At 43.0% G+C, this 57,671-nt stretch carries 54 protein-coding genes, 1 pseudogene and 1 riboswitch (1 of these 56 only partly in view); of the genes and pseudogenes, 39 read left to right on the top strand and 16 right to left on the bottom strand.

Annotated elements, in window-relative coordinates; all coding sequences use genetic code 11:
- Positions 1-246: 246 nt before the first annotated feature.
- The gene (locus FKN05_RS15470; RefSeq protein ID WP_161428180.1) at positions 247-1,587 is read right to left on the bottom strand and encodes a sigma-54-dependent transcriptional regulator; all 1,341 of its coding nucleotides are present in this window, start codon (positions 1,585-1,587) and stop codon (positions 247-249) included.
- Positions 1,584-3,035, bottom strand: coding sequence for a sensor histidine kinase (locus FKN05_RS15465; protein WP_170887903.1), 1,452 nt, complete (start codon positions 3,033-3,035; stop codon positions 1,584-1,586). Before FKN05_RS15465 ends, FKN05_RS15470 begins: the two co-directional genes overlap by 4 nt.
- Before the next feature lie 210 nt (positions 3,036-3,245).
- Between FKN05_RS15465 and FKN05_RS15460 the strand changes: the two genes are divergently transcribed.
- The gene (locus FKN05_RS15460) at positions 3,246-3,620 is read left to right on the top strand and encodes a DUF4168 domain-containing protein (protein ID WP_161433662.1); all 375 of its coding nucleotides are present in this window, start codon (positions 3,246-3,248) and stop codon (positions 3,618-3,620) included.
- Between the two features lie 234 nt (positions 3,621-3,854).
- Here the strand turns inward: FKN05_RS15460 and mnmE are convergent, their stop codons facing one another.
- The 5 genes from mnmE to rpmH form a co-directional block, all read right to left on the bottom strand.
- Positions 3,855-5,216 (bottom strand): tRNA uridine-5-carboxymethylaminomethyl(34) synthesis GTPase MnmE, encoded by a 1,362-nt coding sequence (gene mnmE, locus FKN05_RS15455; protein ID WP_170887901.1) that lies wholly within the window; start codon positions 5,214-5,216, stop codon positions 3,855-3,857.
- 94 nt (positions 5,217-5,310) lie between these two features.
- Positions 5,311-6,933, bottom strand: a complete 1,623-nt coding sequence (gene yidC / locus FKN05_RS15450; RefSeq protein ID WP_099610304.1) for a membrane protein insertase YidC — start codon at positions 6,931-6,933, stop codon at positions 5,311-5,313.
- 2 nt (positions 6,934-6,935) lie between these two features.
- Entirely contained in the window at positions 6,936-7,193 is a 258-nt protein-coding gene (gene yidD / locus FKN05_RS15445) for a membrane protein insertion efficiency factor YidD (RefSeq protein WP_099610305.1), read from the bottom strand.
- Positions 7,160-7,483: a ribonuclease P protein component gene (rnpA, locus tag FKN05_RS15440; protein ID WP_161455716.1), complete on the bottom strand. Its 324-nt coding sequence runs from the start codon at positions 7,481-7,483 to the stop codon at positions 7,160-7,162. Before rnpA ends, yidD begins: the two co-directional genes overlap by 34 nt.
- A 46-nt stretch (positions 7,484-7,529) precedes the next feature.
- The gene (gene rpmH, locus FKN05_RS15435) at positions 7,530-7,667 is read right to left on the bottom strand and encodes a 50S ribosomal protein L34 (RefSeq protein WP_072670256.1); all 138 of its coding nucleotides are present in this window, start codon (positions 7,665-7,667) and stop codon (positions 7,530-7,532) included.
- Positions 7,668-8,247: 580 nt separating this feature from the next.
- On the opposite strand from rpmH, the gene dnaA reads away from it, so the two are divergent.
- The 11 genes and pseudogenes from dnaA (at position 8,248) to FKN05_RS15380 (ending at position 21,675) form a co-directional block, all read left to right on the top strand.
- Entirely contained in the window at positions 8,248-9,651 is a 1,404-nt protein-coding gene (gene dnaA / locus FKN05_RS15430; RefSeq protein ID WP_099610307.1) for a chromosomal replication initiator protein DnaA, read from the top strand.
- A 76-nt stretch (positions 9,652-9,727) separates the two neighbouring features.
- Positions 9,728-10,828 carry a DNA polymerase III subunit beta gene (gene dnaN / locus FKN05_RS15425; RefSeq protein ID WP_099610308.1) on the top strand — a complete coding sequence of 367 codons (1,101 nt, stop codon included), beginning with the start codon at positions 9,728-9,730 and terminating at the stop codon, positions 10,826-10,828.
- Positions 10,829-10,847: 19 nt separating this feature from the next.
- Complete coding sequence (gene recF, locus FKN05_RS15420; protein WP_099610309.1) at positions 10,848-11,927, top strand: DNA replication/repair protein RecF; 1,080 nt, start codon at positions 10,848-10,850, stop codon at positions 11,925-11,927.
- Between the two features lie 18 nt (positions 11,928-11,945).
- Positions 11,946-14,363, top strand: coding sequence for a DNA topoisomerase (ATP-hydrolyzing) subunit B (gyrB, locus tag FKN05_RS15415; RefSeq protein WP_099610310.1), 2,418 nt, complete (start codon positions 11,946-11,948; stop codon positions 14,361-14,363).
- 715 nt (positions 14,364-15,078) lie between these two features.
- A complete protein-coding gene (locus FKN05_RS15410; protein WP_170887899.1) occupies positions 15,079-15,525 on the top strand; it encodes a helix-turn-helix domain-containing protein in 447 nt (148 codons plus the stop codon).
- A 468-nt stretch (positions 15,526-15,993) separates the two neighbouring features.
- Complete coding sequence (gene speF / locus FKN05_RS15405) at positions 15,994-18,174, top strand: ornithine decarboxylase SpeF (protein WP_099610311.1); 2,181 nt, start codon at positions 15,994-15,996, stop codon at positions 18,172-18,174.
- A 61-nt stretch (positions 18,175-18,235) separates the two neighbouring features.
- Entirely contained in the window at positions 18,236-19,546 is a 1,311-nt protein-coding gene (potE, locus tag FKN05_RS15400) for a putrescine-ornithine antiporter (RefSeq protein WP_099610312.1), read from the top strand.
- Positions 19,547-19,665: 119 nt separating this feature from the next.
- Positions 19,666-19,854, top strand: coding sequence for an AbrB/MazE/SpoVT family DNA-binding domain-containing protein (locus tag FKN05_RS15395; RefSeq protein ID WP_099610313.1), 189 nt, complete (start codon positions 19,666-19,668; stop codon positions 19,852-19,854).
- Positions 19,855-19,887: 33 nt separating this feature from the next.
- Positions 19,888-20,022: pseudogene (locus FKN05_RS15390) on the top strand (pyridoxal kinase); the annotation flags it as partial.
- 339 nt (positions 20,023-20,361) lie between these two features.
- Positions 20,362-20,781: a GreA/GreB family elongation factor gene (locus tag FKN05_RS15385; RefSeq protein WP_099610314.1), complete on the top strand. Its 420-nt coding sequence runs from the start codon at positions 20,362-20,364 to the stop codon at positions 20,779-20,781.
- Between the two features lie 456 nt (positions 20,782-21,237).
- Positions 21,238-21,675 carry an Hsp20 family protein gene (locus tag FKN05_RS15380; RefSeq protein WP_099610316.1) on the top strand — a complete coding sequence of 146 codons (438 nt, stop codon included), beginning with the start codon at positions 21,238-21,240 and terminating at the stop codon, positions 21,673-21,675.
- Between the two features lie 60 nt (positions 21,676-21,735).
- Here FKN05_RS15380 and FKN05_RS15375 read toward each other — a convergent pair whose 3' ends face one another.
- Positions 21,736-22,986: a valine--pyruvate transaminase gene (locus FKN05_RS15375; RefSeq protein ID WP_099610317.1), complete on the bottom strand. Its 1,251-nt coding sequence runs from the start codon at positions 22,984-22,986 to the stop codon at positions 21,736-21,738.
- Between the two features lie 223 nt (positions 22,987-23,209).
- Positions 23,210-25,300, bottom strand: a complete 2,091-nt coding sequence (locus FKN05_RS15370; RefSeq protein WP_170887897.1) for an alpha-amylase — start codon at positions 25,298-25,300, stop codon at positions 23,210-23,212.
- Positions 25,301-25,644: 344 nt separating this feature from the next.
- Between FKN05_RS15370 and crcB the strand changes: the two genes are divergently transcribed.
- The 7 genes from crcB (at position 25,645) to thiH (ending at position 32,412) form a co-directional block, all read left to right on the top strand.
- Positions 25,645-26,028 (top strand): fluoride efflux transporter CrcB, encoded by a 384-nt coding sequence (gene crcB, locus FKN05_RS15365; protein ID WP_099610319.1) that lies wholly within the window; start codon positions 25,645-25,647, stop codon positions 26,026-26,028.
- Positions 26,029-26,080: 52 nt separating this feature from the next.
- Positions 26,081-26,179, top strand: a riboswitch (TPP riboswitch).
- A gap of 105 nt (positions 26,180-26,284) precedes the next feature.
- The gene (gene thiC / locus FKN05_RS15360) at positions 26,285-28,219 is read left to right on the top strand and encodes a phosphomethylpyrimidine synthase ThiC (RefSeq protein WP_170887895.1); all 1,935 of its coding nucleotides are present in this window, start codon (positions 26,285-26,287) and stop codon (positions 28,217-28,219) included.
- 4 nt (positions 28,220-28,223) lie between these two features.
- Entirely contained in the window at positions 28,224-29,474 is a 1,251-nt protein-coding gene (locus tag FKN05_RS15355; protein WP_170887894.1) for a thiamine phosphate synthase, read from the top strand.
- Complete coding sequence (locus FKN05_RS15350; RefSeq protein WP_170887892.1) at positions 29,461-30,255, top strand: HesA/MoeB/ThiF family protein; 795 nt, start codon at positions 29,461-29,463, stop codon at positions 30,253-30,255. Before FKN05_RS15355 ends, FKN05_RS15350 begins: the two co-directional genes overlap by 14 nt.
- Positions 30,252-30,458, top strand: coding sequence for a sulfur carrier protein ThiS (gene thiS / locus FKN05_RS15345; RefSeq protein ID WP_099610322.1), 207 nt, complete (start codon positions 30,252-30,254; stop codon positions 30,456-30,458). Before FKN05_RS15350 ends, thiS begins: the two co-directional genes overlap by 4 nt.
- A 2-nt stretch (positions 30,459-30,460) precedes the next feature.
- Entirely contained in the window at positions 30,461-31,228 is a 768-nt protein-coding gene (locus tag FKN05_RS15340) for a thiazole synthase (protein ID WP_170887890.1), read from the top strand.
- Complete coding sequence (gene thiH, locus FKN05_RS15335; RefSeq protein ID WP_170887914.1) at positions 31,228-32,412, top strand: 2-iminoacetate synthase ThiH; 1,185 nt, start codon at positions 31,228-31,230, stop codon at positions 32,410-32,412. Before FKN05_RS15340 ends, thiH begins: the two co-directional genes overlap by 1 nt.
- Before the next feature lie 215 nt (positions 32,413-32,627).
- Here thiH and FKN05_RS15330 read toward each other — a convergent pair whose 3' ends face one another.
- Both FKN05_RS15330 and FKN05_RS15325 read right to left on the bottom strand, forming a co-directional pair.
- A complete protein-coding gene (locus FKN05_RS15330; protein WP_170887889.1) occupies positions 32,628-34,418 on the bottom strand; it encodes an aminopeptidase P family protein in 1,791 nt (596 codons plus the stop codon).
- 356 nt (positions 34,419-34,774) lie between these two features.
- Positions 34,775-35,719, bottom strand: a complete 945-nt coding sequence (locus tag FKN05_RS15325; RefSeq protein WP_245868453.1) for a LysR family transcriptional regulator — start codon at positions 35,717-35,719, stop codon at positions 34,775-34,777.
- A 121-nt stretch (positions 35,720-35,840) separates the two neighbouring features.
- On the opposite strand from FKN05_RS15325, the gene FKN05_RS15320 reads away from it, so the two are divergent.
- Together FKN05_RS15320 and tsrA are read left to right on the top strand one after the other, a co-directional pair.
- A complete protein-coding gene (locus FKN05_RS15320) occupies positions 35,841-37,034 on the top strand; it encodes a multidrug effflux MFS transporter (RefSeq protein ID WP_443083773.1) in 1,194 nt (397 codons plus the stop codon).
- A gap of 91 nt (positions 37,035-37,125) precedes the next feature.
- Positions 37,126-37,407, top strand: coding sequence for an H-NS-like global regulator TsrA (gene tsrA / locus FKN05_RS15315; protein ID WP_099610324.1), 282 nt, complete (start codon positions 37,126-37,128; stop codon positions 37,405-37,407).
- A gap of 56 nt (positions 37,408-37,463) precedes the next feature.
- Here tsrA and asnC read toward each other — a convergent pair whose 3' ends face one another.
- The gene (gene asnC, locus FKN05_RS15310; RefSeq protein ID WP_099610325.1) at positions 37,464-37,928 is read right to left on the bottom strand and encodes a transcriptional regulator AsnC; all 465 of its coding nucleotides are present in this window, start codon (positions 37,926-37,928) and stop codon (positions 37,464-37,466) included.
- 212 nt (positions 37,929-38,140) lie between these two features.
- On the opposite strand from asnC, the gene FKN05_RS15305 reads away from it, so the two are divergent.
- Positions 38,141-38,944, top strand: a complete 804-nt coding sequence (locus tag FKN05_RS15305) for a class I SAM-dependent methyltransferase (RefSeq protein ID WP_161427238.1) — start codon at positions 38,141-38,143, stop codon at positions 38,942-38,944.
- A gap of 87 nt (positions 38,945-39,031) precedes the next feature.
- Positions 39,032-39,424: a hypothetical protein gene (locus tag FKN05_RS15300; RefSeq protein ID WP_099610390.1), complete on the top strand. Its 393-nt coding sequence runs from the start codon at positions 39,032-39,034 to the stop codon at positions 39,422-39,424.
- An 11-nt stretch (positions 39,425-39,435) separates the two neighbouring features.
- Here FKN05_RS15300 and FKN05_RS15295 read toward each other — a convergent pair whose 3' ends face one another.
- Both FKN05_RS15295 and uspA read right to left on the bottom strand, forming a co-directional pair.
- Positions 39,436-40,329: a carboxylate/amino acid/amine transporter gene (locus FKN05_RS15295; RefSeq protein ID WP_099610327.1), complete on the bottom strand. Its 894-nt coding sequence runs from the start codon at positions 40,327-40,329 to the stop codon at positions 39,436-39,438.
- A gap of 55 nt (positions 40,330-40,384) precedes the next feature.
- Complete coding sequence (uspA, locus tag FKN05_RS15290; protein WP_099610391.1) at positions 40,385-40,810, bottom strand: universal stress protein UspA; 426 nt, start codon at positions 40,808-40,810, stop codon at positions 40,385-40,387.
- Between the two features lie 90 nt (positions 40,811-40,900).
- Here uspA and FKN05_RS15285 point away from each other — a divergent pair, with 90 nt between their 5' ends.
- From FKN05_RS15285 to tatC, 11 genes are all read left to right on the top strand, one after another.
- On the top strand, positions 40,901-41,044 hold the full coding sequence (locus FKN05_RS15285; protein ID WP_157928675.1) for a hypothetical protein: 144 nt from the start codon (positions 40,901-40,903) through the stop codon (positions 41,042-41,044).
- Between the two features lie 58 nt (positions 41,045-41,102).
- Positions 41,103-41,630, top strand: coding sequence for a non-heme ferritin (gene ftnA / locus FKN05_RS15280; protein ID WP_099610328.1), 528 nt, complete (start codon positions 41,103-41,105; stop codon positions 41,628-41,630).
- Positions 41,631-41,704: 74 nt separating this feature from the next.
- A complete protein-coding gene (gene uspB / locus FKN05_RS15275; protein WP_161427239.1) occupies positions 41,705-42,028 on the top strand; it encodes a universal stress protein UspB in 324 nt (107 codons plus the stop codon).
- A 101-nt stretch (positions 42,029-42,129) separates the two neighbouring features.
- Positions 42,130-43,317, top strand: coding sequence for a BaiN/RdsA family NAD(P)/FAD-dependent oxidoreductase (locus FKN05_RS15270; protein WP_161427240.1), 1,188 nt, complete (start codon positions 42,130-42,132; stop codon positions 43,315-43,317).
- 153 nt (positions 43,318-43,470) lie between these two features.
- On the top strand, positions 43,471-45,003 hold the full coding sequence (locus tag FKN05_RS15265; RefSeq protein ID WP_099610331.1) for a DNA recombination protein RmuC: 1,533 nt from the start codon (positions 43,471-43,473) through the stop codon (positions 45,001-45,003).
- A gap of 49 nt (positions 45,004-45,052) precedes the next feature.
- On the top strand, positions 45,053-45,835 hold the full coding sequence (gene ubiE / locus FKN05_RS15260; protein ID WP_099610332.1) for a bifunctional demethylmenaquinone methyltransferase/2-methoxy-6-polyprenyl-1,4-benzoquinol methylase UbiE: 783 nt from the start codon (positions 45,053-45,055) through the stop codon (positions 45,833-45,835).
- Between the two features lie 9 nt (positions 45,836-45,844).
- On the top strand, positions 45,845-46,450 hold the full coding sequence (locus FKN05_RS15255) for a ubiquinone biosynthesis accessory factor UbiJ (RefSeq protein ID WP_170887887.1): 606 nt from the start codon (positions 45,845-45,847) through the stop codon (positions 46,448-46,450).
- The gene (ubiB, locus tag FKN05_RS15250; RefSeq protein WP_170887885.1) at positions 46,447-48,078 is read left to right on the top strand and encodes a ubiquinone biosynthesis regulatory protein kinase UbiB; all 1,632 of its coding nucleotides are present in this window, start codon (positions 46,447-46,449) and stop codon (positions 48,076-48,078) included. Before FKN05_RS15255 ends, ubiB begins: the two co-directional genes overlap by 4 nt.
- Before the next feature lie 55 nt (positions 48,079-48,133).
- Complete coding sequence (tatA, locus tag FKN05_RS15245; RefSeq protein ID WP_099610334.1) at positions 48,134-48,376, top strand: Sec-independent protein translocase subunit TatA; 243 nt, start codon at positions 48,134-48,136, stop codon at positions 48,374-48,376.
- Positions 48,377-48,379: 3 nt separating this feature from the next.
- Positions 48,380-48,802: a Sec-independent protein translocase protein TatB gene (gene tatB, locus FKN05_RS15240; RefSeq protein WP_099610335.1), complete on the top strand. Its 423-nt coding sequence runs from the start codon at positions 48,380-48,382 to the stop codon at positions 48,800-48,802.
- A 74-nt stretch (positions 48,803-48,876) separates the two neighbouring features.
- Positions 48,877-49,626, top strand: coding sequence for a twin-arginine translocase subunit TatC (tatC, locus tag FKN05_RS15235; RefSeq protein ID WP_099610336.1), 750 nt, complete (start codon positions 48,877-48,879; stop codon positions 49,624-49,626).
- A 92-nt stretch (positions 49,627-49,718) separates the two neighbouring features.
- Here the strand turns inward: tatC and FKN05_RS15230 are convergent, their stop codons facing one another.
- Positions 49,719-50,480: a TatD family hydrolase gene (locus FKN05_RS15230; RefSeq protein WP_170887883.1), complete on the bottom strand. Its 762-nt coding sequence runs from the start codon at positions 50,478-50,480 to the stop codon at positions 49,719-49,721.
- 196 nt (positions 50,481-50,676) lie between these two features.
- Between FKN05_RS15230 and hemB the strand changes: the two genes are divergently transcribed.
- The 3 genes from hemB to spfP all read left to right on the top strand — a co-directional run bounded on the left by hemB (position 50,677) and on the right by spfP (position 55,560).
- Positions 50,677-51,720: a porphobilinogen synthase gene (gene hemB, locus FKN05_RS15225; RefSeq protein WP_161427257.1), complete on the top strand. Its 1,044-nt coding sequence runs from the start codon at positions 50,677-50,679 to the stop codon at positions 51,718-51,720.
- Between the two features lie 807 nt (positions 51,721-52,527).
- Positions 52,528-55,317 (top strand): DNA polymerase I, encoded by a 2,790-nt coding sequence (gene polA, locus FKN05_RS15220; protein WP_170887881.1) that lies wholly within the window; start codon positions 52,528-52,530, stop codon positions 55,315-55,317.
- Positions 55,318-55,512: 195 nt separating this feature from the next.
- Positions 55,513-55,560, top strand: a complete 48-nt coding sequence (gene spfP / locus FKN05_RS16945) for a small protein SpfP (RefSeq protein WP_438356636.1) — start codon at positions 55,513-55,515, stop codon at positions 55,558-55,560.
- A 417-nt stretch (positions 55,561-55,977) separates the two neighbouring features.
- On the opposite strand, the gene yihA is transcribed toward spfP, so the two are convergent.
- Positions 55,978-56,637, bottom strand: coding sequence for a ribosome biogenesis GTP-binding protein YihA/YsxC (gene yihA / locus FKN05_RS15215; RefSeq protein WP_099610340.1), 660 nt, complete (start codon positions 56,635-56,637; stop codon positions 55,978-55,980).
- Positions 56,638-56,779: 142 nt separating this feature from the next.
- Here yihA and FKN05_RS15210 point away from each other — a divergent pair, with 142 nt between their 5' ends.
- Both FKN05_RS15210 and FKN05_RS15205 read left to right on the top strand, forming a co-directional pair.
- Complete coding sequence (locus FKN05_RS15210; RefSeq protein ID WP_099610341.1) at positions 56,780-57,397, top strand: c-type cytochrome; 618 nt, start codon at positions 56,780-56,782, stop codon at positions 57,395-57,397.
- Positions 57,398-57,603: 206 nt separating this feature from the next.
- Positions 57,604-57,671, top strand: the start of a protein-coding gene (locus FKN05_RS15205; RefSeq protein ID WP_161427562.1) for a class I SAM-dependent methyltransferase. The gene runs 571 nt beyond the window's last position; the window shows 68 of its 639 coding nt (coding positions 1-68); its start codon is at positions 57,604-57,606; the stop codon falls past the right edge of the window.

Below are 57,671 nucleotides of genomic sequence, written 5' to 3'. Positions count from 1 at the left end.
GTTTCGGAAGATAAGGTTTCTGCAAAGTTATCGACAATGTAAATGGTGTGACTCAGTCATCCGGAAAATCTTGACAGGAATAGTATTAATATGGGTTCGCTAACTTGAATCTATACCCAATCAACTTGTAGTTGTAGGTAGGCCGCAAATGAGTTCATCCTCATGAGTATAGACAGACTATGTAATTGGGGTGAACGAATGTAGTCAACACTCCTGCTACTTCAAGTAGGAAGGATTTAGGAAAAGCTATCGAACGGTTGAGTTATGGCTTTCATCTATCCATCGATATAAGGTTCGTCGGGTTATTCCTAATATATCAGCGGCCTTGGCTTTATTTCCCCCGACTCTCTCAAGAATAAATTTAATATAGTTACGTTGAAGCTCATTTAACGATGGCATATCTTCAGATAAAGAGTCAAAAATATTATCTTTGATAGTACTCGACGATTTCCTAATACGTTCAGGTAGGTGTGATGGTAAAATTTCATCACCGTCACAGAATACGGATGCTCTTTCAATCGCATTTTTAAGTTCGCGTATATTTCCCGGGAAATCATAATTCAGTAGTTCTTTCCAGGCTAAGTTACTCAATTGAATCGCTTTAGTTTTTCCAGCTTGTGTCTGAGTAGAAAGAAAGTGCCGGGCAAGAATCGTAAGATCATCACCACGCTCGCGAAGTGGTGGTACAGATAATGTGAACATTTCTAGCCGAAAGAATAGATCTTGTCGAAACAGCCCCTCTGCGATACGAGACTCTAAATCCCGGTGAGTTGCCGTGACTATACGTACATCTACGCTAATTTCCTTATCAGAACCCACTGGTCGAATGGTCCCTTCTTGTAATACACGTAATAATTTAGCTTGTAACTCAAGAGGCATTTCACCGATTTCATCAAGAAGCAAGGTACCTCCGTCGACCTCCCTTAACAAACCTAATCGTGATTGATTTGCCCCGGTATAAGCGCCAACTGAATGTCCAAAAAATTCACTTTCCAGTAACTCCTTAGGGATACCTGCGCAATTAACTGCCAGAAAAGGGCCATTTTTCCTAAGACTTTCATTATGAATCGCTTTAGCGACTAGCTCCTTACCAGTACCACTTTCTCCCAGTATTAAGACAGGCCCATCCGTTTTCGATATTTTTTGGATCATACGAAAAAGGCTCTGCATCACTGCACTTTCACCTAGCATGCCATGAAAGAAACGGTTTTCAGCTTGGTTTTTCAAGCTTCGGTGCTCAATTAGGCGTTTCACAGTTAATAGACAGTGATCCATATCAAAAGGTTTGGTTAAAAAATCATCCGCCCCCGCTTTAAGTGCATCAACCGCTTGGTTAACCGAGCCAAACGCTGTAATTAATAACATAGCTGGAGTTGGCATCAGAGCCTTAACTTCCGGTATTAATGTCATACCGTTGCGATCAGGTAATCTTAGGTCGGAAATCACCACATCGGGTATTATTTCATTCAACTTACATGAAGCTGCTTCAGCTGAGTTGACTATTGTGACCTGATACCCCTCGCCCTCAAGCTCTTCACACAATAAATCTGCTAAATCACTATCATCTTCTACTAATAAAATATTCATACCCATTGTTCCTTTGAAAATTGTAGTGTAACGATGAGCCCACCTTGCTCTGAACGTCGAAGCATTAATTCGCCATGATGATCATTCACGATGTTGTTAACAATAGCTAAACCAAGCCCAGTTCCCTGACCTTTTGGCTTTGTCGTAAAAAAGGGTTCTAATAGCTGAGATAAGTCCATATCTATGGGAATACGTTGCCCATCATCGCTGATGGTTATCGACCAGGAATCATGCGACTCACCATATTCAACGAATACGTTTTCTTGAGCGGCTTGGCTTGCATTTCGTAGTAAGTTAATTAACGCTAATTCGAACAGATCAGGATCAACAAAGACCGACAGATAATTAGGAACATTAATGGTAATTAAGGGTGATGGCTCCATTTGTTCATGATTGAGTGATTCTCTAGCATGTACTACTAAATCCAAAAGAAGTACTTTTTCTTTTTGGTTACTATTACGAGAAAAATCCAATAATTGCCGAACGATTCGAGTTAACCGCTTAACTTGTCCTCTAATCGAAGTCAGTTCATGTAGCGCTGAATTCTTATCAATAAATCGGGATAAACGCCTTGCTCTACCATCAATCACATTCAATGGTGCTCCTAACTCATGAGCCACGCCACTAACGAATCGTCCTAATGTTGCCATCCGCTCATTTCGTTCTAACCTCAGATTTAGCTTTGTTTCATATTCTTGATGAGCCAGTATTTTTTCCTGTGAAAGCGCAATATCATCAAGCATTCGGTTTAAAGCAAGAGCAATAGAAGATAATTCATACGTATTTGAATCAGAAGCACGTAAGCCTAACTGGCCTTGACCAATCTTGGCCATGGTACTCGTTAACTGGGCTACATCGCGACCCGCTGCTCGGTAGTGGCCTAAATAGACAATGATTAAGGTGAGTAAGCCAATTACGCCCCATACAGTCCAAGCCGAGTGTGACAAGGTACTCATAGAAGACGAAAAATCACTAGCACGACGAGTAATTTCGACAAGGCTCGATATCTGCCCTCGTTTATCGGTGATAGGAAGAAAATGAGAATATACTTGTTTGCCGGCTTGACGTTGATAGACATTGGCATCACGTCCAACTTCAAGCAGCTCAAGTGCAATAGGGCTATATTTATTGCTTCGTTTAGCAATACCAGCCGCAGCAATACGCTGACCATCCTGATTGTAGACAGACGCACCATATACCTGACCTAAATCAAAAATTGCATCAAGCGTTCTCTGAACTGTTTCTATATCTCCTTTGCGGATTGCCTCTCCAATAGGGACATCAATTGCTCTGGCGATTAGTTTAAGATCGCCTTTTAGCTTACTCGTTTGTAAATCCGCAAGATAATAAGTTCCAATACTAATAGACGCAGCCGATAGTCCCCATAATGGTAGGAAAACAAACAATAAGATACGTGCCGATAAAGAGACTTTAGTCAATCTGACCATCTTTTCCTTTGAACTCAATGTGTATCTATTTTTCAATAAATCATGACAGATAGCGTAACAAAAATAAACACTAATAGTTTTCTATTATTCTAAAACTCGAACAAAAAATAAAAAAATGCATAAAATCAAAAAGTTAAATAAATACCCACATATTGGCACACCACTTGCTCTAAATATATTGAATTCATTCTTTTAGGAGTTTTTATTACTATGAAAAAGTTATCACTCGCACTCTTGATGGCATCATTCGGCATGACCAGCTTTCTGTCACCTGCTTTAGCAGAAAATCAAACACCACCAAATGAATCAGCGCAGCAATCACAATCTAGTTTTAAGGTAACAGATAATGAGCTACGTGATTTTGTTGTAGCCAGTAAAGTCGTTGATAGTATTCGTAAAGAAGCAGTAGAAAGATTAAATGGTGATGTGGATGAAGAAACTGCACGCATTATTCAGCAGCAGGCCACTGAAAATATGATTAAAGCGGTTGAAAAAACAGGATTATCTGTCGATATGTATAATCGAATCGCACAAGCTATACACAGTGATGAAAATTTACGTCAAAGAGCTAACGGACTTAATTAAATATTTTTATTCTGAGTCGTTACACAAAGAGATCGTTTTTATATATTCATTACTTAAAAGCCAGTTAGTTGTAATAACTGGCTTTCTTTTTTAGGGTATTTTCCTAGACGTTTCCTTTTCCACTAATACTGCGTTTAGGTTATAAGGGGATAGAAACAAACGGCAAATGACGATCTAATAAAATCAGTGTGTTATATACCGTTGCTTGCTGTTGTTTTCCGTTATTTGCCCACTTTACTTCCCGATACAAAACGAAGAGAAAATTCGCCCGAGGAGATCATCAGAACTAAATTCACCCGTGATCTCATTTAAGTGTTGCTGAGCAATACGTAACTCTTCGGCGAGGATTTCTCCAGCCATATAACCTTCCAACTGTTGTTGGCCGATGGTGAGATGTTCTGCCGCACGTTCTAAGGCATCGAGATGACGCCGACGCGCCATAAAGCCGCCTTCTTGGTTACCGGTAAAGCCCATGCACTCTTTCAAATGGGTACGTAGCGCTTCGACGCCTTGACCAGTTTTAGCAGAAAGACGAATCAAGGTTGGTTGGTTAACATGGCAAATCCCTAATGGTTCTCCTGTTTGATCGACTTTATTACGGATCACTGTCATCCCCATATGATCCGGCAAACGGTCGACAAAATCAGGCCAAATGTCTTTGGGATCGATTGCTTCGGTCGTGGTGCCATCGACCATAAATAAAACGCGATCAGCTTGTTTTATTTCTTCCCACGCACGCTCGATACCAATTCTTTCGACTTCATCAGAGGCCTCACGCAGTCCTGCTGTGTCTATGATATGTAGTGGCATGCCATCAATATGAATATGTTCACGTAACACATCACGTGTTGTACCTGCAATATCGGTGACAATCGCCGACTCTTTACCCGATAAAGCATTTAACAGGCTCGATTTACCAGCATTTGGACGTCCGGCAATAACAACCTTCATCCCTTCACGCATGATCGCACCTTGATTGGCTTCTTGACGCACAGCAGCAAGGTTATCGATAATTGCTTGTAAATCATTAGATACTTTTCCATCAGCTAAAAAGTCAATTTCTTCTTCTGGAAAATCAATCGCAGCTTCAACGTAAATACGTAGATGGATCAATGACTCTACAAGGGTATGAATGCGTTGAGAAAATCGTCCTTGAAGCGATTTTAGTGCCGATTTTGCCGCTTGTTCAGAACTGGCATCGATCAGATCTGCAATGGCTTCTGCTTGGGTTAAGTCTAACTTATCGTTTAAGAATGCACGTTCAGAAAACTCACCAGGGCGAGCTGGGCGAATCCCCGGGATGGTAAGAATGCGTTTGATAAGCATATCCATGACAACTGGGCCGCCATGGCCTTGTAGCTCTAGGACATCTTCTCCGGTAAAGGAATTCGGATTGGGAAAATAAAGTGCAATGCCTTGGTCAAGTACCACACCATCATTATCTTTGAAAGGCAAATATTCCGCGTAGCGAGGTTTAAGCTGCTTCCCGGTGACCTCAAGGGCGGCTTGGGCGGCCAGAGGGCCTGAAACGCGTATAATGCCTACGCCGCCACGTCCTAGAGCGGTGGCTTGCGCGACAATGGTATCGGTGGTCATAACATTACCTATTGAATTATTTACTGGTGATTATTGTAATCAGCCAATAATAAAAAGGCGACCAAAAGGTCGCCTTGATCGATGAGATTTATGCTTACTTAGAGTGTAAACCTCTTTTCTCGAGTGACTTGTAAATGAGCGTTTGCTGAATCAGAGTCACAATGTTTGATACCAACCAGTAAAGTACGAGACCGGATGGAAAGAACAAGAAGAAGAAGGTAAACATTACCGGCATGAAGGTCATGATCTTCTGTTGCATTGGATCAGTAACAGTATTTGGACTCATTTTCTGAATCATGAACATACTTGCCCCCATTAATAGCGGCAGTATGTAGTATGGATCCTGAGCCGAAAGATCATGTATCCACCCAAAGAATGGTGAATGACGCAGTTCAACCGATTCCATCAATGCCCAGTATAAAGCAATAAAAATCGGCATTTGTAGAACGATAGGTAGACAGCCACCGAGTGGGTTTACTTTCTCTTTCTTATACAATTCCATCATTTCTTGGCTCATGCGTTGGCGATCATCACCAATGCGTTCACGCATCGCTTGCAGCTTGGGTTGCAGCATACGCATTTTGGCCATCGATGTGTATTGAGCCTTAGTCAAAGGATACATAGCGCCACGGACGATAAAGGTCAAACAGATGATTGCTATACCCCAGTTACTAACAAAGCTCTGAATAAATGAGAGCAAGGTATGTAAAGGTTTCGCGATAAACCATAACCAACCGTAGTCAACAACTAGGTCTAGGTTAGGTGCTGTCGCTGCCATTTCATTTTGCAGTTTTGGCCCAACCCATAGGCTGACTTTAAATTGCGTGCTGTCGCCATCGGCGATGGTTTTATTTGGGATACGAACACCAATATCACCAAGGTTACCAATGACACGAGAATAAAGATTGGTGTCGGGTTCATTACGCGGAATCCATGCTGTTGCAAAGTAATGCTGAATCATCGCTGCCCATCCTTCACCATTAGGAAGAGGGAGGGATAGGTTACGTTCCTGCATATCTTTGAAGCTGTATTTTTTATAACGAGTATTTTCTGTAGAGTAGGCTCCGCCACGATAAGTTGGCATAGCAAGGTTACCCCCAGAATCAAGAAGGCTTTGACGAAGATGAGCATAAACACCCAGCGTGGCGTTATTACCCGAGCGGTTCACAACGTCAAAAATAACGTCAATGGCATAGTCATTACGTTTAACCACAAACGTTTTACTATATTCGATACCATTGACTTGATAAGTCATCGGAATACGCAATTCATCTTGCCCATCCGCTAGCTCAAAATGATCAGCGCTAACATGATAAGTCGGGCGACTATTACTGCTTAGATCAATTCCTTGAGGGCCGATTAACCCACTTTGTGCAATAAATTGATGATCGGGCTCATTTTTTAAGAGAACGAAAGGTTGGTCAGAATCCAACTCATCAGAATATTGATTGAGTTTGGCACTGACGATGTCGCCACCGATCGTATCGATGGACAGAGTCAATACATCCGAGATCACTGTAATGGTTTTTGCTGAAGCCTGAGACTGCGAAGGAGCAGGGTCGAATTCATCAGCAAAAGAAGGTGCAGGGGTGTTACTGTTAGCTTGAGCCTGTTCAATCGCAGGTTGGGCCGGATTCTTTGTTGTTTGCCATTGCTGGAAAAGTAAGAAAGAAACGAGCGCTAAAGCGATTAACAGGATATTACGTTGAGAATCCATCGTTATTTATCTCTGTCTAGTTTTTTGACTGGTGGAACGGGGTCATATCCCCCTTCGTTCAAAGGGTGGCATTTTAATAGACGTTTGCCGGATAACCAACACCCTTTTATAAAACCGTGAGCTCGCAATGCTTCTATCGCATAAGTTGAGCAAGTCGGCGTAAATCGACAGCGAGGGCCGATAAGCGGACTTATTATCCATTGGTAGAGTTTAACTAAGCCAATGGTTAACCACGTGAAGGGCGAGATAGGCGATGCCATAATTTATCGAACAAAGTAAATAATTCCTCATTGCTTAAATCTTGCGCGCTCTTTTTCGCGATCACAACAAAATCTTTATTAGCGAGTCGATGTTGTGTGAGACGAAAACTTTCACGAGCGAGACGTTTGAAGCGATTACGACCCACCGCCGTTTTAATTTGCTTCTTTGGAACAGCCAATCCTAAACGAGGATGAGAGAGATTATTATCGCGGGCAATGATAGTAAAATGAGGGGAGCCAGCACGGTGCGCTTGCTGGAAGACGTTTTTATAATGCTCGGGAGTTAGCAGACGTAACTCCCGATTGAACGCGTACGTATTCAAAATAATTCAGTGATTATTTTGACAGGCGCTTACGGCCTTTTGCACGACGTGCATTGATTACTTTACGACCGTTCGCAGTCGCCATGCGTGCACGGAAACCGTGAGTACGCTTGCGCTTTAGAACTGAAGGTTGAAAAGTGCGTTTAGACATTATTATTACCTTTACTGATCAGTAGTGTTAGGTTCTTAAGTTAACCCGGCGTGGGTGTTTGTCTTCGAAAAGACGCCGACGCCTCTCAACAAAGAGGCGGAATTGTAATCACACTCACAAAAAGTGTCAATGACTAGGGTAGGGTAACTGAGAGTTAATCTTGTCGTTAACGGCTCAGCGCTACCTATTCTTTTTCGGTCGGGCGATTATACGGAGTCTTTACTAAATCTCAAGGATCGTTCGTTGATCGCGCTATTAAACTTTACTGGAGCAAGCCGCAATAAGAGTGATCGACAGATAAGATCACAACTTATACCTAGATACTCATAGCTTATAAAGCAGAACCAAGGATAAAAAACAGAATGGTCATTTTGGGGATAACTCGGAAAGATCTTTGAATATGTGGATCACTGTGTGGGTAAATAGGCTAATTAGAGCGAGATCTCGGTTTATTTATTTATATTGTTGTGAATAACTTCGATCTTATTCAATAGTTTGTGGATCAATTACTGGCGATCTTACTTATCAACAGGTAGAATTGCCGATCTTTACTAGCCATTAATTTAAGAGTGAGGGAACCGTGTCATCTTCGCTTTGGTTGCAATGTTTGCAACAGCTTCAAGAAGAGCTACCAGCCGCAGAATTTAGTATGTGGGTTCGTCCGTTACAAGCGGAGCTCAATGACAATACTCTCACTTTGTTTGCCCCAAACCGGTTTGTGCTCGATTGGGTTCGTGATAAATACATCAACAATATTAATCGTTCATTGACAGAGTATTGTGGGCATAATGCGCCGAGCTTACGCTTTGAAATAGGTAACCGTCGAGCCGCTGCAGCGAAACCAGCACCAGTGAGAACTGCGGCTGATGTTGCGGCAGAGTCTTCTGCGCCTGCTCAACTTGCACGGCGTAAGCCCGTGCATAAAACTTGGGATGATGACAATGCCGTGGCCGATATTAATCACCGTTCTAACGTGAATCCCAAACACAAGTTTAATAATTTTGTGGAAGGTAAATCGAACCAGTTGGGATTAGCGGCTGCACGTCAAGTGGCGGACAATCCAGGGGCGGCCTATAACCCACTCTTTTTATACGGTGGCACTGGGTTAGGTAAAACCCACTTATTGCATGCTGTTGGAAACGCCATTGTCGATAATAAACCCAATGCTAAAGTGGTTTATATGCATTCAGAGCGTTTTGTTCAGGATATGGTGAAAGCGCTGCAAAATAATGCGATTGAAGAATTTAAACGTTACTATCGTAGCGTCGATGCGCTATTAATTGATGATATCCAATTTTTTGCTAACAAAGAACGTTCCCAAGAAGAGTTTTTCCACACTTTTAATGCGTTATTGGAAGGTAACCAGCAGATCATTCTCACCTCTGATCGCTACCCAAAGGAGATCAATGGGGTTGAAGATCGCCTTAAATCCCGCTTTGGTTGGGGCCTAACGGTTGCCATTGAGCCGCCTGAGTTAGAAACCCGTGTGGCAATCTTGATGAAAAAAGCGGAAGATCATCAAATTCATCTCCCCGATGAAGTGGCTTTTTTTATCGCTAAACGATTACGTTCTAATGTTCGTGAATTGGAAGGCGCGTTAAACCGAGTGATCGCCAATGCCAACTTTACTGGTCGCCCGATTACCATTGATTTTGTCCGTGAAGCGCTACGTGATCTGCTTGCTTTGCAAGAAAAATTAGTCACTATCGATAATATTCAGAAAACGGTTGCCGAGTACTACAAAATAAAGGTAGCGGATCTCCTTTCTAAACGTCGTTCTCGCTCGGTGGCGCGCCCCAGACAATTAGCGATGGCGTTATCGAAAGAGCTAACTAACCATAGTTTACCGGAAATTGGCGATGCATTTGGAGGGCGAGACCATACTACCGTACTGCATGCGTGTCGGAAAATTGAACAGTTACGCGAAGAGAGTCATGACATAAAAGAAGATTACTCGAATTTGATACGAACGCTTTCTTCTTAATCTCTTCATCTATTCGTATGATGTGATGTATGATTTTTATCCTGTTTATTCCCTATCGTTAGGTTAAGAGCACACTATGAAATTTACCATTGAACGCAGCCACTTTATTAAATCGCTACAACAGGTGTCTGGGACGCTGGGTGGGCGAGCGACCTTGCCGATTTTGGGGAATTTGTTACTCAGTGTCGATAATGATCAATTGTCGATGACCGCGACGGATCTTGAGGTGGAGTTGATCAGCCGAGTCTCTCTTGAAGGGGATTTCGAAGCGGGCAGCATCACGGTTCCTGCCCGTAAATTTTTAGATATTTGCCGAGGACTACCTGATGACGCCATCATTACCGTGTTATTAGAAGGGGATCGAGTTCTCGTTCGTTCAGGAAGAAGTCGCTTTTCTTTGGCTACCTTACCAGCCAGTGATTTTCCTAATATTGAAGACTGGCAGAGCGAAGTGGAAATTTCACTCACTCAAGCAGAATTGCGTGGCTTGGTGGATAAAACCCAGTTTTCGATGGCCAACCAAGATGTTCGCTACTACCTCAATGGTATGTTGTTAGAAATTGATGGTCAGACTTTCCGTTCTGTCGCCACTGATGGTCATCGGATGGCTGTCTCACAGACCACACTTGCGCAAGAGTTTGCCAACAAGCAGATTATTGTACCGCGCAAAGGCATTTTAGAATTAGTTAAGTTATTGGATGCACCAGATCAGCCGGTGGTGTTGCAAATTGGCGCTTCCAACTTACGAGCTGAAGTGAATAACTTTGTCTTTACCTCTAAGTTAGTCGATGGCCGCTTCCCTGATTATCGTCGTGTCTTACCACAAAACACCAATAAAACATTATTAGCTGGTTGCGACGAGCTGCGTCAGGCTTTTTCTCGTGCAGCGATATTATCGAATGAAAAATTCCGAGGTGTTCGGGTGAATTTAGCGGATCAGCAAATGCGTATTACCGCCAATAACCCGGAGCAAGAAGAAGCAGAAGAAATGCTGGATGTCGATTTTACCGGTGACGCGATTGAAATTGGCTTTAACGTCAGCTATGTATTGGATGTCCTCAATACCTTGCGTTGTCAGCAGGTTCGAATTTCAATGTCTGATGCTAATGCCAGTGCTTTAATCGAAAATGTCGATGATGACAGCGCCATGTATGTGGTGATGCCGATTCGTCTATAGAGAGCTTTTTGCCTTTATTATGCCTCTGACTCGTTTGGTTATTCAGCAATTTCGTAATATTAAAGCCTGTGATATCACCTTATCATCAGGCTTTAACTTTCTTATTGGCCCGAATGGCAGTGGCAAGACCAGTGTTCTTGAAGCGATTTATTTATTGGGGCATGGGCGCTCATTTAAGAGTGCATTAACTGGACGAGTGATTCAACACGACAGCCCAGAACTGTTTGTGCATGGCCGTTTTTTGAACTCGGATCAATTTGAGCTACCGATTGGCATTAATAAGCAGCGTGATGGCTCAACAGAGGTTAAAATAGGCGGTCAATCTGGACAAAAATTAGCGCAATTGGCTCAGGTGTTACCTTTGCAGTTGATTCATCCAGAAGGGTTTGAATTATTAACCGATGGCCCGAAACAGCGGCGGGCTTTTATTGATTGGGGCGTGTTTCATTCCCAACCAGCTTTTTTTGAGGCATGGGGGCGTTTTAAACGTCTGAATAAACAGCGTAATGCTTTATTGAAAACCGCTCGTAGTTATAAAGAAATCAGTTATTGGGATCAAGAGCTGGCTCAATTGGCTGAACATATTGACGTTTGGCGACACACTTATGTTGAACAATTGAAAGTTGTCGCTGAAACGCTTTGTCGCCACTTCTTGCCTGAATTTGAGATTAGCTTAACTTACTATCGTGGCTGGGAAAAACAGACCGCTTATAAAGAAATTTTGCAAAATCACTTTGAACGCGATCAACTGCTTGGTTATACCTTCAGTGGCCCGAATAAAGCGGATTTAAAAATGAAAGTGAATGGAACCCCCGTCGAGGATGTTCTTTCACGTGGTCAGCTTAAGTTAATGGTGTGCGCACTGAGAGTGGCGCAAGGTCAACATTTAACCGAGCTGACCGGGAAGCAATGCATCTATTTGATTGATGATTTTGCTTCCGAACTCGATAGCCAACGCCGTAAGCGTCTAGCAGATTGCTTAAAAGCGACGGGGGCTCAAGTGTTTGTAAGTTCTATTACTGAAAGCCAAGTTGCCGACATGATCATGCCGAATAGCAAGATGTTTCATGTAGAACATGGCACAATAGGACAAGGATAATTACTGAGAGAGTAACTCATGTCGAATAATTACGATTCATCGAGTATTAAAGTACTGAAGGGTCTAGACGCCGTGCGTAAGCGTCCAGGTATGTACATCGGCGACACAGATGATGGCACCGGTCTGCATCACATGGTTTTTGAGGTGGTAGATAACTCAATAGATGAAGCGTTAGCGGGTTACTGTAAAGATATCGTCGTTACCATACATGAAGATAACTCAGTATCGGTTAGTGATGATGGTCGCGGTATTCCTACCGAAATTCATACCGAAGAAAATGTTTCGGCCGCAGAAGTTATTATGACGGTTCTGCATGCTGGCGGTAAATTTGATGACAACTCTTATAAAGTCTCTGGTGGCCTACACGGAGTGGGGGTTTCAGTCGTTAACGCCCTTTCTGAAAAAGTGCTTTTAACCATTCATCGTGGCGGCAAAACGCATACTCAGACTTATCGTCACGGCGTACCACAAGCACCGTTGGCAGTGGTTGGAGAGACCGAGCGTACCGGAACAACCTTACGTTTTTGGCCGAGTGCGGAAACCTTCACTAATATTGAATTTCATTATGATATTTTAGCTAAACGCTTACGTGAGCTTTCTTTCTTAAACTCAGGAGTTTCAATTCGTCTGCAAGATGAGCGGGAAGCGGACAAACAAGATCACTTCATGTATGAAGGTGGTATCCAAGCGTTTGTGACTCACCTTAACCGTAATAAAACTCCGATTCATGACAAAGTATTCCACTTTAATCATGAGCGTGATGATGGCATTAGTGTTGAAGTGGCCATGCAGTGGAACGATGGTTTCCAAGAAAATATTTATTGCTTCACCAACAACATTCCTCAGCGTGATGGCGGAACCCATTTAGCGGGTTTCCGTGCTGCGTTAACTCGTACCCTCAATAGCTATATGGAAAAAGAAGGGTATAGCAAAAAAGCCAAAACCGCGACGTCTGGCGATGATGCTCGTGAGGGATTAACGGCGGTTGTCTCAGTCAAAGTGCCTGACCCTAAATTCTCTAGCCAAACCAAAGATAAATTGGTCTCTTCTGAAGTGAAAGCCGCTGTAGAATCGGCGATGGGTGAAAAGCTCAATGAGTTTTTAGCCGAGCATCCCTCTGAAGCGAAAATGGTGTGCAGTAAAATTATTGATGCCGCTCGCGCTCGCGAAGCTGCGCGTAAAGCGCGTGAAATGACTCGCCGTAAAGGGGCGTTAGATCTGGCTGGTTTACCGGGTAAGCTGGCGGATTGCCAAGAAAAAGACCCTGCGCTCTCTGAACTGTATATTGTGGAAGGGGACTCTGCGGGCGGTTCAGCTAAACAAGGCCGTAACCGTAAGAATCAGGCGATTCTACCGCTGAAAGGTAAAATTCTGAACGTTGAGAAAGCTCGTTTCGATAAAATGCTCTCTTCTCAAGAGGTTGCTACCCTAATTACCGCGTTGGGCTGTGGGATTGGCCGTGATGAATATAATCCAGACAAACTGCGTTACCACAATATCATCATCATGACCGATGCGGATGTCGATGGTTCTCACATCCGTACCTTGCTGCTAACCTTCTTCTATCGTCAAATGCCAGAGTTGATTGAACGGGGTTATATCTATATTGCTCAGCCACCTCTATATAAAGTGAAAAAAGGCAAACAAGAGCAGTATATTAAAGATGAAGAAGCGATGACCCAATATCAAATTGCATTGGCGTTAGATAATGCTTCGCTGCATGTTAATGATCACGCTCCAGCCTTGGCGGGTGAGCCATTAGAAAAACTGGTTCAGCAATACAATGCTGTAACTAAACTTGTTGAGCGTATGAGCCGCCGTTATCCTCATGCCATGATCAATGAGTTCACCTATATGCCTCGCTTAACTGAACAAATGTGCCAAGATAAAGCGGTTGTTGAGCTTTGGACCGAGCGTTTAGTGAATCAGCTCAATGCCAAAGAAGTCGGTGCAAGCCAATATCAATTTGAAATTGAGCATCACCCTGAGCTTGGTGTTTATTCACCAAAAGTGATCGTTCGGACTCATGGTGTGACGTATGATTACTTGATTAGCATCGATCTACTGAATTCGAAAGAATATAGCCGTCTTGCTGATCTCTTTGAAGCCTTAGATGGCCTATTAGAAGAAGGGGCTTATATTCAACGAGGTGAGCGGACTCAACTAGTATCGAGCTTCTCTGCCGCTCTAGAATGGTTGATTAAAGAATCTCGTCGTGGTCTTGCCGTACAGCGTTATAAAGGGTTGGGTGAAATGAACCCAGATCAACTGTGGGAAACCACCATGGATCCAGACTCTCGTCGTATGATGCAAGTGACGATTGATGATGCGGTCGGAGCTGATGAACTGTTTACCACCTTGATGGGCGATCAAGTTGAACCTCGTCGCGCTTTCATTGAGAGTAATGCACTTCGAGTCGCAAACCTCGATATTTAGTTTTTATTCTTAAATGATCTGTTAAGCAGCGCTTTGGCGCTGCTTTTTTATTGGATAGAGAAAGCCCGAGCGAGGAATAGAGCGAATTTACGGTTATGTCGGCAGAGCAATGGAAAGGTGTTGTTGGCTAGGTTCTTTCACTCTAATCACATCGCCTGTCTATACTCATGCGGATTATGAGAACCATCCGTAGCTCTTACCAAAGGCCAGCCTACGGCTGTTTAAATTTGTTCCAGATAAATTTACTTGTCGCATCTGCAACTCTAAGTTGTTTAGGTATAGTTAAAATATAACCAACTTTATTTATTTAAAAAATAAAGTCGGTTGAAGAAAATAATCCGTGAGCGATATGGGATATGTTGATAAATTCTAATTTAATCACTGCTAATTTAATGGAATCTAATTTTTTGAAATTTTGTATTAACTACAGGCTGAGATATTGACCAAAACAATGCTTTTACTGGTTTTGGTATTGATAGTATTAATTTTTAACGGATGAAATCTAATTAATTACCTTGTTTTGATAAAATAAATGATGATAGTCAATTTTGTTATTTGTTTTATATATTATTTATTGACCTTTAGATTATCAAATTGCAGTATAAAAAAACAGGCGCATACTCAGCGTATAAATATAGTTGTAATTAACCTGTTATTATCCTTTTTTACATAAATTGGCAACATGTTGCTTTTTATGTCCGTTAGAGATTTGTGTATGTTGAGAATTACCAGTTCAGATAAATTTATCTCTTCAAGGTTTATATTGGAATACAGTAAAGTTGAATTTGCTTCTTTATTGGGAGTTTCCGTGGCCAAAATAAGCAATATAGAAAATGGTAAATCTGCCATTCCACCTGTGTATAATTACGCAATTAATTACTTGCTTAGTGAACATCCGTTTAAAGAAAGTGCAATCGAAGCTCTGTGCTCACATATAACTCTTGATTTTGCTAGGCGTATTGATGTTAATTCAAAAGTTAAACGCTTATCTTGTAAGCGTTGTGATGGCCGAAGGTTACACGTAATGGCAGGTATGAATGGACTCTACTTTGTTGAATGTATGGACTGTAAACATACCATGTATTCTTCAGGAATGGCCGTCAAGCGTTACAAACAGTGGTCTAATAACGGTGTGAAGTTAGATAGTCATTTATTTAATTAAATTTGATTTATACCCTTCCTACTGGAAGCTGCAGGGGTGAAAGAACGTAGCCGCCTACCTGCAACACCAAGTTATTTGGGTATACACAAAAGTAAAAGATCATCAGCATTTGTGTTGGTGGTCTTTTTTTTGTGTTAAATTTTAGATTGGAATTGATTTTTGTTCTTCTGGTTTTTTTGTTATTCGATACGGTGATGAAAATCACAAAATCTTATTTTTTCTATATTTTATTTTTAATAATGTTAGATCTTGTCACGAAATTTCATCAATGTTTATTGTGGTTTTGTCTCTATTATCATTGAAATCTCACGTGTAATGTGATTGAAATCGCTAAATTTTAATTTTTAAAAATAAGGTTTTTTAATATGAATGTTTAATCACAAAATTTGTTTTTTGAATTTTAAATATTAATCTAATTTGTAATATCTGCGCTTGTGATTTTTAATAACAAGAAAAGAGATATTATAAATGAAGCGCTTAATTATTGGTGTTAGTAATTATATGCCAGAAGATTTTAGCTTATTGGCTGAATCTTTAGATGAGAATTTCAATCGCCATCTACAACCTTTAGATCAAGTTGAGTTAACCGATGTTGGTGCCGCTATTATCACATCTACAGATATTAAAGCTGGCCTACATAAAATGATTTCAGAGACAGGTTATGGCATTCCTGTGTTCCTTGTTACAGACGATACTCCAGTTTCTGCAGAAGATTATGTTTGGTTAACTGGTGTTATTGATTTAGAAGGGCAGTCTATTGATTATTATTGCCGTCAAATCAACGAAGCAGTAGCTAAATATGAATGTCGTTTACTCCCTCCTTTTTTCAAGCAATTAACTCAATATGTTGAAATGGGAAACTCTGCATTTGATTGTCCGGGACACCAAGGTGGTCAGTTCTTTAAAAAACATCCGGCAGGCAAGCAATTTTATGATTTCTTTGGTGAAAATCTATTCCGTAGTGATTTGTGTAACGCGGATGTCGATTTAGGTGATTTACTTATCCATGAAGGTTCTGCTCATCAGGCTCAGGCTCATGCAGCAAAAGTATTTAATGCGGATAAAACTTATTTTGTACTTAACGGTACTTCTGCATCAAATAAGGTTGTATGTAATGCGCTCGTTACCGAAGGTGATTTGGTTTTATTTGATCGCAATAATCATAAATCAAACCACCATGGTGCTTTAATTCAAGCTGGTGGAATGCCGATTTATTTGGAAACGGCGCGTAATCCGTGGGGATTCATCGGCGGCATGGATGAACACTGTTTTGATGAAGAATATATTCGGGCACAGATTGCAAAAGTCTCTCCTGAACGTGCTCGTGATGAACGTCCATTCCGTTTAGCTATTATTCAACTTGGCACCTATGATGGTACGATCTATAACGCTCGCTATGTGATGGATAAGATCGGCCACCTTTGTGATTATATATTGTTTGATTCCGCATGGGTTGGGTATGAGCAGTTTATTCCAATGATGAAAGATTGTTCACCGTTACTCTTGGATCTAAAACCAGAAGATGCTGGTGTGATTGTGACTCAATCTGTTCACAAACAACAAGCAGGTTTTTCTCAAACTTCGCAAATTCATAAAAAAGACAGCCATATTAAAGGGCAAGCTCGTTACTGTAATCACAAACGTTTCAATAATGCGTTTATGATGCATGCATCGACTTCTCCATTTTATGCGTTGTTCTCTGCGCTTGATGTCAACGCAAAAATTCATGATGGTGAAGCGGGTCTCCGCCTATGGCATGATGCAGTGAAGATCGGCATCGAAGCGCGCAAAGAAATTCTAAATAGTTGTGAGCTTATTCGTCCTTTCATTCCAAATGAAATCGATGGCCAACCTTGGGGGAGTTACGATACTCAGGAAATTGCCACAAACAAGAAATTCTTCATGTTTGAACCCAATGCAAGTTGGCATAAATTTGAAGGTTACGGTAAAGACCAATACTTTGTTGATCCATGTAAATTGCTATTAACGACTGCGGGTATTGCAGAAGATGGCAGTTATGCAGACTTTGGTATCCCTGCAACGCTGTTGGCTAATTTCTTACGTGAAAATGGCATTATCCCAGAGAAGTGTGATCTGAATTCGATCTTATTCTTACTAACTCCAGCAGAAGATATGGGTAAGATCCGTCATCTTGTTGCTCAGATTAATCGTTTTGAAAAATTCATTCGAGATGATGTGCCTCTCAGTATCGTGCTCCCACGTGTTTATGAAGCGAATAAAGATCGTTACCGAGGCTATACGATTCGTCAGCTGTGTCAGGAAATGCATGACATGTATAAAGAGCTGAATGTGAAACAGTTGCAAAAATCGATGTTCCGCAGCGAATACCTCCCCAAAATGGTCCATAAACCCGATGTCGCAACACGTAAATATTTCCGTGGAGAATGTGATTACTTGCCTCTTAAAGAAGCGGTGGGTCGTGTGGCTGCAGAAGGTGCCCTTCCTTATCCTCCAGGTATTATCTGTGTGATCACGGGTGAGATCTGGACCCAAAATGTGGTGGATTACTTCCTATCTCTAGAGGAAGGTATTAATCGTTTTCCTGGCTTCGCTCCTGAAATTCAAGGCGTATATCTTGAAGATGTCAACGGTCGTACTACCGCACATTGTTATGTCCTAATAGATTGATCCATTCGTTCGTACCTTGCTTTGGCATTGGTACGAACCACTTATTCATGGAAAATGCTTTATGAGTACTGAAATTAAAAAAATGTCAGTGATACAGCTTACTATTCTGACATTCATCAATATGGCCGGTTCCGGTATCATTATGTTACCAAGTAAACTGGCACAAGTAGGCACCATTTCTATATTGTCTTGGCTGATTACCGCTGCTGGTTCTTTAGCTTTAGCTTATGTTTTTGCAAAATGTGGCCGTTTTAGTAAACGTGACGGTGGTATGAACGGCTATGCCTCTTATGCGTTTGGTAAGTCTGGAGCCTTTATGGCTGGCTGGACTTACGGTTTATCGCTTCTTATTGCTAATATTGCGATCGCGATTACCTGTGTCGGTTATGGCTCTGCATTCTTTGACGTTACCTTATCGCCAGTTGAAACTTGCCTGTATACCATTGCGATTCTTTGGATTTGTACGCTCGCTAACTTCGGCGGTGCAAAAATCACCGGTCAAATTGGTTCATTTACGGTATGGGGCGTTATCCTACCGGTGTGTTCACTGGGTATTGTTGGGTGGTTCTGGTTTAATCCAACCATGTACATCGAAGCTTGGAATCCACACAGCCTTCCATTTGGTGAAGCGGTAAGTGCTTCCATCGCGATGACACTGTGGGCATTTCTTGGCCTTGAGTCAGCATGTGCTAACTCAGAAGCGGTAGAAAATCCAGAGAAGAATGTCCCTATCGCTGTGCTTGGCGGGACACTGATTGCTGCCGTGGTTTATATAATATCAACCAATATCTGTTCAGGTATCGTCGGAAATGCCGAATTAGCGGCGTCGACAGCACCATTTTCAACAGTGTGGTCTGTGATGCTTGGCTCGACAGCTGGTAAAGCGGTTGCTGGTATGGCGGTGCTGGCTTGTGCGGGTTCTCTATTAGGTTGGCAATTCACTATTGCGTCAGTGTTTAAATCATCTTCTGATGCAGGTTTTTTCCCTAAGTTATTCTCCGATATAGATAAACGTGGTACGCCCATTAAAGGTATGATCACGATTACCGTGATTCAATCGGCGCTATCTTTAATGACCATTTCACCAACGTTGAACGAGCAGTTTGAAGCTCTTGTGAATTTGGCTGTGGTCACCAATGTGATTCCTTACATTTTATGTATGGGCGCTATTTTCATTATGCAGCAAGTGGCAAAAGTGCCTACTCGTGAGATGAAAATAACCAATGTTATTGCTTTGATTGGTTCTCTATACAGCTTCTATGCGCTTTATGGTTCTGGCTACGAAGCGATGATGTGGGGGTCGATCGTCACCTTCCTCGGATGGAGTGCTTACGGTTTGATTGCTTCTAAGCATGAACCGTTAATAAACTAAGTTTTTCAATAGAGCTTTCCGTTTTCTTAGTATGGAAAGCTCTTTTATTTCATCTCGATAATAATTTTTTATTTATAGCCATAACGAGGAAATCTATTTTCGATATTGGAGGATGAAAGATGATTAGCCAACCAGTTAAGATCGGTGAGGATACCGTGGTCGTCATTCCAAACGCTATTTTGAGTGTGCTTGGAATAAAGGCTGGAGATACTCTTGAGATTGCACTCAATAACGACAAAATGGAAATTAAGAAAATGGTACTAAAAACTAACACCGAGACTCATTCGAACGAAGAGTACGACATTTGAATGCTTGATTAACATAAAAAAGGGTCTGAAACGGTGCAAGGTATCCTTACTATCCAGTCACACATCTTTTTTGGCCATGCGGGTAACAGCAGTGCGGAACAGTGTTTGGCGGTTCAAGAAACGGTCAACAAGGTGAAGCAAGCCAATGCTGAAGCGTTATACATCTGCTAAGGTGTTATAAAGATGGCGATGAGATAACAACATTGCCATTATTTTTATTACGCCAACATGAAAATAAAGATTTTTATCTGGTTTATCTACAATATTGGCTTAACTGGCTAATATTGTGTGAGATCTTGCGATTAACTGATGTTTATTCCTAAAAGACGCCATTTCCTTTTGTTCTTCCCTTTTGCTTTCTTTTTTTTAATCGCTATAGTCAAAAGAGTTCATTTTTTGGAGGTGATGGTGGTGGTTACTTTCCTGGTTTAAACCGAGAGTGATGGTGCTCTCGGATAAATACTCACGATGAGTCCTTAATTTTGGGGTGGGAGTAGAGGAATCACTATGCTTTATCGTCTTTATCAATCATGGCTTCATGGATTACGTATGTGGTGGCTAACCAATGAGTTCGTTACCTATCAGTCCCCCATGCTTTTATTGCAATTACTCGAGCGACAAGCGAAGTACCATGATACCTTTTGCTGTCATCGTGTTGGTTTGGGCGATACAGTTCATCTCGTGGATTCGCAAAACAGCCGCCCTTTTCAAGTCACTTTAGTTCCGGACCATCGTTGTGATCGTTCAGTGGGATACATTGCAGTAGATTCTTATTTAGGCTCGGCGTTATTTGGCCGAGTAGAACAAGATAAACTCGAGTTGATCATTTTAGGTCAACGGCGAAGTTTTACTATCACTCAAGTGACCCGTAAATCGAACCTGTCAGCACGTGCCGATTTCACGTGTGGCTGTTTACTTTGTCAGTAGATAAGGAGAAACATTACATGAGTAAGAAAGACATGAAAAAGCCGCAATTAAGCTTAAAGGAAAAGCGTAAATTGAAGCAGGAGAAAATGGCGGATAACACAGTAGAAAAAGCCCGTAAACGCCGTAAATAAGCCAATATTTGTTAAGTATAGAGTGCCTGAGCCTAATCGTGTGATTAGGCTTTTTTGTTTGCCCAGCGAAGCTGGCAAAGCCGTCAGGTTGAAAGAAACCTCATTTAAATAAATTTTTTTATGTTTGCTCTTGAAAGTAATTTGCTCGCCCTTATATCAGTGAATGAAGAGGATGCCGTTAGGGCCTCAGCATGAAAATGACATTCGCTCAGAATTAAGAGGTTTGTCATTCAACCATTAACCCTTTGATGAGCTTAGTTCATAGGAATAGGTATCATCACTTAACAAATATTGTTAAGACTATTGCTTAAATGAGGATAGGATTATGAGAACTGTAGACTTCACTCCTTTATACCGTAACGCGATTGGCTTTGACCGTTTATTGAATATGATGGAAGCGAGCACTGCGAAAAATGCTCAAGGAGGATACCCTCCTTATAACATTGAGCAACAAGAAGAGAATAAATATCGCATTACCATGGCGGTCGCTGGTTTTGCTGAACAAGAGTTGGACATTACTCAGCAAGAAAATACCTTAATTGTCCGTGGTGAGCGTGCTGAAGAAGAGAATAAAAACTATATTTATCAAGGTATTGCAGAGCGTAACTTTGAACGTAAATTCCAATTAGCGGATTACGTTAAAGTGATCGGGGCGGTATTAGAAAATGGTTTGTTGCACGTTGACTTAGAAAGAGAAATTCCTCAAGCCATGCAGCCTCGTAAAATTGCGATTAACGGAAATAACTTAATTGAAAATAATTAAGTGATTGGTTTCATTAGCCAATAAAGAATGAAAAGAGCGCCAGATAGGCGCTCTTTTATGTTATCCATGTTGATAAGCGCGCTCAATTTCTTCGGCGATGATCGTAATCCCTTTTTGCATTGCTTGATCCTCTTGTACATAGTTCATACGTAGGCATTGATGGGCATGTTGCCACTCTTGTTGCTGACCGATAAAGAAATATTCGCCCGGGACAATCAATACCCCACGAGCTTTCAAGCGTTGATAGAGTTCCATTGTGGTAATCGGTAGTTGATCAAACCATAACCACAAAAAGATAGCGCCTTCTGGTTTATGAATACGAAAACGAGGGTCGGTAATAGCCTGCTGCAGCAGTTCAACTGCTCTTTGGGATTTTTGCTGGTAGAAAGGCTTAATAACCTCGCGGCTTAGACGCAGTAAATCCCCGTGTTCAATCATATGATGTGCTATTGCTGGGCCAAGGCTTCCCGGTGCTAAACTAATAATACCGTTCATATTGGTCAGTGCTTGAGTAATGGCTTCACTGGCAATAATGATCCCACAACGTACGCCCGGTAGGCCGAGTTTCGATAAGCTCATGCATAAAATCGTGTTTTCATTCCAAAATGGTTCAACATCGGTAAAGATGATGTTGGGGAAGGGGAGGCCATAAGCATTATCAATGATCAGTGGAATTCCATTTTCTTGTGCCAGTTGATCCAATTGACGAATTTCATCATCGGTCAGGACATTTCCGGTGGGGTTGGTTGGGCGAGAGGCGCAGATTGCTGCAATCGAATCATCGACTTTGAGCTGTGAAAAATCGATATGGTATTTGAACATACCCTCTGACAATATTTTTATTTCTGGCTGATAAGAGATAAAAATGTCTTCATCGATTCCCGCATCGCCATAACCGATGTATTCGGGAGCCAGTGGGAGCAGAATTTTCTTATGGGTACCATCCGGTTGTTGGCCAGCAAATAAGTTAAAAAGATAGAAAAAACCACTTTGGCTGCCGTTAGTCAGGCTGATGTTTTTTTCACTAATTGCCCATCCGTAGGTTTCTTTGAATAGTTTTGCTAGTGCTCGGATAAATTTATCTTTTCCTTGAGGGCCATCGTAATTGGTTAGAGCGGCGAGCAATTCCCCATTGGTTAGCATGGTGGCACTGGTTTGATGAAAATAATCAAGCATGGCTGGAATCGCAGCTGGGTTACCGCCGCCGAGCATGATGGCTCCGGGAGTGCGTAGACCATCATTTAAATCATCCATTAATTGGGTAATGCCTGAGTATTGATTAAACTTTTCACCAAATTGAGAGAATTCCATGTGCTGTGATACCTGATTGTGATTGCTTATGATTATTTTTCTATCATTGACGCGCATTGCTACGTGAATGGATGATATTGACCATACCGCAATGTAAGAATAAGGCAAAGAGTGAAATGCAAGGAATGGATAAAACGGGAATAAAAACAGGGTGGATGCATGCGTTGTAAATAAAAAAAGGGAAGCATTTGGCTTCCCTTACGGTTGTTACGATGCAACGAAGTTATTCACCCGTATACACAATCAAAACTTTGTCATCTTGGTATCGACGTTCAAAGGCATAATATCCTTCCTGTTGGTGAGTAATATGTTTACCTTGGGCAACGGCTGGGTGGCGTTGGCGAAATTCGCCCAATTTTTGCCAATGATTAAGTAGGGTTTGGCGTTCTCCTTTTATGGCCGCCCAAGGCATATCAGAGCGAGTACCTTGATGAGAATCAGAGCCTGTTGGCCCAAAATCACGAGCAATTTCATCACCGTAATAGATTTGTACGGCTCCTGGGGCGAGCATTAATGCGTTGGCAGCTCGTTTTTGATCGTCAATACTGCGGCTACGAGAGGCCCAGAATAGCGCGGTATCATGAGAAGAGAGGTAGCTCAGTACGTTGAATTCAGGATCCTGGTTGATACTCTCTGCATAGCGTTTATAGTCTCGCTCAAGGTGAGCAAAGCATTTGAGGGCTTTCGGTGCGACATCAGATTGGAATTCAAAATTAATGATGGAGTCGAAACCATTATCAAAGTAAGGCGTTTTTACGACCCCATGAGCCCATACTTCTCCGGTCATCCAAAAAGGGAGGTCATCTAAGGCTTTATCAGGATGGTTCTGTTTCCATTCAGCCAACGCTTGACTCGCACTTGTTTTGAGCTGATCCCAGGCTTCCATTTCCACGTGTTTTGCGGTGTCGACTCTAAAGCCATCAATACCATATTCTCTGACCCAATCAGAGAGCCATGTGATTAAATGTTCACGAGGCGTCTTTAATTCATCTTGTGCACCAGTGTCTTTATTATGGAAAAAGTTGGGTAGCCCTGTTTTGTGGGTTGATTCGGTTTTGAGATCGGGCAGGTAGTTTAATGACATGGTGATATCGTTATACCCAGGCGTATCATAGTTGCCGATATCGGTACGAATCCAATCTTTGCCCCACCATTTTTCCCAAGCTTGGCTATCTCGGTAGTTGATGTAGTCATTAAAACTGTGCCAGCTTTGCCCAGATTTAGGCTGCCAATCGGTCCATTTTTCACCCAAGGTTTGCTTTGCTTCTTGATCATCGAGATAGAGTTTACCAAATCCAAATTCTTGCATGTCCGCGAGTGTGGCATAGCCGGTATGATTCATCACTACATCCCAAATGACGCGGATGCCTTTTTGGTGCGCAGTATCAATAAAGGTGCGTAGTTCTTCTTTTGTTCCCATGTTCGCATCAAGCTTGGTCCAGTCTTGATGGTAATAACCGTGATAACCGTAATGTTTAAAGTCCCCTTTATCACCACCACCAACCCAACCGTGGATCTGCTCTAATGGTGAAGTAATCCAAATCGCGTTAACACCGAGTGATTCAATATAATCGAGTTTCTGTGTTAAACCGGCTAAATCACCGCCGTGGAAGGTCGCTATCTCTTGCTGATTATCTTTACTACGCCCATAGCTGTGGTCATTTTCTGGATTGCCGTTATAAAAACGGTCTGTCATGACAAAGTAGACAATCGCATTATCCCAACTAAAAGCGGTTGATGGAGTGGCTTCTACCTCTTCAAGTAATAATAGGCCTTGGCTGTCTTTACCTGGTTGCAGCGTGATATGGCCATCTGTGACGGTGGTGGTTTGCCCAGTAAGTGCATCTCGCACTAAGCTACCATTGGCGAAAGTTTGACTCACATTGATCGTTTTTGGCGTGTCACTTGCCACTGGGCAGGTTGACATAAAGTTGGATGTTGCACTGGTTTGTGGCTTGATTTTAACCGTCAGTTGATCAGTTTTAGGATTCAACTCAAATTGATAAGTGTTGGCTTTAAAAATTCGCATCGGAATAGCCGACTCTTGTGCACAGTTATCTACTTTCAATGGTTGATTAAATTTAATCCGTTCCTCGTCACTTAGCGCAAAATGGGCTCCACAGCTTTGAGCAGCATTTGAAATCGAAAGCGTATAGCTTCCTTTCTCTATCTTCTGTTCAGCAATCAATAACCCCTCTGAGTTCGCTTTGAAAACTGTTTGTTGGTTATTAATGGTTAGTAGCAGTGCCTCTTCAGGTAGTTGACTGCAGGCGCTTATTATCCCGATGGATAATGCAAGTATGGTTTTTTTCATAGTGTCCTTTCCCCCGAATGAAATAGCCTCTTTATAGCAAAACTCCCCCTATACAATCCGAGCGGTTGACCACCTAGTGAGGGATTATTATTACTACAAAAAGTAATCGTGTTCACAAAAATAGCAAGAGTACGAAGGGGATACATTTTTGTTGAAAAACTGCTCATAGAAGAAATATGAGCTTATTTGTATATTTTGTTATTAGAAGTGACTCCGGTAACTTTTTAAAACGTTCATCATCTTCTACCTAAATCCCGATAAAGGAAAAGCTAACTTTACCGATAACGTGCTTCTTTTCCGAAGTGGTAAAGCGGTACAATGGGTAAAACATTATAGGAGGGCTCATGGGACAGTTATCTATTTTAGGGTTGATCGCAATCGGGGGAGCAATCGGTGCCTGTTCTCGTTATGTGGTATCTGAATGGTGTGTGACCTTATTCGGACGATCCTTTCCTTACGGAACATTGACAGTGAATGTGGTGGGATCTTTAATTATGGGGTTACTGATCGCTGCGATTGAGAATGAGTGGCTTGCTCCTTACCCTTGGCGACAAATCATCGGTTTGGGTTTTCTCGGTGCATTAACAACATTTTCGACTTTTTCGATGGATAACGTATTGATGATGCAACAAGGTGCCTTCTTTAAAATGGGGTTTAATGTGTTACTCAATGTCATGTTAAGCATTTCTGCTGCTTGGTGTGGCTATCATTGGTTACTCCGTAGCTGATTAAAAATTATCCTTTTTCTCTTGGTTAACGTTTCGCTCTTCTCTATAATGGCACAACTTGTCGGAGTGCCATAAGGCTGAGACCGTTAATTCGGGATCCGTTGAACCTGATCAGGCTAGAACCTGCGAAGGGAACAAGAGAAGACAATCTGGATGTCTATCTATCCTTCTATTCATCCATCTCCTATTTGTCATCCCCTCTTGTCGCATCTTTCCGCCAAGCATTTATCCCTAATTGTTAACCAAGGAAAATGCTATGTCGATTCGTAAACAAGCGAGACTGGAAGCTAAACAGTTTATTGAAACCCTCTCGGTACAACCGTATCCCAATTCGAAAAAAGTGTATGTCACCGGTTCTCGGCAGGATATTCGTGTTCCCATGCGTGAGATTTCACTGGCCGATAGCTTGATTGGTGGCACAAAACAAGCGCCGATTTTTTCCAGCAATGCCCCGATTCCTGTCTATGATACTTCTGGTTTGTATACCGATCCCGATTATTTAATTGATTTACAAAAAGGTTTACCAAAACTGCGCGAAGCTTGGATTGAAGAACGGCAAGATACGGAAATCTTGCCTGAAATGAGTTCACACTTTGCTCGTGAACGTTTAGCCGATGAAACCCTTGATGAACTGCGTTATGGGAATTTACCCAAAATTCGCCGTGCGAAAACAGGGCAACGAGTGACTCAGCTTCACTATGCGCGGCAAGGAATCATTACGCCAGAGATGGAGTTTGTCGCTTTACGTGAGAATATGGGGCGTCGTCACTATCAGGATGAGCAATTGAATCGTCAGCATTCTGGACAAAACTTTGGTGCCTATTTACCCAAAGAGATAACCCCTGAGTTTGTTCGTCAGGAAGTGGCAGATGGTCGAGCCATCATGCCATGTAATATTAACCATCCTGAATCGGAGCCGATGATTATTGGGCGCAATTTTTTGGTGAAAGTGAATGCCAACATTGGGAACTCTTCCGTTAGTTCTTCGATTGAAGAAGAGGTAGAAAAGCTGGTGTGGTCGACTCGCTGGGGAGGCGATACGGTGATGGATCTTTCCACTGGACGAAATATTCATGAAACTCGGGAGTGGATTTTACGTAATAGTCCCGTTCCAATTGGGACGGTGCCTATGTATCAAGCCTTAGAAAAAGTCAATGGGGTGGCAGAAAATCTGACGTGGCAAGTGATGCGCGATACCTTGCTTGAGCAAGCCGAGCAAGGGGTCGATTACTTTACCATTCATGCTGGGGTGTTATTACGCTATGTTCCCATGACCGCCAAACGGGTAACGGGAATTGTTTCTCGTGGTGGTTCTATCATCGCTAAATGGTGCTTGGCACACCATCAAGAAAACTTCCTCTATACCCATTTTCGAGAAATCTGTGAAATCTGTGCGCAATACGATGTCGCGTTATCGCTAGGAGATGGCCTGCGTCCCGGCTCAATTGCTGATGCCAATGATGAAGCACAATTTGCCGAGTTACATACCTTGGGTGAACTGACAAAAATTGCTTGGGAATATGATGTTCAGGTGATGATCGAAGGGCCGGGACATGTGCCAATGCATATGATTAAGGCCAATATGGATGAGCAGCTAGCGCATTGCCATCAAGCGCCATTTTATACCCTTGGTCCTTTAACCACCGATATTGCACCGGGCTATGACCACATTACTTCTGGTATTGGGGCGGCGCTGATCGGTTGGTTTGGGTGTGCCATGCTCTGTTATGTTACTCCAAAAGAACACTTAGGCTTACCCAATAAAGAAGATGTTAAAACCGGTTTAATTACCTACAAACTTGCCGCCCATGCCGCTGATTTAGCGAAAGGTCATCCCGGTGCGCAGCTCCGTGATAATGCGTTATCGAAAGCTCGCTTTGAGTTCCGTTGGCAAGATCAGTTTAACTTATCACTAGACCCAGTGACAGCCAAAGCCTTCCATGATGAAACCTTACCGCAAGAATCGGGCAAAGTGGCTCACTTTTGTTCCATGTGTGGCCCTAAGTTCTGTTCAATGAAAATCTCTCAAGAGGTACGGGAATACGCCAATCATCCGCAGCAGGTTGCAGCGGATCAAGCCATTTCCGTCACCCTGCTGGATGATCCATTACAAGGCATGGCGCAGAAATCACAGGAATTTCGTGCGGCTGGATCGGAGTTATACCATCCTGCTATCAGTACAGAGGAGTAAGCTTGTGAAGTTACTGATCCCCTCACATTGTATTGCGCTGACGGGAGAGGTGCAGCAAGTTTTACGGCTTGCTCAGCAACAAGGATTTGCGATTGAATCAGTGGTGCTGGGTGTAAGCTCAACGCCATCGTTGCAGCTTGTTACTGATACCACTTCCTCTTTCTCTTGCGATCTCTTTGCTCATATTGATCAACCCCAAGGTACGAATGAGCGTGTGATACGTTATTTTTCATCCACTTCAAATCTAGAGGTGGACGAGAATAGCATTATTATTGGTGGGCATATTCAAGGCCAAGTCGCCGATTTTTGGCAACAGCAAGGGGTTCACTATCGGCTCACCTCTGTTTCGGTTTTGGAGCCGCCACAAGCATGGCGACACTTTGCTTGGCTAATGGCGGCATTGAGTTTGGATTTCCCTCTGCATGATGCTTTGACACTTGCGCGAGCTGCATTAAAGGTTTCACGTGAAACATGGCCGACCGAGTATCAAGATTTTCCGGTTCCTTATTTATTTTCTGCCAACGCCTTTCGAACACTCGCATTTCCACCATTACAGAAGGAGAGCTTAGGGCTATACCCTGTGGTGGATGATGTTGGTTGGGTTAATCGGTTGCTGCAACTTGGGGTTAAAACCGTTCAGTTGAGAATTAAGCATCCGCAGCCACTGGACTTAGAACCGCAAATCATCCAAGCCATTGCATTAGGGCGGCAGTATCAGGCGCAAGTGTTTATTAATGACTATTGGCAATTGGCGATAAAACATGGCGCATTTGGCGTCCATCTTGGGCAAGAGGATTTACAAACGGCCGATATTCAAGCGCTTGCCAAGGCTAATATTCGCTTAGGGCTATCCAGCCATGGCTACTTTGAATTGCTTTATGCTCAGCAGTTTCAGCCCAGCTATATTGCCCTTGGGCATATCTTTCCCACCACCACGAAACAAATGCCTTCTAAACCACAAGGCTTAGTTCGCTTGGCTTTGTATCAACAGTTACTCAACACCCTGCCTTATGGGGACATGCCCAATGGGGAAGATCAAGGCATGCCAAGTGTTGCGATTGGGGGAATTGATTTGAGTAATATCCAGTCCGTTGTGAATTGTGGTGTTACCAGTATCGCTGTGGTGCGTGCGGTGACTCAAGCCGAAGATCCCCAGTTAGCGGTTCAACAGTTACAAGCGAGTTTCTCCCAAAACTTAAATTTGACGCTTGGATCAGTGAGTCATCCATCGGAGGTCACTGATGTTATCGGATAAACAATTTTTACGTTACCAGCGACAAATTTGCTTAAACGAAGTGGGTGAGCAAGGACAAACATATTTGCTTAACCGCAGCGTATTACTGATTGGGTGTGGTGGATTAGGAAATGCCGCGGCACTGTATTTGGCTGCTGCGGGTGTGGGTAAATTAGTTCTGGCGGATGATGATCTTGTTGAAGAGTCAAATCTGGCTCGGCAAATCGGTTTTAGAACGCCGCAGATTGGAATGGCGAAAGTCTCAGCACTGGCAGAGTCTTTGGCACAATTAAACCCTGAATGCAAAATTCGCCCAGTGAATCGGCGGATGGATCGATCATTATTAACCTTAGAGGTGGCATTGGCCGATGTGGTGTTGGATTGCAGTGATAATTTTTTGACTCGTCATAGTATCAACCAGGTGTGCTATGAGCAAGGTGTCCCACTGATTTCAGGCTCAGCCATTGGTTGGCAAGGGCAGCTCATTGGCTTTGATTTTACTCAGCCAAATTCAGGCTGTTATGCCTGTTTTGCTCCACAAAAGCAGCAAAAGAGTCAGCGCTGTTCTGATAGCGGAGTGATGGGGCCTGTGGTGGGAACCATAGGTAGCTTACAAGCGTTATTGGCATTACAGACGTTAATGAAGATGGATAACGTCCCTTTTTCTCGGTTCCACCAGTTTGATGGCCGGTATTTGAGTTGGCAGCAGTGGCAGCTCACGCCTGACCCCGATTGTTCCATTTGTTCAACACCCCTAAATCATCGAGCATCCGCTCAGGTTCAGCAAAAGGAGGACTTATGACGGTGGTGATTACCATTAACCAGCAGCCACAGCAGGTAGCTCAAGGGCGAACGTTGCAGCAAATACAACAGGAGTTGCAACTTCCCACCTTAGGCTGTGTTTTTGCCATTAATGACAACATTATTCCTAAAGGGTTGTGGGCAAAAACCTATTTGAATGACGGCGACCAAATCTCTCTTTTTCAAGCCATCGCAGGAGGCTAAACATGTTGAGCATCGCAGGAAAAACCTTTCAATCTCGCTTACTGACTGGTACGGGTAAGTTTGCAAATAGCCATGTTATGGCTCAAGCGATCCAAGCGAGTGGATCACAACTGGTGACGATGGCATTAAAAAGGGTTGATTTAAAAAGCCGTGAAGATGACATTCTTGCACCGCTGATTCAGGCGGGGGTCAATTTATTGCCCAATACTTCAGGAGCAAAAACTGCACGCGAGGCGATTTATGCCGCGCAACTGGCTCGTGAAGCTTTGGAAACCAACTGGGTGAAATTAGAAATTCATCCCGATGCTAAATATCTGATGCCTGATCCTATCGAAACACTGCAAGCAGCAGAGCAACTGGTTAAGCAGGGGTTTACTGTGCTGCCGTATTGTCATGCTGACCCCGTGCTCTGTAAACGGTTAGAAGACGTGGGGTGCGCTGCGGTAATGCCGCTTGCTGCTCCCATTGGCAGTAACCAAGGGTTAATCAGCAAACGCTTTTTGGAAATCATTATCGAGCAGGCGCAAGTGCCGGTCATTATTGATGCCGGTATTGGTGCGCCTTCGGATGCGCTATTAGCGATGGAAATGGGCGCAAATGCGGTGTTGGTCAATACGGCCATTGCTACTGCGGCAAATCCCGTCTTGATGGCAAAAGCGTTTAAGCAAGCGGTTGAGACTGGGCGGTTAGCCTATCAAGCTGGGGTAGCTGGGCAAAAGTTACAGGCTGTGGCTTCCAGTCCATTCACCGCTTTTTTGGATGAAGAATGATGAGCTTTATTGAACAATTTAACCAACTGGATTGGGATGACATCAAGCTCTCTGTGCAGAGTAAAACCCGTGTAGATGTTGAACGTGCACTGTCAAAATCGGTCAGAAACTTAGCCGATTTTCAGGCATTAATTTCTCCTGCGGCAGAGCCTTATCTAGAGCTGATGGCGCAACTTTCTTACGCGGCTACACGTCAGCGTTTTGGTCATACCATGTCGTTGTATGTGCCGCTTTATCTCTCGAATTTGTGTTCTAACGCGTGTACCTATTGTGGATTTTCAATGGAAAATCGCATTAAACGTAAAACGTTAAACAAACAAGAAGTAACACAAGAGATAGCAGCGATTAAGGCGATGCGGTTTGATAGTGTTTTATTGGTCACGGGGGAGCATGAAACCAAAGTTGGCATGCACTATTTCCGGCAAATGCTTCCGATCATCAAGCCTCATTTTCATTATTTGACCATGGAAGTGCAGCCGTTAGAGCAGCAAGACTATGCTGAACTTAAAACACTCGGTTTAGATGCGGTCATGGTGTATCAAGAAACCTATCATCCTTCGACTTACGCTGAGCACCATTTGCGTGGCAAGAAGATGGACTTTGAGTTTCGCTTAACCACGCCAGATCGACTGGCCAAGGCGGGGATGGATAAAATTGGCTTAGGGGCCTTGATCGGGTTAGAAGATTGGCGAACCGATGCGTTTTATGTCGCGGCCCATCTCGACTACTTGGAGAAAACTTACTGGAAAAGTCGTTATTCGATTTCATTCCCTCGCTTACGCCCCTGTACGGGAGGTTTGCAGCCTAAATCGATTATGTCCGATAAGCAGTTAATCCAATTAATTTGTGCTTTCCGCTTATTCAGTCCGCAAGTGGAACTCTCTCTTTCCACTCGTGAATCGGCTAAGTTTCGTGATCATGCGGCATTATTGGGTATTACCAGTATGTCGGCGGCATCAAAAACTCAGCCCGGAGGGTATGCTGACCCTAAGGTTGAGTTAGAACAATTTGCGATCAGTGATGAACGTAGTGCTATCGAAGTTGAATCAGCAATTAAAGCGAATGGATTAGCCGCGGTGTGGCATGATTGGCATGAGGTCTATTCCGGTGTTTCACGTGAAACAAACGGCTCTGCATCATTTATATCTATTTCTTCATCGCCTATTTCATCTTCATCGTCGTAGAGTCATTCCGTCACAGAGAGTAAAACGTTATCGACGAGAGATACGGTAGATAGTAGATAATAGATAATAGATAAATGTGAGAAAAAAATAGAGGGGACGACAGGCAATGGCGTCGACCTCTATTTTTATTTATATCGGTTTTTATTTATATCGGTTTCACTTCGAGTCATTCCATTGCAGATTATCGCTCGGTGACTCGTTGGCTGATTTTAAAACTAGTGATGTGAAATGGGTTGTGTCGCTTTTTCCAACCATGCTTTCACTTCTCCGGTAACTAGCGGAGCAACCTCTTGCCAAACTTGTTGGTGATACTGATTTAACCAAGCAAGTTCAGGTTTAGTTAAGCGATTGACATCAATCGCTCGGGTATCAATTGGGCAGCGAGTGAGAGATTCAAACCCAAGCATAGGTTGATCACCTTGCGTTGTTACTTCCACCACCAATTCAAGGTTTTCAATCCGAATGCCAAATTGTTCTGCGCGATAATATCCCGGCTCATTGGAGAGCACCATACCAGGACGCAGGGCAATAGGGTTATACACTTTACTGATCCGCTGCGGGCCTTCATGAACACTGAGAAAATGACCGACACCGTGCCCAGTACCATGATCGTAATCGTATCCTTCAGACCATAAATATTGACGAGCCAGCGCATCCAGTTGGTGACCACAAGTGCCTTTCGGAAAACGAGCACGAGCTAAAGCGATGTGTCCTTTAAGGACTAAAGTAAATTGGCGCTTCATCTCTTCGCTCGGTTCACCGATGGCGATCGTACGAGTGATATCCGTGGTGCCATCTAAATACTGACCGCCAGAATCAACCAGGTATAAGCTATTATCATTGAGCTGCCCGGGCTTGGGTTGATTTTGATGGTTGTAGTGGCACATAGCAGCGTTGCTACCCGCCGCTGAGATAGTGTCAAAACTGAGATCCACTAGAGTGGGGTCTTCTGCTCGAAACGCATGTAATTTCTCTGCTAGCTGTGCTTCGTTATGAAATTTTTTGGCCGAGACTTGGTTGTCTAACCAACAAAGAAATTTCGCCATCGCCACACCATCTCGAATATGACATGCTTTCATACCAGCTATTTCTGTAGTGTTTTTGGCTGCTTTACTTAATAAGCACGGATCCGCTTCGTTAATCAATTCCGCGCCGGTATTTTGCAGCACAAGCGTAAACCAAGCATTACTGGTGCTAGGATCGATCATCACTCGCTGTCCTGCCAATGCTTCTAATTTAGCTTGAAGTTGATCGGGCGGATAAACGTGGACACCGCGGCCAACGTGCTCAGCAAACCCATCGACAATTCGATCGCTCTCTAAGAAGAAATCGACACGAGCATCATCATAAATGATGGCATGTGAAAGCAGCACGGGCAGGCGTGCGACATCGAGCCCACGGATATTGAGTAACCAGCAGATGGAATCAAGTTCAGTGAGGATGGCACAGTTGGCCTTTTTATCGCGCAAAATACTACTAATGACTTGCCGTTTGGTTTGGCTGTTGACGCCAACATAGTCGTCACTCATCAGACGCATCTCGGAAACAACCGGAGTTGGACGATCTTGCCATAATTGGTCTATTGGATTGTCGCTCAGTGCCACCAGTTGTAATTGACCGGCTAAGGTTCGCTGTGCAGCTTGCAGCCAACTTGCTCGGTGCATACGTGGGTCATAGCCAACTTTACTACCAGCAGGAAGGTGATTGAGTAACCAGTGTAAATAAGGATCTTCAATGAGGTGTTGATAACTAAATAACTCACTGGATACCTGTTTAGTGACTTGAACGGTATAGCGTCCATCAACAAAGACAGCGGCTTGTTCGGCTGTCACGACAGCGGCACCGGCAGAGCCTGTAAAACCAGTTAGCCATTGTAATCGTTCATTATGCGCTGGAATATATTCACCTAAGTATTCATCCTCATGGGGGACGATAAGGGCATCTAAATGGTGTTGAGTTAACCAATCACGAAGCTTGGCCATGCGTTGTGTATAGGGGTGTGACATGGAGGTTTCCTTGTAAACGGTCCTTTGTTGCTGTTTTATAAGCTACTCCTTTTCCTTGAGGCGTGCAAATATCCGCCTTTTTATATCCTTTCTACTTCAAGCTGCAGGGGGTGACCAACGTTCGTTCACCCCAATCACATAGCCTGTCGATGCTCATGGGGATTATGAGAGGCATCGGTGGCCCTCATAAAAGACTAGTTTACAGCTGTTTAAATTTGTTCTAGATAAATTTGTCACTCACTTGCCGCTTACCTGCAACGCTAAGTTGTTTGGGGATAGGTGCTGCTGGTTGTTAACTTTCTGCGCAATAATAGATAATGGCTGTTTTCCTTATTAGATTAGGATCGGTGTTTAAATCAACGTAAATGCAGTGTTTTACGCTGAATGATCTGCCGTAGCCAAGTCAAGGCGGGATCATTTTCTCGGTCTCGATGCCAAAAGAGTGTGTAGGCCATTGGTGGAAATTGCAGTGGTAGTGGCAACACCACTAATTCCATTTGGTGAGCGACTAAATGAGTAAAGTGGCTTGGCGCAGTAAAGACAAAATCAGTGTAAGTACAAAGGCTGGCTGCACTATTAAAATCTGGTACTGTAATGGCGATATCGCGTTCATGACCTAAATCGGCTAACCGATAATCTAATAACCAGCGATCGTTACCATCACATCGAACTTGAACATGGCGTAATGCGAGGTAGTTCTCTAAGTTCCATTCGTGGCAAAGTACCGGATGATTTTTCCGTACCACACACATTTGTGTGTCACGATAAACCTCTTGATCACAAATATCGCTTGGCGGCTGCATGGTCAGTTTGGCATCATGGATATCAATATCTTTTCCGGTGATCCCTAAGTCGATTTCGCCCAACTGTATTTTTTTGAAGGTGTGTTCATTCCAAGCGTGGGTACTGATACTAAGATTGGGGCCTTGGCTAAAAATTGCGGGTAAAAAATGCGGTAAAATTAATGGATAGACACTTTCTACGGCAGCGATATGAAAGCGGTATTCGCTTGATTGAGGAGAAAACTGTTCAGGCTGAATAATAAGCGCTAACTGATTAACCAAGATATCGAGTTTAGGTTTGAGAAATAACAGTTTTGGGGTGGCTCTTAATCCATGAGAACTACGGATGAATAAAGGGTCAGAAAATTGTTCGCGCAGCTTCGCGAGTGATTTACTTACTGCAGATTGACTTAAACAGAGTCGCTGAGCCGTTCGGGTGACACTGAGTTCTTCACTAAGAACTTTTAGGCACACCAATAGATTGAGATCAATGCGTGCGAGCTTCTCTATATTATTCATGCTGTTTTTCCTATTAGGAATAATAGCCATGATTATATGCCATTTTTACTCATATCAAGATAGCGCTATGATCACTTTCGTCGATATAACGTAGAAATAAAAATGGGTCAAATGAGTGAAAGTGAATAAGCAGGTTAGTCGTCAACAGCAAATGGGCTTGCTGATTTTGTTGGTTTTATTTAGTCCATTAGCGATTGATATTTATCTCCCTGCACTTCCGATGATTGCTCAATCGTTTCACGTGGAACATGCGTTAGCACAAGATACGATTACTTGGTTTTTGTTTGCTATGGGGGTTGGACAACTGTTCTCTGGCCCATTAGCTGACAAACTTGGACGTCGAACTGTTGCATTAGGAGGGATAGGCATCTATGCATTGAGCGCTTTATTGGCGTGGAGCGCACAAAATATTGAATGGATGCTGATGGCTCGTCTGCTACAAGGCTTAGGTGCATGTGCAACATCGGTAGCAGCCTTTGCAACAGTTCGCGATCTTTTTGGCCCAGAACGCAGTGGTAAAATGATCAGTTACTTAAATGGAGCCATCTGCTTTATCCCCGCTTTAGCACCTATTCTTGGTAGTTGGTTAACACAACAGTTTGGCTGGCGAGCAAATTTTAGCTTTATGGCAGGTTTTGCCGTCACAGTGGGATTGCTGATGTTGCTATGCATGCAAGAAACCAATCCAAGTACAGAAAAGCAAGCGGTATTTAAATTGTCTCGTTATTGGGCAGTGCTGAAAACGCCTTCCTTTTTATTTCATGCGTCATTATGTTTGTTCGCAATGGCTGTTATTTTGGCTTATGTAACCTCAGCACCTTTGGTATTAATGGAGCGGTTAGGGCTCACCATGAATCAATTTACATTTTGGTTCGGATTGAATGCGTTGGTTAATATAGTGGCTTGTCTCTCTGCCCCTCGTGTTATGGAAAAGGTGGGAACTCACCGAATATTAGTTCTGGGCATTATAACTTTAATTATATCTGGTACTTTAATGATAGTGCTTGCTCACATACAAACAGCATTCGCTTTTATGGTACCGATTTTTTTATCCTCTGTTGGCTTTGCTTGGATATTGGGTGCGGCGGCGGGGAAAGCACTGGCTCCATTTGGTGATAAAGCAGGAACCGCTGCAGCATTGCTAGGTTTGTTCCAAATGAGTGGATCCGGCTTATTAGTCGGTTCACTGCAACGATTTAATCTTGAGCCACAAATGCTGATCGCTTTACATATGTGGCTATTGGCCCCCGGATTGATTATTCTCTTTTCTAAAGCCGGTCGTCGCTGGCATCAATGGGCGTTACATTCCTCATAAAATAGGCTCTGTTAGCTATTTTCTAATCGTTTTAAGGCGTGTATATTGTCCACTCTTATATTTTTGCATGATATTTTGGAATTACGATACGATGTCTATGACCACTTATGAAATGGCTCGCATTTGGGAACAGCTTGATGAGTCTCCAGAGAAGGTGATGTTTGGCAAGTTACTTAATGAACTGGGCAACCAAAGTAGTGAACGTATTCGTAGCGCCGCCAAACAAGTTCCTGTCCCAGTTTTGCGTGATCTCGTTTATCAATTTCAACAAGTGATTGAGTCTCGTAAACATGAACAGGTTGAACAAATGGCTCAAGAACTTGTCGCGCAAGGTATTTCCGCTGAAGACCTACTAAAATTCCTCAATAAGTAATTAGGCCGCTAATCTAGCTAGATAGTGCTATCACCATTTATTTGCGGTTTGCTGTGTTATGGGTTTACGTTGCGATTGATGGGGTTTTGTAGAGAAATCAGGGTTTCAGTGGATTGTACTTCGTCGATTGCTTGCAATTTATCAATTAATACGTGCTGTAATTCTTCAATTGATTTACACATCAACTTAACAAAAATATTGTATGCACCGGTGGTGTAATAAGCCTCAACCACTTCTTCCAGTGCGTTAAGTTTCGCCAGTGCCGAATGATAGTCTCGCGCGGCATTGAGATTGATCCCAATAAAACAGCAGACGTCATAGCCTAGCTTTTTTGTATTTACTACAACTTCGGTACGCTGGATAATGTCGGCCGCTTTCATTTTCTCAATTCGAACATGGATCGTCGCAGGGCTGACATTAAATTGTTTGGCCATTTCAGCATAAGGGGTTCGGGCATCATCCATTAATATTTTTAAAATGGCGCGATCCAGATTGTCTAATTTGGTTGGGGCTGCTTGCATGGTTGATCCTGAGCAATACGCGATTAAAGCGCGAAACTAAGTGTAATGATCATTAGATAACATGATTTCCCCAGCCTGCCAAGCCATCGTTTAGGTAGAATTAACATCCGTTTGAATTAAGGATACGCGTTATCAACAGCGTGAAAATATCGCTGTGATCAGGAAAATTCGCTACACTAGCGCTGATTTTTTCTCTCTTTGGAGTGCCTCCTTTGCAGTTACAGTTACTATGTGAAGCTCCTGAACGAGCTGAACAACTGACACTTATTGCCCAGCATTGGCGATTAACGCATTGCCAAAACAGCCAGTTTGCTTTGGTATTGACCGCTGAGCGGCTAGAGCTACGTAAAGTGGATGAGCCCAAATTAGGTGCCATCTATGTTGACTGGGTGAGTGGTGCAGTCGCTCATCGGCGCAAATTTGGTGGCGGTAAAGGACAGGCGATAGCGAAGGCGGCAGGGCTTAATAAAGGAAGGTTACCGACGGTATTAGACGCAACGGCTGGTCTAGGGCGTGATGCGTTTGTGTTGGCGTCCTTAGGATGTCGAGTGCAAATGGTTGAGCGTCATCCTGTGGTCGCGGCGCTGTTGGAGGATGGTTTGCAACGAGCCAAACAAGATAGAGACATTGGCCCATGGGTCAGTGAACGGGTGAATTTATTACACGCATCGAGCCATGATGCGCTACAAAAGCTAGCCGATGATGTGAGTTTCTGTCAGCCAGATGTTGTCTATCTCGATCCCATGTATCCGCACCCTGAGAACAAGAAGAAAAGCGCGTTAGTGAAAAAAGAGATGCGGGTATTTCAATCATTAGTTGGAGCGGATAGTGACGCTGATGCGCTACTTACTCCCGCTTTACAGCTTGCTAGTAAGCGGGTGGTGGTAAAAAGGCCTGATTATGCTCCGTGGCTGGCAGAACAAAAGCCCAGCATGGTTATTGAGACGAAAAAGAATCGTTTTGATGTCTACGTGATAGCCGCAATGACGGATATCAATACACGAGACATCGAATGAGTGACTGAAATCTTGCTTGCTATTCTACACCGCTTGATATATATCTAACTAAGAATCATTCTTATTGTTATTTTGGTTGTGTTTATTATGGTTAAACGTTTATGCAAGCTTAATCGTCACGATATTCGTACATCAATGGGCGAGATACAGCAATTAGTGATGCAGCCAAGCTATATTTGCGGCGCATGTGCGCGCAGTGCTGTCGATAAGAGCCTCTTATGTAAACCTCAGTCATTGCAGATAGCAAAAAATGATCGACTCACTCAACCACTACTTTCGACCACGTTAGGTTCGCAAACATCGGTATCGGTTTTAACTAAAAAAACGCTAAAGAAGCAGAAAAAATACCAGAAAAAACTGGCAAAAGTGCTTAAAAAACAGCATAAGTTAATGAAAAAGCAGCAAGCATTACAAGGTAAGTTTACCGAACTCAAGTTACTGCCGCTTAACGACGAGATCTCTCTCACTCAGTTCCACTAATATTTTACCGTTTAGGGTTGACGATGTGTTTTATGTCGATAGCTTCGTGCAACCTGTCGTTTAACCCATGTTTCATTGAGCCAGAGTGAAAGTAAGATAATCCCTCCTCCCACAGATAACCGCAGCAAATCCACATCTCGATTCCAGATGACGATATTGATCACTAACCCTGCGGGAACCAGCGCATTGTTCATAATGGCTAACGCCCCTGCATTAACTTGGCAAGCGCCTTTATTCCAAGCAAAATAACCCAATCCTGAAGCAATTAGCCCGAGATAGATTAATATCCCCCATTGTAATGAGTTGTTTGGTAACTGCTGGGGATTGCCTAACAACAGGAATGCGATGCTGGCAACCAAAAAAGCACCAAGATAAAAATAACCAAATAATGCATGTTGAGGAAGTTCGATAGGTTCTTTTTCCATCACGTATTTATAGCCGACTTGACCGATAGCAAAGCAAAGGTTTGCTCCTTGAACAACCATAAAGCCAAGAAAAAAATGCTCGTTAATCCCAGCAAACTTGATCCATATTGCACCGATCACAGCAATGCTGGCCGTCACTAAGTACCAGGGTGAGAAATGCCCTCTCAGGAGATCGTACAATAAGGTGACATAAATAGGAGTGAGTACGGTAAACAGTAAAACTTCAGGAACCGATAACAGTAAAAAAGATTGGTAGTAGAAGCAATACATCAACCCTAATTGAATACCGCCAATGGCCATGAGTTTGGCCATTAACGCCTTAGGAACTTGCTTAACCTGTAGAAAAGGCAAAAAGACCACGCAAGCAAGAGCGACTCGCATCCAAACCGCAAACCAAGCATCAACCTGACCTGCGAGATAAACGCCGATCAGGCTGAAGGAAAAAGCCCATAGTAGAGTAACTGCAGATAAGTAAATCATAATACTGGTACATGAATGAGAACTTTCAGCAGTCTAGCTGACTTTTTGCCTATCGTCAGTCGTTGAGTGGTACAACCAACATATCGACGGGTGAGCAATTAATCAATTGACGCGTGGAGGAGAGAATCTTACTCCAAAAATCTTGATGATGCCCACAGACAACAAGATCAATATTAAACTCATTAATGGTTTCGCACAGCTCGTTACTTAGGTCACCGCTACCGACCAGTGTGTGGTGAATCGGGTAGTTAGCGTAATCTGCTAGCTCTTGTAATTGTTTTTGTGAATTTTCCATAGAATGGTGCTGGGTTTCAGCCAAATTGATATCAATAAGACCGGTGTACAATTCTGCATAATTCACATCAATATGAATAAAAGAGAGTTCTGCATTGAGTGGTTTGGCGAGCGCTACTGCTCTATCGATTAAAATCTTGCTCTCTTCAGAGAGGTCGACTGCAACTAAAATATGTTGATAACTCATCATACTATCTCCTTATCGATGACTGACGACAGATTAACATGTCAAGCTCCGTTTTTTTGCCAGCATGATCTCATATCGAAGGTGAAGAGCATGTCTTACTTCGCATCTATACCCTTCCAACTTGAAGCCGCAGGGGGGCTAGGTTCGTTCACCCCAATCATATCGCCTGTCTATGCTCATGGGATGGTGAGAGCCATCCGTGGCTTGGGGATAACAATCATTGTTTGGGGATAACAATAACGAAATAGCATGATATAGTTATCATAAGCTGTCTTAATCACTGGAGTCACAAATGTTATCACCTGCAATGATTGATCAATTGAATGATCAAATTAATCTTGAATTTTTTTCATCCAATCTATACTTACAAATGAGTGCTTGGTGTGAAGATAAAGGATTTGAAGGTGCGGCCGAGTTTCTACGTGCTCATGCCGTAGAAGAAATGCAGCATATGCAGCGTTTATTTACCTATGTGAGCGAAACCGGTGCCTTACCTCTTATTGGTTCTATCGCTGCACCAAAGCACGATTTTGCAAGCTTAGGTGAAGTATTTCGTGAAACGTATGAGCATGAGCAGATGATTACTCAACAAATTAATAAACTCGCTCATGTGGCTTTTACATCACAAGATTACTCAACCTTTAACTTCCTTCAATGGTATGTTGCTGAGCAGCATGAAGAAGAGAAGTTGTTTAAAGGGATTTTAGACAAGCTAGAACTGGTCGGTGAAGATGGAAAAGCGTTGTTCTTCATTGATAAAGATCTAGCGGCATTGGCAAAAGCAGGCTCATCTTCAGTAATGGATGCCCCCGCTGAGTAACCTCAGCAAAAAGACAAATGAATAGCTGTGTCTTTTTCTCTGGGCAGACTTACCAAGGATGTAGGGAGGAAAAGATGATCAGTGGAGATACGATTCTTTTAGCACTTATGGTGGTGACGGGCATTAATATTGTTCGGTATCTAACCGCACTTCGTTCGCTTATCTATATCATGCGCGAAGCTCATCCATTGCTTTACCAGCAAGTGGATGGAGGGGGATTTTTTACTACCCATGCTAATGTCACCAAACAAGTTCGCCTTTATCATTATTTGAAGAGTAAAGAATATCATCATCACCATGATCCTATCTTTACTGGTAAGTGCTCTCGCGTAAGAGAGCTGTTTGTCCTTTGCTGTGCTTTGCTTGTATTGACCTCTCTCGTGGCCTTTTTGCTTTGAAAGGTCGATTGGCAATATAAGCATTTATCGTTAGAATATTGAGCCTAGTGAGTAAGGATGTGCTGGTTGCACATCCTTTTTTATTGCAGTGAGTATCGGTCATGAATGAAAATGTAGACGTTGTGATAATTGGAGCCGGTGCTGCAGGTTTAATGTGCGCAGCACAAGCGGCTAAGCGTGGGCGTCGAGTTTTACTCGTTGATCACGCGAAAAAACCGGGCCGGAAAATTTTGATCTCAGGTGGAGGGCGCTGTAATTTCACCAATTACAATATCTCTGCGGCCAATTATCTATGTCGAAATCCCCATTTTGTTAAGTCTGCCTTATCGCAATACACCAACTGGGACTTTATCGCTCTGGTCAATCAATATGGCATTGCCTTCGAAGAGCGTGAACATGGCCAATTGTTTTGTCTGGGTTCAGCTAAAGAGATTGTTAACCTGTTATTGGCTGAATGCTCCCAACCCAACCTCCATCAGCGTTATCAAGTTGATATTCAACAGATCACTAAAACTGAATCGGGCTTTTTTCTTAAGACTTCTCAAGGCGAAGTGGCGTGTCAATCGCTGGTTGTCGCAACGGGGGGGCTTTCAATGCCAAAACTTGGGGCGACCCCCTTTGGCTATAAAATTGCAGAGCAATTTTCATTACCGGTGTTACCGACCTGTGCGGGATTGGTGCCTTTTACTTTGCATGTCGCAGATAAAGAAGCCTTAGCTGAACTGTCTGGTATTGCGGTGCCGGTTGAGATTCAGGCTCAATGTGGCAAAAGTTTTAAAGAAGCGCTGTTATTTACGCATCGTGGTTTATCTGGGCCAGCGGTGTTGCAAATTTCGTCTTATTGGCAACCGGGTCAAGCGATTACGATTAATTTGTTACCTGATACAGACCTCGAAGCATGGCTGATGAGTGCGCGCGAGCATCACCCCAATCAAACGCTGAAAACCACTTTAGCTCGAGTGTTACCAAAACGGTTAGTGGAGGTGTTGCTAGAGCGCCAGCTCTTTGTCGATAAACCGCTGAAACAGTTTTCCACTAAAGCGCTGTTGAGCGTGGGAGAAGCGCTTGAGCAATGGACTCTTATACCCAATGGTACAGAAGGTTATCGTACCGCTGAAGTGACACGTGGTGGCGTTGATACTGAGGTTCTGTCATCGAAAACCATGGAATGCAAAACTGTCCCGGGTTTATTTTTTGTCGGTGAAGTGATGGATGTGACAGGTTGGCTCGGTGGCTATAATTTCCAATGGGCCTGGTCGAGTGGTTTTGTGGCAGGGCAGTGGGCGTGAATGTGCTTATCAGTGGTTTCGATATATTACTAGCGCCGAGACCTTCTCGAAAATAGCCGATGATAATGTGAGTCATTGCTTTGAATAACTGGACATTTATCCAGTATAAACATACTCTTTTTAGTTATGATTATTAGCAACGAATCTTTGACTATGCAATGGATGATTGAACACTCCTCCCTTCTTATGGGCATGTTAGCCGCCGCTGGAGTTTCTGGTGTCACGATAGCGGGCTGGATGAAGCAAAAAATGCGGCTACAGGTTGAATTACTCCAGCAGCAATTAACCAGTGAAACGCATTGGCATGCCCAACAAACCGCACAATTACAACACTCATTGCAGCAAGCCCAACAAGAGCTGGATGAGCTAGACCAACAACGAGATAAAGCCGAATTCGAATTAAAACAAGCGCATGGCAAAGTGATGGCGGTGATGGAAAAGTTGCGCTATTTCGAAGCCATTAAGCAAGAGCGTCAGCAGTATGCTGAGCAACTCAACCAGATGCGTGATTTGAAAACGCAACTTGAAGTGCAACTGCATGAGCAGCAGGCAAGACATGAGCAACAGCTGGCGGCCAGTCAAGATAAATTACAGTTATTAGAACGGGCAGAAGAGCGATTAAAGCAGCAGTTTGAGCAGCTTGCAAATCAAGTGTTTGAGCATAAAACTGCCAAAGTGGATGTGCAAAACAAACAGAGTTTAGAAGGTTTGCTTTCGCCACTTAAACAGCAGTTGGAAGGCTTTAAAAAACAGGTTAATGATAGTTTTAATCAGGAAGCCAAAGAGCGTCATACCTTAGTTCATGAATTACGTAATTTGCAGCGCTTAAATGAACAGATGGCCAAAGAGGCGCTGAACTTAACTCAAGCGCTGAAAGGGGATAATAAGCAGCAAGGGAACTGGGGAGAAGTCGTGCTTGCGCGAGTATTGGCTGAATCTGGGTTACGTGAAGGGCACGAATATCAAACTCAAGTTAGCTTACAAAATGAAGCGGGTAAACGGTATCAGCCCGATGTGATTGTTCACTTACCTCATGACAAACAGGTAGTGATTGACTCAAAAATGGCCTTGGTCGCTTATGAGCGTTATTTTCATGCAGAAACAGATCAAGAGCGAGACGCAGCTTTACGGGATCATTTACTGGCTTTAAGAAATCATATTAAAGGGTTAGGTCAAAAAGATTACCACCAGCTTAAAGGGTTACAAAGTTTAGACTATGTCTTAATGTTTATCCCCGTTGAACCTGCTTTTCAGGTCGCGATTCAAGCGGATCCCAGTTTAGTTAAAGAGGCGATGGAACAAAATATTATTCTAGTCAGCCCAACCACTTTATTGGTTGCATTACGTACCATTGATAATCTATGGCGTAATGAAAGGCAAAACCAAAATGCCCAAGTGATTGCTGAACGAGCGAGCAAGTTATACGACAAACTACGTTTATTTGTTGAAGATATGCAAGGGCTAGGCGGCGCATTGGATCGTGCGAACCAAAACTATCAATCAGCAATGAATAAATTAGCCACAGGTCGAGGTAATGCGATCCGTCAGGCTGAAAGCTTTAAGCAGTTAGGTGTTGAAGTCAAACGTTCAATCGCCAGTGAATGGATAGAAAAGTCACAGCTTGAGCAGGAGACAGAATTTGCCCCTTTAGTAGAAAGACATCCCGTTGAGGATAAAGTAAACTAAGCGCCAGCAGTTGCAGTTTTTGGTGTATAGCTGCCTAAGAGGAAAGAGAATGACGGATATCAGTGCGCAAGCAAACCTTGTAATAGAAGATCAAGAAACCACCCATTTTGGGTTTACGACCGTTGCTAAGGATGAAAAAGTCACCAAAGTGGCTCAGGTTTTTCATTCAGTGGCTGCGAAATACGACATGATGAACGATTTAATGTCGGGGGGGATTCATCGACTATGGAAGCGATTCACCATTGATTGTGCTGGGGCTCGTCCGGGGCAACGTATTCTTGATTTAGGTGGTGGTACCGGCGATCTCACCGCTAAATTTTCCCGAATAGTTGGTGATAAAGGGCATGTTATCTTAGCGGATATCAATAATTCAATGCTCAATGTTGGACGCGATAAGCTGCGCGATCGAGGCGTGATTGGCAATGTTCATTATGTACAAGCCAATGCAGAAGAACTGCCTTTTCCTGATCACTATTTTGACTGTATTACGATCAGTTTCTGCCTGCGCAATGTCACAGATAAAGATAAAGCCTTACGGTCTATGTTTCGGGTTTTAAAGCCAGGAGGCCGTCTGTTAGTCTTGGAATTTTCCAAACCAGTTTTAGATCCACTATCTAAAATTTATGATGCCTATTCTTTCCACATTTTACCTAAAATGGGGCGATTAATTGCCAATGATGCCGATAGCTACCGCTATTTAGCAGAATCCATTCGTATGCATCCAGATCAAGAAACGCTAAAAGGGATGATGGAAGAGGCAGGATTTGAACAAACCAGTTACTATAATTTAACTGGTGGAATTGTTGCTCTTCATCGTGGTTATAAATTTTAAGGGGCACTTATGCCGATTCAGCCACTGATTACTGCGGTCATGGAAACAGCGCTTAATACCTTTATTCAGGATACTCCCGATTCAGCGCGTCGATTGGCTCGTTTAAAAGGTAAGGTCATTCAGGTGCATATCAAAGAGCTGAATCAGACCTTTACTTTTATTTTTAGCCAACAAATCGATGTGTTAGCGCAGTATGAAGGCCAAGCCGATTGTTTTTTATCCGTACAACTTTCCGTGTTACCTGAATTACGTGAGCAAGCCAACATAACCCAGCTAATTAAACAAGATCGTTTAATTTTACAAGGCGATATGCAACTCGCGCAAAAGTTTGCTCAATTGATTGAACAGAGTCAGCCGGATTTAGAAGAGTGGTTGTCGCGGATGACGGGGGATGTCGTTGCACACACAGTTGTGCAAGGGGCTAAAAATATGGCTCGATTAGCGAATAACTGTCTCGATAAGCAACAACATCGTTGGGCTCAAGTGTTAACCGAAGAGTGGCGTCTTGCTCCTCCGCCGCTAGAAGTCGCTTATTTTTGTGATCAAGTTGATGACGTCAAAAGTCAAGCTGCGCGAGTGGAAGTAAAACTGAATCAGTTACTGGAAAAAGTATGACTCTTGCAGAACTAAAACGTTTATATCGCATCATTAAAGTACAGCTCGAATATGGTTTAGATGAACTACTACCTGAACATCGGTTAACCAAAGCCCCTATTTTAGCTCGTCAATCTCTTTTTTGGATCCGCAACCAACATAGTGATAAACCGCTTGGCGAACGGTTGCGCCTTGCGCTACAAGAGCTTGGGCCGGTGTGGATAAAATTTGGTCAGATGATGTCGACGCGTCGCGATCTCTTTCCTCCTCATATCGCGGATCAATTGGCATTACTGCAAGATAAAGTTGCCCCGTTTGATGGTAAGTTAGCCAAACAGCAGATGGAACAGGCATTGGGTGGGCCACTTGAAACTTGGTTTGATGATTTTGATATTCAACCCTTGGCCTCAGCTTCGATAGCGCAAGTACATACGGCAAAACTGAAGTCGAATGGGCGGGACATTGTATTGAAGGTGATTCGTCCTGACATTCGCCCTGTGATTAATGCAGATATCAAACTCATGTACCGCTTGGCTCGGATCATCGCCAAAGCGACAGAAGAATCTCGTCGTTTAAAGCCTGTGGAAGTGGTGCGTGAATATGAGAAAACCTTGCTCGATGAATTAGACCTTCGTCGTGAAGCGGCAAATGCTATCCAGTTAAGGCGTAATTTTGAGCAGAGTGAAGAACTCTATGTTCCTGAAGTGATTACCGATTTTAGTAATCAAACGGTGATGGTTTCTGAGCGAATATATGGCATTCAAGTTTCAGATTTAGAAACATTACACGCCAACGGAACTAACATGAAATTGCTAGCAGAGCGTGGCGTTAGCGTTTTCTTTACTCAAGTTTTCCGAGACAGTTTTTTCCACGCAGATATGCATCCTGGCAATGTTTTTGTTAACCATCTGCATCCAGAAAATCCACAATGGATTGGATTAGACTGTGGTATCGTTGGCACACTGAATGCGGAGGATAAGCGTTATTTAGCGGAAAACTTTTTAGCTTTTTTTAATCGTGATTACCGTAAAGTCGCTCAATTGCATGTCGATTCTGGCTGGGTCCCGCACGATACAAACATTGATGAGTTTGAAGTGGCGATTCGTATTGTTTGTGAACCGATTTTTGCCAAACCTTTATGTGAAATTTCATTTGGTCATGTGTTGCTCAACCTGTTTAATACCGCAAGGCGATTCGAAATGGAAGTTCAGCCCCAGTTGGTTTTATTACAAAAAACATTATTGTACGTTGAAGGGTTAGGTCGTCAGCTTTACCCCCAATTAGATTTATGGCAAACAGCGAAGCCGTTTTTAGAAAAATGGATGATGCAGCAAGTTGGTCCGCAAGCGGTGATCAATGCGGTAAAAGAAAAAGCACCATTATGGGCTGAAAAATTACCAGAACTCCCAGAGCTTCTCTATGAGAGTTTAAAGCAAGGGAAAAACTTGAACATACGGGTCGAAGAGCTTTATCAAGGCTATCGAGCTTCGAAACGACAACAGTCGACTGGGCAGTTTTTATTTGGTGTTGGCGCAACTTTCATCGTATGCTCAGCACTATTATTTAGCCATTCTCCACCGCTTGCAGCAGGCACCGTTTTTGTTGGAGCGATAAGTTGGTGGTTAAGTTGGCGGGCTTACCGTCGATAAAGCAGATTATTTTTATAATCAATCATTGTGTAACATATAACCCGAGGTAAAAAGCATGGGTGGTATTAGTATTTGGCAACTTCTTATTATTGCCGTGATTGTCGTTTTGTTATTTGGTACGAAAAAACTACGTGGCATCGGCAGTGATCTCGGTAGTGCAGTAAAGGGCTTTAAAAAAGCCATGGCTGAAGATGAAGCAAGTAAGCCAGAGCAAGATGCTGATTTTGAATCAAAAAATTTACAGCAGAAGAAAACTGAGCACTCAAGCGAGTCTCAAAAAGACAAAGAGCAGGCATAAATCGTGTTTGATATCGGTTTTTGGGAACTGATATTAATTTCGGTGGTGGCACTGGTGGTGCTTGGTCCGGAGCGTTTACCTCATGCGATTCGTAGTGTGACTAAATTTATTGCTGCGGCGAAGGGGATGGCCAATAGCGTAAAAGATGAGCTAGCCCATGAGCTTAAAGTTCAAGAGTTGCAAGAACATTTACGTAAAGCTGAGCAACTCGGGATGAAAAACTTATCACCAGAATTGCAAGAATCAGTGGATAAGCTAAAACAGGCAGCACAGGAGGTGCAACGTCCTTACGCTTCAGCGGATAGAGCCTCGGCAAAGACTGGCGCTGGTTCTGATTCATCGGCCAGTGAGGGGGATCAGGCACAGCCGTCGTCACCCCGTTCGGCTCAATCTGCCGAAAAAGTGCCGAAACACCACACCGATTAATTCAGATATTTGTATTTATAAAAGAGTGGTGGCCTGAAACTACCACTCTTTTTTCAACGCTTGTTGAGGTTTCCATGTCATCCGTCGAACAGACTCAGCCGTTAATTAGCCATTTGTTGGAATTGCGCGATCGATTGTTACGCAGTATTGCTGCGGTAATTTTAGTCTTTATCGGTTTAATTTATTTTTCTAATCATATCTATGAATTTGTTTCTCGCCCTTTGGTTGAACGCTTACCCGAAGGGGCAACGATGATTGCGACCGATGTGGCATCTCCTTTTTTTACCCCACTTAAATTGACATTAATTGCCGCGGTGTTTTTGTCTGTGCCTTACATTCTTTATCAGGTATGGGCTTTTGTGGCACCAGGTCTATATAAACATGAACGACGACTCATTTTTCCGTTACTGATGTCTAGCTCTCTGCTGTTTTATTGTGGCGTCGCATTTGCCTATTTTGTGGTGTTTCCGCTGGTGTTTGGCTTTTTTACTGCCATTTCTCTTGGTGGTGTTGAGTTTGCCACTGACATTGCCAGTTATTTAGATTTCGTACTCGCCTTATTTTTAGCCTTTGGTATCGCTTTTGAAGTGCCAGTGGCGATTATTCTCTTGTGCTGGACAGGGGCGACAACGCCCAAAGCGTTAGCCGCCAAACGCCCGTATATTGTGGTTGCTGCATTTGTGGTGGGGATGTTACTTACGCCACCGGATATAATTTCGCAAACCTTGCTGGCTATTCCGATGTGTTTGCTATTTGAGGTTGGGCTATTTTTTGCGCGCTTCTACGGTCAACGAGGACAAGATGAAGAGCAAGAAACGCAATAACAAAGGCGAACAAATCGGCGTGTTGATATTGTTTGGTTTTTTAATCCGGCCAAGTGGGCGTTGCAGGTATGACTACAAATTAACGGGTATGATTACAAATTAAAGAGTTGTTTTGCGTTGTTTGTCGTCACACGATCTACTTCTGATAATTTTATTGAGCGTAATTCGGCAATACGCTCGGCAACCAAGCGGGTGTAAGCGGGTTCGTTGCGCTTTCCTCGATGTGGAACAGGTGCGAGGTAAGGGCAGTCTGTTTCTAGAATCACATAATTGAGATCTAAGTGTGGGATAACCTTATCCATGCCACCATTTTTAAAGGTACTGACGCCACCTAAACCAAGATGAAAACCGAGCGCATTGATCGCTTGTGCTTGCTCTTTCGTTCCGCCAAAGCAATGAAAAACGCCACGCAATTGACCGTTTTGTTCTTGTTTAAGAAGCGTTAACGTTTCTTCAATGGAATCACGAGTATGAATCACCACCGGAAGGTTAAGACTTTTCGCCCAGTTTAATTGAGTAATAAAGGCCATTTCCTGCTCGATCCGATAGGTTTTATCCCAGTAGAGATCGATGCCGATTTCTCCTACCGCAATAAACGCTCGCTGGCTTAACCATCGTTCAATTGTGGCTAAGGTCTGTGTAACCTCTTGATTAACATAACAAGGATGCAACCCCATCATTGAGCGGCATAGCGTGGGGTAGGCATCCTCCGTCGCGAGCATCGGAGCAATTGAATCGAGATCAATATTTGGCATTAGTATCTGCTCAATTCCTTGTTCAAGTGCGCGTTGGATGACTAACTCTCGATCATGATCAAATTCGTTGGCGTAGATATGGGCATGAGTATCAATCATAGAGCCTTCATTTAGTGAGTTAGATTTAAATCAGGCTTGATAGTATACGTGAGCATAAGCAAGAGATCATTTTTGTATTTTCATCGATAGATCCTAGCGCGCAATCATCAGAGTGATATGATCGGGTTAATATTTCCAATAATGCTCGCTATCATGGTTTCTTGTGGGTAAGTGAGCCATCAATAAGGAGAGTCGAGTGTCAGTATCTATTCAAGGTCAGTTTCCTGGGCGTCGTTTACGTCGTGTACGTAAACATGATTTCAGTCGTCGTTTAGTGGCAGAGCATCAGTTGTCGGTCAATGATTTGATTTATCCGATGTTTGTGCTTATGGGAAAAGATCGTCGTGAGCCAGTTGAGTCCATGCCTGGTGTTGAACGCTTTTCCATCGATTTACTGCTCGAAGAAGCGCAATACTTAGCCAAATTGGGTATTCCTGCCATTGCTCTTTTTCCTGTGGTGACACAGGATGCAAAAAGTCTCGACGCCGCAGAAGCTTATAATCCAGATGGCTTGGTGCAGCGAGCGGTGAAAGTCTTGAAAGAGCATGTCCCACAACTGGGAGTGATTACTGATGTAGCATTAGATCCTTTCACCACTCATGGACAAGATGGCATCATAGATGAGATAGGTTATGTCCTCAATGACGAAACGACGGAAGTGTTAGTCAAACAAGCGTTATCACATGCGCAAGCGGGTGCTGATGTTGTCGCGCCATCCGATATGATGGATGGTCGGATTGGCAAAATTCGGCAGGCGTTAGAAGAAGCTGGGTACATTCATACGCAAATTATGGCCTATTCAGCGAAATACGCTTCTTCTTATTATGGACCATTTCGTGATGCCGTTGGTTCGGCTAATAATTTGAAAGCTGGTAACAAGAAAAATTACCAGATGGATCCAGCGAATAGTGACGAAGCTTTGCATGAAGTGGCGATGGACATTAGTGAAGGGGCAGATATGGTAATGGTTAAACCGGGAATGCCCTACTTGGATGTCGTTCGGCGTGTAAAAACCGAGCTGCAAGTGCCAACATTCGCTTACCAAGTTTCTGGCGAATACGCAATGCATAAAGCCGCCATTGATAATGGTTGGTTAAAAGAGCGAGAAACGGTGATGGAATCACTGCTTTGCTTCAAACGTGCTGGTGCTGATGGTATTTTGACTTACTTTGCAAAGCAAGTTGCTGAGTGGATATTAGAAGATCAAGCTCAAGCCGCACAGCATTTACGCGATAAATAATTTTACAATGAAGGACTTAAAGGCGAGTTGTGTGCTCGCTTTTTCGATCATATCGTCGATTTAGCCAGCTCATTTCCCTTGTGATTAGGCTGCTTTTATCCAATTAAATTTGTGATATTGATTGAATTTATCGAGGCCTTTTAACTTAAATGATATTTTTTATCATTTAGAACTTGACTCACCAATGATAATGATTATTATTAACCTTGTCTTAGGGAATAAATAACGTCAACTCATTGATTGCTTTCTGTTCTTGAAGGGGCCTTCAAGTCGCTATTAGCAGTAGAGAGGAAACGCGATTTTGTTCTTTTTGGCACGACATTGCTCACATTGCTTCCAGTGTAATATTTAGCTTTATGGAAAGTTGATCACTGAATTGACTTCACCTTGTATTGCTAGGCGACATCTTCGGGTGTCGCTTTTTTTATGCCTGTTATTCACTACGTTGTTAGTAAAGTGAATGAAAGTTAGCCGATCAATATCGTTTTCTTTGCTATTGATCTTAAACCAAGCAAAAGGATATCGAGTATCTTTTCCACAGAGCATGATCGCAAAAGGATCATTGGTGTTTTTAGTGATCCTGATTAAATTTCTTAAAAAACAAGTTGTTATGTTTTAAGTGTTCTGGGTGTTTGCTTGATATTAACATTGTGGATAAAATGTATGAACAGACTTATCCACAGATTGGTGATTCATTAGACAGAATGAGGCTGTTGTAAGCTGGGCCGATTGGATGAGCTAGCATGGAAACCTAACGGTAGTCGTGGCATCCTAAGCACCTATTGTTGCTGATCGGATAACAAAACTATGGCTCGTATCCCTGATAACCCTCTTATTTTGATTGATGGCTCTTCCTATTTATACCGTGCATTCCATGCCTATCCTGGCACGATGAGTAATGGTGAAATTCCAACCAATGCCATTTATGGGGTCGTAAATATGGTACGAGCCATGATGCGCCAATTTGCGTCTGATCGTATTGCGGTTATTTTTGATGCGAAAGGTAAAACATTCCGCGATCAAATGTATGATCAATATAAGGCCAATCGGCCACCAATGCCGGATGATCTTCGTTGCCAAATTGAACCGCTGCATCAGATTATTCGGGCTATGGGTTTACCTTTGCTTTCTATTGAAGGGGTGGAAGCGGATGATGTGATAGGGACGCTGGCTCATCAGGCATCACAGGCAGGAATGCCGGTACTGATCAGTACCGGTGATAAAGACATGGCCCAATTAGTGAACGATCATGTCACCTTGATTAACACCATGACCAATGTTGTGATGGATCGTGAGGGCGTGATTGATAAATTTGGTATTCCGCCAGAATTGATCATCGATTATCTCGCTTTGATGGGGGATAAAGTGGATAACATTCCTGGTGTTCCGGGCGTAGGTGAAAAAACCGCAACGGCTCTTTTACAAGGCATCGGCGGTTTAAGTGATTTATATGATAACTTAGATAAAATTGCTGAATTAGGCTTTCGTGGTTCGAAAAGCATGGCGAAAAAGTTGGAAGAGCATCGTGATAATGCTCAGCTTTCTTACCAGCTTGCGACAATTAAGCGTGATGTTGAACTGGCTTGCACACCGGAATCGCTATTAAAAGCAACGCCTGATCGTGATACTTTAATTGAGTTATATGGCAAGTTTGCCTTTAAATCTTGGTTAACCGAGTTGTTAGAAGGCGGCAGTGGTGTGGTGGAAGCAATAGAAAGAAAAAGCCCGCTAACAGAAGGTGTACAGCCTGGCGTTGTCAGCAACTCACCCGCAATCAATATTGATCGTAGCCAATACGAAACGATTTTAGATGAGCAACATTTTCATCGTTGGATGGAAAAGCTAAAACAGGCCGAAGTTTTTGCCTTTGATACCGAAACCGATAGTCTTGATTACATGGTGGCTAATTTAGTTGGGCTATCCTTTGCGGTTGCAGAGGGCGAAGCTGCTTATGTGCCTGTCGCGCATGATTATCTGGATGCCCCTCAACAACTCGATCGTGATTGGGTTCTGGCTCAGCTACAACCGCTATTGGAAGATGAACAGCAAGCGAAAGTAGGGCAAAACTTAAAGTATGATGCGAGTGTATTAGCGCGTTATTGTATCACCATGCGTGGTATTGCCCACGACACCATGTTAGCTTCCTATGTTTATAATAGCGTCGGCGGTAAGCATGATATGGATAGCTTAGCGTTACGTTTTTTACAGCACAGCTGCATTTCTTTTGAGCAAGTTGCAGGCAAAGGTAAAAATCAACTCACCTTCAACCAAATAGAATTGGAACAAGCCTCTCCTTATGCAGCAGAAGATGCCGATGTCACTTTGCGGCTGCATCATCGTTTGCAAGCGTTATTAACCGCAGATGAGAAACTCAACACGGTTTATCGTGAGATAGAAGTTCCATTGGTTCCGGTGCTTTCTCGTATGGAACGGACGGGAGTGTTCATCGATGACCAATTGCTCGCTATTCAATCCCAAGAAATTTCGCAACGTTTGGTGGAATTAGAACGTAAAGCGTACGACATTGCAGGGCAAGAGTTTAACTTAAGCTCTCCGAAACAACTGCAAACTATTTTATTTGAACAAATGAAATTACCCGTGGTGAAAAAAACGCCGTCAGGTACGCCTTCGACCAATGAAGAAGTGTTGCAAGAATTAGCGCTTGATTATCCGTTACCAGCGGTGATTCTCGAATATCGTGGCTTAGCGAAACTGAAATCAACCTATACTGATAAACTACCCAAAATGATCAACCCGCGGACAGGGCGAGTTCATACCTCTTATCATCAAGCGGTCACGGCAACCGGGCGTTTATCTTCGACCGATCCAAACTTGCAGAATATTCCGATTCGTAATCATGAAGGGCGTCGTATTCGTCAGGCTTTTATTGCGCCATCGGGGTGGAAAATCATGGCGGTTGACTATTCACAAATTGAATTACGGATTATGGCTCATCTGTCGGGCGACAAAGCTCTGTTAGAGGCGTTCCAACAAGGCAAAGATATCCATGCCGCCACCGCTGCAGAAATACTGGGTATTGGTATTGAGCAAGTGAGTTCTGAGCAACGTCGCCGAGCTAAAGCGGTCAACTTTGGGCTCATTTATGGTATGAGCGCTTTTGGATTAGCAAAACAACTGGGCATTCCTCGCTCTGAAGCTCAACATTATATGGATAAGTACTTTGAGCGTTATCCTGGCGTGATGCAATATATGGAAGAGACTCGTCGTACCGCCGCTGAGCAGGGGTATGTTGAAACCCTCTTTGGCCGTCGTCTTCATCTGCCTGAAATTAAATCTCGTAATGGAATGCGTCGTAAAGCGGCAGAGCGAGCAGCCATTAACGCACCGATGCAGGGCACGGCGGCAGATATCATTAAAAAAGCCATGTTATTGGTGGATCACTGGATCGAAACAGAAGGCCAAGGTCGAGTGAAATTACTAATGCAAGTACACGATGAACTGGTATTTGAAGTCGAAGAGTCAGCTTTATCCGAAATTGAAAGTAAAGTACAAGAATTGATGGAGTCAGCGGCAACGCTTAAGGTACCTTTAGTGGCCGAGACTGGGCATGGAAATAACTGGGATGAGGCGCATTAAGTCTTAAAAAATCCTTTTTATCGCTTGAATCTATGAGCCAGCGCACAAACGTTGGCTTTTTTTTATACATAAAAAAATAAACGCATTTCAAACGCTTATGTTTTTTAACAAAAAATTAATGAAAAAAAACTACAAAAATGGTTTTCATTTCTGACCAATTGTTGTACATTTAATTTCGTAGGGTACAGAGGTAAGATGTTCTATCTTTCAGACCTTTTGTTTCACGTTATTGGATTAGGCTGATTCAGCCGCCCCAGTCACCTTTTGACTGGGGCGTTTTTTATTCGATTCTCTTTCATTTTCCCCGTTATTTTTGCTCACAAACGTTTCGCGTTACTTCGTTAAACACCCGGTTACTGATCACTGTAAAATGAATATAAATATCATTTCTGTAATTAAACATTAATCACATTTCTTGTTTTTTCTAGATAGAAACTAAGTAATTGTTGTTGTGTGTTTTTCGCTAATATTCTGAATTTAATAACAATATGTTATTGGCTATAAAAACATGAGCCAATAAAGTTAATCTGCTGTAGGGTGTTGTAATTTAGACGGGTTTGAGGAATGCTAAAGGCATAATAATAATTACCTCCTATTTCTCTCCCGTTGCCCCACCAGGATGGTGGGGATTTTTATTGGTATGGCAGGAGCTGCTTATCTTTATTCAGCTGCGGGGATTTGGTTATTCTCTGCTTGTTGAGCTTCAAGCTGCTGTAATTGTGGGGCAAACCAAGTGTCTAGTTTTTGGCGCAACGTATCAACTCCAAGACCGTTTAATGAAGAAAAAACATCAACACTGACATCACCGCCAAAGGTCAGAGCTTGCTCTCTAATTTTTAGCAGTTGTGCTTTACGTGCGCCACTTTTGAGCTTATCCGCTTTTGTTAGCAGTACTTGTACCGGAATCGAACATTCCACCGCCCAAATAATCAGTTGTTGATCGAGATCCTTCATCGGATGGCGAATATCCATCAAAACTACGAGCCCTTTTAGACAAGCGCGCTGTTGTAAATACTCTCCCAATGATTGTTGCCACTTTTTCTTCATTTCGAGCGGTACTTGGGCGAATCCATATCCAGGAAGATCTACAATATGGCATCCATCCGTGACTTTAAACAGGTTAATTAACTGAGTTCGACCGGGGGTTTTACTGGTTTTAGCTAGGTTCTTTTGGTTAGTTAACCGATTGAGAGAACTTGATTTTCCAGCATTAGAGCGTCCTGCAAACGCAATTTCGATACCTTCATCTTCTGGAAGATGGCGAATATCTGGGGCGCTGGTAATGAAATGCGTGTTTTGGTAATGAATTTTTACGCTCACGGTTCTGTTAACTCCATCTCGACTTTTTTGTAGTCAATTGATTACTTTTTTGTGAATTTGTGTAAAATAAATGTGCTCGGAACGAGGTTGCTTATTGTACCATGAGTGGTACTGGAAGCTTGATAATTATAAATGGAATGTCATGAAGAAATTAGCGCTAATCTTGAGTATCTTAGCCTGTGGCTCGGTATGGGCACAAGGCAATATTGAGGCTGGTAAAGCGAAATCGGAAACGTGTGTTGCCTGTCACGGTGCCGACGGGAACGGTATAATCACGACCTATCCAAAACTTGCTGGTCAGCATAGGATTTATCTAGAGAAACAGTTGAAGGATCTTAAACTGGGCATCGTCAGTGGGGGAGCTCAAGGGCGATACGATCCAGTGATGAGTGCCATGGCGATGCCTCTAAGTGAGCAAGATATGGCGGATCTTGCTGCCTATTATGCTTCTTTACCTATTTCAGACAATGCAACACCGGAAGACGTGGTTGATAAAGGCAAGGTACTCTATAGTGCTGGTGATCTTTCGCGAGGTTTAACCGCGTGTATTGCGTGCCATGGCCCGCGGGGTAATGGTACGGCGCTTTCTGGTTTCCCAAAAATATCCGGACAACATGCTGATTACATCAAATTGCAGTTAGAAAAGTTTCGTGATGATAGCCGCAATAACGACATGAATGCCATGATGCGTGATGTCGCAAAAAAACTGACCGATGCCGATATTGATGTGCTCTCCAAATACGTTGGTGGTTTACATTGACCTTGAGCCTATTTCATGACTAATTTTCAGGCATTTTATCGCCCTTGCACATGTGTTGCTGGGGCGATGACGCTGTTACTGCTCTGATGATAATTTCATGCTCATGGCTATCTTTTTCCGAAAATTGCTGAAATTTTAACCCTACACTCTCCACTCTCACACGCATTTCTGGTATGTTGCGCATCCCCAAGTTGAGGAACGTTTTTATGCATACTTGTCCCTTGTGCCACAGTCATCATGTTGAGGCTTATTTTGAAGATAAGCACCGCAGCTA

The organism is Vibrio sp. 1-1(7) (assembly GCF_013048485.1).
Classification (GTDB): domain Bacteria; phylum Pseudomonadota; class Gammaproteobacteria; order Enterobacterales; family Vibrionaceae; genus Vibrio; species Vibrio fujianensis.
Note: the sequence above shows the minus strand (reverse complement) of the source record. Positions and strands in the feature narration are given on the sequence as shown.

Bases quoted from the DNA above. Each gene is read 5' to 3' on its own strand.
- thiH (WP_170887914.1), top strand. From the start codon at position 31,228: ATGAGCTTTATTGAACAATTTAACCAACTGGATTGGGATGACATCAAG.
- FKN05_RS15300 (WP_099610390.1), top strand. From the start codon at position 39,032: ATGGTTAAACGTTTATGCAAGCTTAATCGTCACGATATTCGTACATCA.
- ubiB (WP_170887885.1), top strand. From the start codon at position 46,447: ATGACTCTTGCAGAACTAAAACGTTTATATCGCATCATTAAAGTACAG.
- FKN05_RS15265 (WP_099610331.1), top strand. From the start codon at position 43,471: ATGCAATGGATGATTGAACACTCCTCCCTTCTTATGGGCATGTTAGCC.
- dnaN (WP_099610308.1), top strand. From the start codon at position 9,728: ATGAAATTTACCATTGAACGCAGCCACTTTATTAAATCGCTACAACAG.
- FKN05_RS15295 (WP_099610327.1), bottom strand. From the start codon at position 40,329: ATGATTTACTTATCTGCAGTTACTCTACTATGGGCTTTTTCCTTCAGC.
- FKN05_RS15255 (WP_170887887.1), top strand. From the start codon at position 45,845: ATGCCGATTCAGCCACTGATTACTGCGGTCATGGAAACAGCGCTTAAT.
- rpmH (WP_072670256.1), bottom strand. From the start codon at position 7,667: ATGTCTAAACGCACTTTTCAACCTTCAGTTCTAAAGCGCAAGCGTACT.
- FKN05_RS15460 (WP_161433662.1), top strand. From the start codon at position 3,246: ATGAAAAAGTTATCACTCGCACTCTTGATGGCATCATTCGGCATGACC.
- tatC (WP_099610336.1), top strand. From the start codon at position 48,877: ATGTCATCCGTCGAACAGACTCAGCCGTTAATTAGCCATTTGTTGGAA.
- tatA (WP_099610334.1), top strand. From the start codon at position 48,134: ATGGGTGGTATTAGTATTTGGCAACTTCTTATTATTGCCGTGATTGTC.
- uspB (WP_161427239.1), top strand. From the start codon at position 41,705: ATGATCAGTGGAGATACGATTCTTTTAGCACTTATGGTGGTGACGGGC.
- yidD (WP_099610305.1), bottom strand. From the start codon at position 7,193: ATGGCATCGCCTATCTCGCCCTTCACGTGGTTAACCATTGGCTTAGTT.
- FKN05_RS15350 (WP_170887892.1), top strand. From the start codon at position 29,461: ATGTTATCGGATAAACAATTTTTACGTTACCAGCGACAAATTTGCTTA.
- FKN05_RS15230 (WP_170887883.1), bottom strand. From the start codon at position 50,480: ATGATTGATACTCATGCCCATATCTACGCCAACGAATTTGATCATGAT.
- tsrA (WP_099610324.1), top strand. From the start codon at position 37,126: ATGTCTATGACCACTTATGAAATGGCTCGCATTTGGGAACAGCTTGAT.
- FKN05_RS15470 (WP_161428180.1), bottom strand. From the start codon at position 1,587: ATGAATATTTTATTAGTAGAAGATGATAGTGATTTAGCAGATTTATTG.
- FKN05_RS15325 (WP_245868453.1), bottom strand. From the start codon at position 35,719: ATGAATAATATAGAGAAGCTCGCACGCATTGATCTCAATCTATTGGTG.
- FKN05_RS15375 (WP_099610317.1), bottom strand. From the start codon at position 22,986: ATGGAATTCTCTCAATTTGGTGAAAAGTTTAATCAATACTCAGGCATT.
- ftnA (WP_099610328.1), top strand. From the start codon at position 41,103: ATGTTATCACCTGCAATGATTGATCAATTGAATGATCAAATTAATCTT.
- ubiE (WP_099610332.1), top strand. From the start codon at position 45,053: ATGACGGATATCAGTGCGCAAGCAAACCTTGTAATAGAAGATCAAGAA.
- mnmE (WP_170887901.1), bottom strand. From the start codon at position 5,216: ATGACCACCGATACCATTGTCGCGCAAGCCACCGCTCTAGGACGTGGC.
- FKN05_RS15210 (WP_099610341.1), top strand. From the start codon at position 56,780: ATGAAGAAATTAGCGCTAATCTTGAGTATCTTAGCCTGTGGCTCGGTA.
- FKN05_RS15395 (WP_099610313.1), top strand. From the start codon at position 19,666: ATGATTAGCCAACCAGTTAAGATCGGTGAGGATACCGTGGTCGTCATT.
- yidC (WP_099610304.1), bottom strand. From the start codon at position 6,933: ATGGATTCTCAACGTAATATCCTGTTAATCGCTTTAGCGCTCGTTTCT.
- potE (WP_099610312.1), top strand. From the start codon at position 18,236: ATGAGTACTGAAATTAAAAAAATGTCAGTGATACAGCTTACTATTCTG.
- thiC (WP_170887895.1), top strand. From the start codon at position 26,285: ATGTCGATTCGTAAACAAGCGAGACTGGAAGCTAAACAGTTTATTGAA.
- crcB (WP_099610319.1), top strand. From the start codon at position 25,645: ATGGGACAGTTATCTATTTTAGGGTTGATCGCAATCGGGGGAGCAATC.
- FKN05_RS15380 (WP_099610316.1), top strand. From the start codon at position 21,238: ATGAGAACTGTAGACTTCACTCCTTTATACCGTAACGCGATTGGCTTT.
- recF (WP_099610309.1), top strand. From the start codon at position 10,848: ATGCCTCTGACTCGTTTGGTTATTCAGCAATTTCGTAATATTAAAGCC.
- polA (WP_170887881.1), top strand. From the start codon at position 52,528: ATGGCTCGTATCCCTGATAACCCTCTTATTTTGATTGATGGCTCTTCC.
- FKN05_RS15465 (WP_170887903.1), bottom strand. From the start codon at position 3,035: ATGGTCAGATTGACTAAAGTCTCTTTATCGGCACGTATCTTATTGTTT.
- FKN05_RS15285 (WP_157928675.1), top strand. From the start codon at position 40,901: ATGTCTTACTTCGCATCTATACCCTTCCAACTTGAAGCCGCAGGGGGG.
- FKN05_RS15270 (WP_161427240.1), top strand. From the start codon at position 42,130: ATGAATGAAAATGTAGACGTTGTGATAATTGGAGCCGGTGCTGCAGGT.
- FKN05_RS15370 (WP_170887897.1), bottom strand. From the start codon at position 25,300: ATGAAAAAAACCATACTTGCATTATCCATCGGGATAATAAGCGCCTGC.
- FKN05_RS15340 (WP_170887890.1), top strand. From the start codon at position 30,461: ATGTTGAGCATCGCAGGAAAAACCTTTCAATCTCGCTTACTGACTGGT.
- FKN05_RS15330 (WP_170887889.1), bottom strand. From the start codon at position 34,418: ATGTCACACCCCTATACACAACGCATGGCCAAGCTTCGTGATTGGTTA.
- thiS (WP_099610322.1), top strand. From the start codon at position 30,252: ATGACGGTGGTGATTACCATTAACCAGCAGCCACAGCAGGTAGCTCAA.
- asnC (WP_099610325.1), bottom strand. From the start codon at position 37,928: ATGCAAGCAGCCCCAACCAAATTAGACAATCTGGATCGCGCCATTTTA.
- gyrB (WP_099610310.1), top strand. From the start codon at position 11,946: ATGTCGAATAATTACGATTCATCGAGTATTAAAGTACTGAAGGGTCTA.
- speF (WP_099610311.1), top strand. From the start codon at position 15,994: ATGAAGCGCTTAATTATTGGTGTTAGTAATTATATGCCAGAAGATTTT.
- FKN05_RS15410 (WP_170887899.1), top strand. From the start codon at position 15,079: ATGTTGAGAATTACCAGTTCAGATAAATTTATCTCTTCAAGGTTTATA.
- FKN05_RS15385 (WP_099610314.1), top strand. From the start codon at position 20,362: ATGCTTTATCGTCTTTATCAATCATGGCTTCATGGATTACGTATGTGG.
- uspA (WP_099610391.1), bottom strand. From the start codon at position 40,810: ATGAGTTATCAACATATTTTAGTTGCAGTCGACCTCTCTGAAGAGAGC.